41 protein-coding genes, 1 pseudogene and 2 riboswitches are annotated in these 51227 nt (G+C 40.2%); of the genes and pseudogenes, 28 read left to right on the top strand and 14 right to left on the bottom strand.

The window, feature by feature from the left end; all coding sequences use genetic code 11:
- Positions 1–341: 341 nt before the first annotated feature.
- Positions 342–1166 (bottom strand): conserved phage C-terminal domain-containing protein, encoded by an 825-nt coding sequence (locus tag CSV60_RS14065; protein WP_099627269.1) that lies wholly within the window; start codon positions 1164–1166, stop codon positions 342–344.
- Positions 1167–2414: 1248 nt separating this feature from the next.
- Between CSV60_RS14065 and CSV60_RS14060 the strand changes: the two genes are divergently transcribed.
- From CSV60_RS14060 to CSV60_RS13965, 20 genes and pseudogenes are all read left to right on the top strand, one after another.
- Positions 2415–3158 carry an SDR family oxidoreductase gene (locus CSV60_RS14060; RefSeq protein ID WP_085132780.1) on the top strand — a complete coding sequence of 248 codons (744 nt, stop codon included), beginning with the start codon at positions 2415–2417 and terminating at the stop codon, positions 3156–3158.
- Positions 3159–3176: 18 nt separating this feature from the next.
- On the top strand, positions 3177–3635 hold the full coding sequence (locus CSV60_RS14055) for a Zn-ribbon domain-containing OB-fold protein (RefSeq protein WP_085132781.1): 459 nt from the start codon (positions 3177–3179) through the stop codon (positions 3633–3635).
- Positions 3628–4773, top strand: a complete 1146-nt coding sequence (locus CSV60_RS14050; protein WP_085132782.1) for a thiolase family protein — start codon at positions 3628–3630, stop codon at positions 4771–4773. Before CSV60_RS14055 ends, CSV60_RS14050 begins: the two co-directional genes overlap by 8 nt.
- A gap of 16 nt (positions 4774–4789) precedes the next feature.
- Entirely contained in the window at positions 4790–5254 is a 465-nt protein-coding gene (locus tag CSV60_RS14045) for a MaoC/PaaZ C-terminal domain-containing protein (RefSeq protein WP_232319153.1), read from the top strand.
- Positions 5255–5264: 10 nt separating this feature from the next.
- Positions 5265–6416 carry an acyl-CoA dehydrogenase family protein gene (locus CSV60_RS14040; RefSeq protein ID WP_085132784.1) on the top strand — a complete coding sequence of 384 codons (1152 nt, stop codon included), beginning with the start codon at positions 5265–5267 and terminating at the stop codon, positions 6414–6416.
- Between the two features lie 19 nt (positions 6417–6435).
- Positions 6436–7536 (top strand): CaiB/BaiF CoA transferase family protein, encoded by a 1101-nt coding sequence (locus CSV60_RS14035; protein WP_158232323.1) that lies wholly within the window; start codon positions 6436–6438, stop codon positions 7534–7536.
- Between the two features lie 84 nt (positions 7537–7620).
- Positions 7621–9723 (top strand): acetate--CoA ligase family protein, encoded by a 2103-nt coding sequence (locus CSV60_RS14030; RefSeq protein ID WP_085132786.1) that lies wholly within the window; start codon positions 7621–7623, stop codon positions 9721–9723.
- Between the two features lie 186 nt (positions 9724–9909).
- Complete coding sequence (locus tag CSV60_RS14025; protein ID WP_158232324.1) at positions 9910–10947, top strand: TRAP transporter substrate-binding protein; 1038 nt, start codon at positions 9910–9912, stop codon at positions 10945–10947.
- Between the two features lie 185 nt (positions 10948–11132).
- Complete coding sequence (locus tag CSV60_RS16270; RefSeq protein ID WP_085132788.1) at positions 11133–11321, top strand: helix-turn-helix domain-containing protein; 189 nt, start codon at positions 11133–11135, stop codon at positions 11319–11321.
- 762 nt (positions 11322–12083) lie between these two features.
- On the top strand, positions 12084–12596 hold the full coding sequence (locus CSV60_RS14015; RefSeq protein WP_085132789.1) for a TRAP transporter small permease: 513 nt from the start codon (positions 12084–12086) through the stop codon (positions 12594–12596).
- A gap of 1 nt (position 12597) precedes the next feature.
- Entirely contained in the window at positions 12598–13884 is a 1287-nt protein-coding gene (locus CSV60_RS14010) for a TRAP transporter large permease (RefSeq protein ID WP_085132790.1), read from the top strand.
- A gap of 775 nt (positions 13885–14659) precedes the next feature.
- Positions 14660–15271: pseudogene (locus tag CSV60_RS16075) on the top strand (IS5/IS1182 family transposase); the annotation flags it as partial.
- 272 nt (positions 15272–15543) lie between these two features.
- Positions 15544–17436, top strand: a complete 1893-nt coding sequence (locus CSV60_RS14005) for a helix-turn-helix domain-containing protein (RefSeq protein ID WP_158232325.1) — start codon at positions 15544–15546, stop codon at positions 17434–17436.
- A 395-nt stretch (positions 17437–17831) separates the two neighbouring features.
- Positions 17832–19556, top strand: a complete 1725-nt coding sequence (locus CSV60_RS13995) for a sulfatase family protein (protein ID WP_099637414.1) — start codon at positions 17832–17834, stop codon at positions 19554–19556.
- Positions 19557–19796: 240 nt separating this feature from the next.
- On the top strand, positions 19797–20627 hold the full coding sequence (locus CSV60_RS13990) for an alpha/beta fold hydrolase (RefSeq protein WP_099637413.1): 831 nt from the start codon (positions 19797–19799) through the stop codon (positions 20625–20627).
- Complete coding sequence (locus CSV60_RS13985; protein ID WP_099637412.1) at positions 20620–21588, top strand: sensor domain-containing diguanylate cyclase; 969 nt, start codon at positions 20620–20622, stop codon at positions 21586–21588. Before CSV60_RS13990 ends, CSV60_RS13985 begins: the two co-directional genes overlap by 8 nt.
- A gap of 64 nt (positions 21589–21652) precedes the next feature.
- Positions 21653–21898: a hypothetical protein gene (locus tag CSV60_RS13980; protein ID WP_099637411.1), complete on the top strand. Its 246-nt coding sequence runs from the start codon at positions 21653–21655 to the stop codon at positions 21896–21898.
- Positions 21899–22150: 252 nt separating this feature from the next.
- On the top strand, positions 22151–23125 hold the full coding sequence (locus CSV60_RS13975) for a lysozyme inhibitor LprI family protein (RefSeq protein ID WP_099637410.1): 975 nt from the start codon (positions 22151–22153) through the stop codon (positions 23123–23125).
- Positions 23126–23140: 15 nt separating this feature from the next.
- Positions 23141–24343, top strand: a complete 1203-nt coding sequence (locus CSV60_RS13970) for a YARHG domain-containing protein (protein WP_099637409.1) — start codon at positions 23141–23143, stop codon at positions 24341–24343.
- A 506-nt stretch (positions 24344–24849) separates the two neighbouring features.
- Positions 24850–25110 carry an excalibur calcium-binding domain-containing protein gene (locus tag CSV60_RS13965; protein WP_369823650.1) on the top strand — a complete coding sequence of 87 codons (261 nt, stop codon included), beginning with the start codon at positions 24850–24852 and terminating at the stop codon, positions 25108–25110.
- 179 nt (positions 25111–25289) lie between these two features.
- Here the strand turns inward: CSV60_RS13965 and CSV60_RS13960 are convergent, their stop codons facing one another.
- The 4 genes from CSV60_RS13960 to CSV60_RS13945 all read right to left on the bottom strand — a co-directional run bounded on the left by CSV60_RS13960 (position 25290) and on the right by CSV60_RS13945 (position 29148).
- Complete coding sequence (locus tag CSV60_RS13960) at positions 25290–26666, bottom strand: SGNH/GDSL hydrolase family protein (protein ID WP_099637408.1); 1377 nt, start codon at positions 26664–26666, stop codon at positions 25290–25292.
- Between the two features lie 183 nt (positions 26667–26849).
- Positions 26850–27080: a hypothetical protein gene (locus CSV60_RS13955; protein ID WP_099637407.1), complete on the bottom strand. Its 231-nt coding sequence runs from the start codon at positions 27078–27080 to the stop codon at positions 26850–26852.
- Positions 27081–27297: 217 nt separating this feature from the next.
- Complete coding sequence (gene adhP / locus CSV60_RS13950) at positions 27298–28311, bottom strand: alcohol dehydrogenase AdhP (protein ID WP_099637417.1); 1014 nt, start codon at positions 28309–28311, stop codon at positions 27298–27300.
- Positions 28312–28539: 228 nt separating this feature from the next.
- The gene (locus tag CSV60_RS13945; RefSeq protein ID WP_099637406.1) at positions 28540–29148 is read right to left on the bottom strand and encodes a TetR/AcrR family transcriptional regulator; all 609 of its coding nucleotides are present in this window, start codon (positions 29146–29148) and stop codon (positions 28540–28542) included.
- 247 nt (positions 29149–29395) lie between these two features.
- On the opposite strand from CSV60_RS13945, the gene CSV60_RS13940 reads away from it, so the two are divergent.
- From CSV60_RS13940 to CSV60_RS13930, 3 genes are all read left to right on the top strand, one after another.
- A complete protein-coding gene (locus CSV60_RS13940; RefSeq protein WP_099637405.1) occupies positions 29396–30304 on the top strand; it encodes an NAD(P)-dependent oxidoreductase in 909 nt (302 codons plus the stop codon).
- 33 nt (positions 30305–30337) lie between these two features.
- On the top strand, positions 30338–31852 hold the full coding sequence (locus tag CSV60_RS13935; RefSeq protein ID WP_099637404.1) for a CoA-acylating methylmalonate-semialdehyde dehydrogenase: 1515 nt from the start codon (positions 30338–30340) through the stop codon (positions 31850–31852).
- A 108-nt stretch (positions 31853–31960) separates the two neighbouring features.
- Positions 31961–33244 (top strand): GntP family permease, encoded by a 1284-nt coding sequence (locus CSV60_RS13930; RefSeq protein WP_099637403.1) that lies wholly within the window; start codon positions 31961–31963, stop codon positions 33242–33244.
- 213 nt (positions 33245–33457) lie between these two features.
- Here the strand turns inward: CSV60_RS13930 and CSV60_RS13925 are convergent, their stop codons facing one another.
- Entirely contained in the window at positions 33458–34063 is a 606-nt protein-coding gene (locus tag CSV60_RS13925) for a transposase (protein WP_233189638.1), read from the bottom strand.
- A gap of 329 nt (positions 34064–34392) precedes the next feature.
- Complete coding sequence (dapA, locus tag CSV60_RS13920; protein WP_099637402.1) at positions 34393–35286, bottom strand: 4-hydroxy-tetrahydrodipicolinate synthase; 894 nt, start codon at positions 35284–35286, stop codon at positions 34393–34395.
- A gap of 115 nt (positions 35287–35401) precedes the next feature.
- A riboswitch (Lysine riboswitch) is annotated at positions 35402–35579 on the bottom strand.
- A 287-nt stretch (positions 35580–35866) separates the two neighbouring features.
- Between dapA and grpE the strand changes: the two genes are divergently transcribed.
- Both grpE and CSV60_RS13910 read left to right on the top strand, forming a co-directional pair.
- A complete protein-coding gene (gene grpE, locus CSV60_RS13915) occupies positions 35867–36457 on the top strand; it encodes a nucleotide exchange factor GrpE (protein ID WP_158233186.1) in 591 nt (196 codons plus the stop codon).
- A gap of 84 nt (positions 36458–36541) precedes the next feature.
- Positions 36542–37759 (top strand): tetratricopeptide repeat protein, encoded by a 1218-nt coding sequence (locus CSV60_RS13910; protein ID WP_099637400.1) that lies wholly within the window; start codon positions 36542–36544, stop codon positions 37757–37759.
- Positions 37760–38499: 740 nt separating this feature from the next.
- Here the strand turns inward: CSV60_RS13910 and CSV60_RS13900 are convergent.
- Entirely contained in the window at positions 38500–39573 is a 1074-nt protein-coding gene (locus CSV60_RS13900) for a YARHG domain-containing protein (protein WP_099637398.1), read from the bottom strand.
- A gap of 286 nt (positions 39574–39859) precedes the next feature.
- Between CSV60_RS13900 and CSV60_RS13895 the strand changes: the two genes are divergently transcribed.
- Positions 39860–41374, top strand: a complete 1515-nt coding sequence (locus tag CSV60_RS13895; RefSeq protein WP_099637397.1) for a S8 family peptidase — start codon at positions 39860–39862, stop codon at positions 41372–41374.
- Positions 41375–41441: 67 nt separating this feature from the next.
- Here the strand turns inward: CSV60_RS13895 and CSV60_RS13890 are convergent, their stop codons facing one another.
- The 3 genes from CSV60_RS13890 to CSV60_RS13880 are packed head-to-tail and all read right to left on the bottom strand — an operon-like array spanning position 41442 to position 43998.
- Positions 41442–42482, bottom strand: a complete 1041-nt coding sequence (locus tag CSV60_RS13890) for an ABC transporter substrate-binding protein (protein WP_099637396.1) — start codon at positions 42480–42482, stop codon at positions 41442–41444.
- A complete protein-coding gene (locus CSV60_RS13885; RefSeq protein WP_233189637.1) occupies positions 42479–43231 on the bottom strand; it encodes an ABC transporter permease in 753 nt (250 codons plus the stop codon). Before CSV60_RS13885 ends, CSV60_RS13890 begins: the two co-directional genes overlap by 4 nt.
- Positions 43228–43998, bottom strand: a complete 771-nt coding sequence (locus CSV60_RS13880; RefSeq protein WP_099637395.1) for an ABC transporter ATP-binding protein — start codon at positions 43996–43998, stop codon at positions 43228–43230. Before CSV60_RS13880 ends, CSV60_RS13885 begins: the two co-directional genes overlap by 4 nt.
- Before the next feature lie 84 nt (positions 43999–44082).
- Positions 44083–44180: riboswitch (TPP riboswitch) on the bottom strand.
- 160 nt (positions 44181–44340) lie between these two features.
- Here CSV60_RS13880 and CSV60_RS13875 point away from each other — a divergent pair.
- Entirely contained in the window at positions 44341–44910 is a 570-nt protein-coding gene (locus CSV60_RS13875) for a TetR/AcrR family transcriptional regulator (protein ID WP_099637394.1), read from the top strand.
- A 39-nt stretch (positions 44911–44949) separates the two neighbouring features.
- Positions 44950–48006, top strand: coding sequence for a YhgE/Pip family protein (locus CSV60_RS13870; protein ID WP_099637393.1), 3057 nt, complete (start codon positions 44950–44952; stop codon positions 48004–48006).
- A gap of 108 nt (positions 48007–48114) precedes the next feature.
- Here CSV60_RS13870 and CSV60_RS13865 read toward each other — a convergent pair whose 3' ends face one another.
- From CSV60_RS13865 to CSV60_RS16265, 3 genes are all read right to left on the bottom strand, one after another.
- The gene (locus CSV60_RS13865) at positions 48115–50364 is read right to left on the bottom strand and encodes a DEAD/DEAH box helicase (protein ID WP_233189636.1); all 2250 of its coding nucleotides are present in this window, start codon (positions 50362–50364) and stop codon (positions 48115–48117) included.
- A gap of 140 nt (positions 50365–50504) precedes the next feature.
- On the bottom strand, positions 50505–50828 hold the full coding sequence (locus CSV60_RS13860) for a GRAM domain-containing protein (RefSeq protein WP_099637392.1): 324 nt from the start codon (positions 50826–50828) through the stop codon (positions 50505–50507).
- A gap of 249 nt (positions 50829–51077) precedes the next feature.
- Positions 51078–51218, bottom strand: coding sequence for an IS3 family transposase (locus CSV60_RS16265; protein ID WP_369823649.1), 141 nt, complete (start codon positions 51216–51218; stop codon positions 51078–51080).
- Positions 51219–51227 lie beyond the last annotated feature (9 nt).

Here is a 51227-nt window from a genome sequence, read left to right as displayed (position 1 = left end):
GCATTTCTGTTCAAAAGATAATATTCTCTTTCTGCCCTTTTTTATGAATTCCAAAATGAACCCCTCCCGTGACAGTATGTTCCTACAACTATAACATCTTCTGTGTCCATTTTAAGGGGGGCGACTACAGGTCCCCACACAATTCCCACGCAATTCGGGTAACTCTCGATACAGTACCAGGTCCCCACACAATTCCCACACAATTCGGGTAACACTCGGTACAGTACCAGGTCCCCACACAATTCCTACACAATTCGGGTAACACTCGATACAGTACCAGGTCCCCACGCAATTCCCACATAATTCGGGTAACTCTTATCCACTAGAATACTATACAACACTTACTCATCACCTTTGTTGAAGTCGAGCACGGGTGCAACGGGTAAGTGTCTTTTCGGTTTTTTAGGCGTTACTAGTTCATTGACATAGTTTTCAAAGTTCGTTGCGTTAAACAACGTGGAAGGTCGCAGGAATGCGCTGAATTCAGGGCGGTTCAACCATTGCTTGGTCTTTAGATCAATGACACGAATGAAATCTTCTTGTGTATAGCCTTCTTTAATTCGCCCGTTGATGAATTTATGGGTGGCCGCGGATTGGGGTTTGAACTGTTTTCCGGTTTTGTCATTCAAGTACTGAATCACAGAATGTGCGACGTCGAGATTCTTCTCGACAATGGGTTTATTTTTTATATTCTTAAGTTCTTTGGTAATAGGCCGTCCCATAGTGGGATACGCCACCGTCTCAGTGTGAGTTGGCACGGCGTCCAATTGTGGGTTGGCAGTCGACTCATGTTGGGGTGGTGTCGCATCCCATGTTGGGTTAGCCGGTATCTCATTTGGCTTATAGGAAAAAGGTAGCTGTTCATAATCGATTCGATACCATTTCGTATTGTCGATTTTCATCCTATTATGCTTCGAAGTGGAAATCAAATAACCTTTTTGTTCCAAGTCATACGTAATCCGTTTGATCGTATTCAACGACCAAAACGGAAATTCTTCCATCCAGTCGTCGTACGTATTGAACACCCACTTATGACCATCCCGTATATTTTTTGAAATGTTCAAGCGGTAGTGCAGTTGTTGTAGAAATAGCGCAGCGTTTAATCCAACTTTCATGGCCAGTGATGGTAATAATGGGATCGGATCTTCGTTTATTAGTAATTTCATATCATTGCCCCCCTAGAGATCAGTGTGATTGAGTACTCATTTTGTACTTCTTATGCTCTATATAGAGAGTTTTCTTGAAAAGGATACTTGTTTTTTGCGAGTACCAGGTTCCCACGCAATTCGGGTAATTTAATAGGGGAAAGACCATTCCCATATAAATTAAAGAAAAAGCGTCAACTCCAAAGATTCGGTGTTGACGCTTTTTGATGATTAACATATATAAAAATTAGTTATTTAATAATAGCTTGTTTTTTTGGAAATATTTTTTTGTTCAAAAAATATCTTTAGTCTTGGGCAAAAAAATGCCGTAGTTCTCTCCAAATTTAATCGTGATGGGAATACATTCAGGGAGCTTTTGCCGTCCTTTACTTTTCTTCAGACGCTGATTACAAGACTTTAGTAACTAACTGATTGGTAGAAAAACATAATGGCATATCATCCGAAGAAAATCCCAAATTGATTTACGCTGTTGTTGAATTAATCGCATTAATTTCAATCAATGGGAACGTGATCAGCGTGATAAACATTTGATTCCAAATGCCTTTTGGTGAATGGCTAAACACGTGACGTACTTTCAAATGCTGCTTAATCCATTTGAAAAATAATTCGATATATCAACGATTCTTATATGTCTCTAATATCTCACTTTCACTTAAGTCAATCCGGTTTGTGAGTAAGTGGAACGTGGTTCCTTCTTCGTCCACTAATTCTATATATCTACAAATTTCTTTTCGTGTCAATATCGAAACTAAATCATTTCGCTTCAAATGGGGAAGAGTAGATTTATAAACTCTGATGAATTCTACAAGAAACGTCTTTCGAACACGTAAGAGAAATTGAATATTTCTTTCGCGCCAGCCCCCAATTTTTGTCTCTCGCATGTCGTTGAAGTACCCAATAACGTCTACCTAATCGACCAAGTGAATCAGCTAAATCAGCTGTATTTAAATCGATTAATCGACGACTAATTTATGAATAGCTAATAGATGTGAGCTCCAATTCCCTCTGCAATGCTTTTTAGAACGAATTCCTTTAAGTCCTTCTTTTAAGTTAGGGACAAAAGCCTCCTTAAATCCATAGAGTTAACGAAAAAATAGCCAATTAATATTTTGGTCATTGTGGATAGTTCACATAAAGAAATCAATATTATATGCTTTTTTGCCATATAAACTTTAATACAAATACATTAAAGTTTAAATAGGGTAAATATTCACAATAACACGAAAATTATATAGGAGGAATAATAATATGCGTTTCAAAAATAAAGTTGCAATCGTCACAGGATCAGGAAGTGGAATAGGGAAGATGATTGCAAAAAAGCTCGTTTTAGAAGGAGCAAAAGTGGTTGTTACCGATATTGACGAGGCTACATGCAAATCATCAGTAGAAGAATTGAGAGAGTTAGGTGGCGAGGTAACGTCGATTGTTGGGGATGTATCTAATGCAAAGGATGTGCAGAATGTTGTAAATAAGGCAATTCTTCAATTTGATAAGATCGATATTTTAGTAAATAATGCAGGGATCTTAAAAGATGCGAAAATCCACGATATGAAAGAAGAGAGTTGGGACGAAGTTATTGACGTATGTTTGAAAGGTACATTTTTGTTTTCAAAGTACGCTTCACTCTCGATGATGGAACAAAAATACGGGAAGATTGTAAACATTTCTTCACGTGCTCATTTAGGAAATCCTGGCCAAGCAAACTATTCATCGGCTAAAGCAGGTATTGTTGGTTTAACAAAGTCACTCGCAAAAGAGTTAGGTAGAAATAATATAAATGTAAATGCGGTTGCACCGGGGTTGATTGAAACAGCAGCATTACGAAATCATCCGAAATATGAAAAAATCAAAGAATTACAGAAAAAGGATACACCTCTTCAGCGGGTTGGTTTACCCGAAGATGTTGCGAATGCGGTATTATTTCTTGCGTCCGACGATGCTTCATATGTCACAGGAGACTTGTTACATGTAACAGGTGGTAGGTTTGGCTAATCAAGGAGGAGAATTATTATGTTCGATTCAGATGAAACGATTGCAGTAAAAGATGGAATGTGGAGAGATACAGCAAATGGTCCACTATTAATCGGGAGTAGATGTGGAAATTGCGGGGAGTTATTGTTTCCTGAAAAGAAAAACAACTTCTGTCCCAATTGTTATGAAAGCGCTTTAACGGAAGTGGAGCTTAGTAAAGAAGGGGTAATTAAAGCTTTTACGATAATTAATGAAAGACCAACAGGAGAGTTTTATAAGGGGAAAGTTCCATATTGTTATGGAGTAGTAACACTGCCAGAAGGGATTAATATTCTTGCTTTGTTTCAAGATGCGGAATGGGAAAATATGAAGATTGGTCAAAACGCTAAATTAATCATCGAACCATTATACGAAGAAGAAGGTACATCTGTTTTAACTTATAAATTCTCTCCGATATTTGACGGGGAATTAGAAAGAGGGGGGAAAACTATTGAGTGAAGAAGTTTGGGTTGCTGGGATCGGCACAACAAAGTGGGGTGTATCTCAAAATATTGAATCATACGAATTAGGCGCTCAGGCGATTATTGAAGCGATTCGAGATTCCGAATTAGGATGGGATGAAGTTCAAGCTATTTATTGTGGAAGTGTTTATCAAGGAACAGGTTCAGGACATCGTGTAGTCCAAGAGCTTGGTTTTAATGGAGTTCCCATTATTAATGTAGAAAATGCTTGTTCTAGTGGGGCTACCGCTTTTCAACTCGCTTATCAATCTGTGAAATCAGGTGAGTACGATGTTGCGTTGGCATTTGGCTATGAAAAAATGCCACGTGGACCGATACCGAGCACAGCTTTCCCGAAATGGCAACTAGAAATGGGTTTTAATGTCCAACCTGCAAATTATTCATTAGAAACGATTGAATATATGAAAGAATATGGCGCGACTGAAGAAGATTTCGCATTGGTAAGTGTGAAGAATCGTAAAAATGGATCGCTAAATCCAAACGCACGGTTTCAAAAAACAGTGACAATTGAAGAGGTTTTGAACTCTAGAATCATTGCCACGCCTTTAAGATTACTAAATTGCTGTCCTTTAGCTGATGGAGCTACTGCATCTGTTTTAGTAAATAAAAACAGGCTGAAAAATAAAAGAAAAGGGATAGAAGTAGTGTGTTCTGTCTTAACATCAGGTGTTTACGGAGAAGCAATTTATCAATCTGGGATTGTTCCAAGTGTTAAATATTCTCCAGAAGAAGGGTTAGTTGAACTGTCCGCGAGAAAGGCTTATGAGACAAGCGGGTATGGTCCAGGGGATATGGATATTGTACAAGCTTATGACAGTATGAGTCCAGGAGAGTTATGGGATATTGAAAAGTTAGGATTTTGTGAGCGAGGGTTAGCTCCACAATTGCTTAGAGAAGGTTATTTTGATTTAGACGGGAAATTACCTGTCAATACGGATGGAGGCTTACTTTCAAGAGGACATCCATTAGGAGCAACAGGTCTAGCTCAAATCTATGAAGTTGTGCAGCAGCTAAGAGGTTATGCGGGAGAAAGGCAAGTAGATAATCCCAGAATGGGATTAACACATGCGATGGGAGCGGGACCAAATAGTACGATAACCATTCTAAAAAAATAGAAAACGGGGTATTGATGTGAGAGAAGACACTTTGTTTTATGAAGACTTTCAAGTTGGGGATGTTTATTTTTCACCATCCAGAACGGTTACTGAGGCGGATATTGTAAATTTTGCAGGTCTTTCAGGAGATTATAATGCTTTACATACAGATGAAGAGTATGCGAGAGACTCCATATTTGGACAAAGAATAGCCCATGGCATGTTAGGTATGGTCATAGCTTCAGGACTCTTTACAAGAACAGATTTAAACGGAAGAATGAGTCCAACGTTATTAGCATTATTAGGAATTGATTCTTGGAAGTTTATCTCACCGATTAAAATTAATGACACAATTCGCTTGGAAATTGAAATTGCCGATAAAAGAGAGACAAGTCAGGGCGGAAAGGGAATCGTATTTTTTAAGAGGAAAGTAATCAATCAAAACGGTGACCTTCTACAAGAGGGGACTACGCCGATGTTAATTGAAGCTTATCAAAGATAGGAGGAATAAAATGAGTATAACATTAAATGAAGAACAGTTAATGATTAAAAATACTGTTAAAAAGTTTTTGGATAAGGAAATTAGTCCAATGGTTAATGAATACGAGCATGAAGGAAAACCCGTTACAACGGATATTGTACAGAAACTTGTACCATTTGGATTCTTAGGCGGTTTGTTACCAGAGAGTAGCGGAGGCTATGGTTTAAATCATACAACTTATTTTATTATGATAGAAGAGTTGTCAAGAGTTTGGCCATCGTTGAGGGCAACAGTTGGAATTACTAATTCTGTCTTAACGCATATTTATGAATATGGATCGGAAGAACAAAAGAAAAAGTTTATACCGCCATTATTAAAGGGAGAAAAGCTCGGTTTCTTTGCATTGACTGAACCAAATGTAGGATCAGATGCGTCCAGTATACAAACACGGGCAGTGCTCAAAGGAGATAAGTGGGTATTAAATGGATCGAAAATGTTTATTACAAATGGAATAGAGGGAGAAGTTGGAATTGTTATTGCCCAAACAGATAAAGACAAAGGAAATAAAGGAATAGCTTCCTTTATAGTAGAGAAAAGTGAATCGAGTTATTATGCAAGTAAAATAGAGAAAATGGGAACATTGAGTTGTCCTTTTGCAGAATTAACATTTGATAACTGTGAAATTCCAAAAGAAAATTTACTAGGGGAAGTAGGAGACGGCTTAAGACAAGGACTTAAATTTTTGAATAGTGCTAGAGCGATGGTTGCTTTTATTTCAACGGGTATTGCACAAGCGAGTCTAGATGCTTCAATTACTTATGCAAAAGAAAGAGTGCAATTCGGCAAGCCAATCGGTGGTTTTCAACTAATACAAGAAAAAATTAGTAATATGGTCACTTTAACAAATGCAATGCGTTTGCTCGGTTTACAAGCTAGTCATCTATTAGATGAAGGGAAAGAATGTAAGGTAGAATGTTCGATGGCAAAATACTTCTCTACAGAAAATGTCTTAAAAGTCGCAGAAGATGCTTTACAAATTCACGGAGGATATGGTTATACAAAAGAGTTTCCAGTAGAGAGATATTATAGAGATATACGATATTTCACGATTGCTGAAGGAACTAATGAAATACAGAAACTTATTATTGGAAGAGAGCTTTTAGGGATTTCTGCTTTTACTTAAAAGGAAGGAGGGATTTGAATTGCTACCACTTGAAGGAATCAAGGTTTTGGATTTAACTAATTTACTTCCAGGACCTTTTTCAACAATGATCTTTGCAGAGCTAGGTGCAGAAGTTATAAAAGTAGAGAGACCGGGGATAGGGGATGGAGCAAGAGAAGTAGCAGGGTTATTTGAAGCAATTAACAGAGGTAAAAAAAGTATTACACTTGACCTTAAAAATAATGAAGACAAAAAGAAGCTTTCTGCACTAATAGAAGAAAGTGACGTAATGATCGAAGGTTTTAGACCGGGCGTAATGGAGAGATTGGGTTTTCTAAAAGATAAAGTGAAGACAATAAATCCGCGCATCATTTATTGTTCTATTTCGGGCTATGGACAAGAAGGACCGTATAGAAATCTGCCAGGTCACGATATAAATTATTTAGCTGTATCAGGTATTCTTAGTATTAGTGGAGATCCAAAAGGAAAACCAGAGGCAGCAGGTGGTATACAAGTTGCTGATTTAGGTTCTGCTATGTATGCGGTTAATTCTGTTTTGGCTGCTTTATTATTGAGAGAGAAAACAAATGAAGGTACTTATATAGATGTCTCAATGACAGATTGTGCACTCTCTCTAATGGCACCTAGAATTAATGAGTACGTTAATCGTAACAATCCTTCCAAACAAAATTTTATGGGGAGAGGAGCTTATGGTGCCTATAAAACGAAAGATAATAAATATATTGCAATCGGCTGTGTTGAAGAACACTTTTGGCATAAATTATGTGACGTTTTAAATGTAGAAAAGTTGAAGTCGAATAAGAAGTTCGAAGGTTGGCATAATCGAATGGAACATGCAGATGAAATAAATGCTATTTTGAATAAGAAGTTTCTATTAAAGAACCGTTCAGAATGGTTGGAATTAATGATAATAGAGGATATACCGTGCGCTCCTGTTAATTTTATCGAAGAATTATTAGAGGACCCACATTTGGCATATAGAGGCATTATAAAAAAGGACGAAAATAGTGATAACCTTATTATTACGCATCCTGTGAAATTTACAAGTTTCGAAGTGAGAAGTAACTCGGATGTTCCAACAGTAGGAGAGCATAATTCCCTCATTAAAAACCCGCTATAAACTCCCGTTGCAATGGGGGGAACGTATATGATTTTTTAAAAGCGCTTACACTCAATTTCACATGAAAGAAAGGAGCTAAGGAATATGTTTACAGATTTAACAAGACTCGTTCAGCCGACAAATATAGCAATTATTGGTGTTTCGAGTAGGGATGGTTCTCACGGGAAAAACACATATGAAAATATAGTGAAACAATCAAATTTCTCTAAGGAAAATGTCTACTTAGTTAACGATCGATATGATGAGTTATTTAATCGTAGATGTTATAAAAGCATTAGTGAAATTAAAGGTGTTCAAATCGATGTAGCAATTATTTTAGTTAGGGCTAATGCTGTTCCAAGAATTGTCCAAGAGTGCGCAGACCATACGATTCCCTTTGCATTAATTATGAGTTCTGGTTTTAATGAAGTAGGGGAGGAAGGTCAAAAGTTACAAAATGAATTACAAGCTGTTATTAAAAATACGAATATTAGAGTTTATGGACCAAATTGTCCGGGGTTAACCGATTTAAATAGAAGATTAGGAATGACATTCTCTCCGGGATATGTAAATGATACGTTAGGCGGGAGTATTGGATTAGTTACACAAGGCGGTGGGTTAGGGAGAACTGCATTACAAGGACAGAAAAGAGGGATTGGCTTTGGTTACTTCTTTTCGCCAGGAAATGAAATTGACCTAGATTTATCAGATTGCATTTACTATATGATTCATGACCCTAAGATTAAAGTAATTGCTGCCGTTGCAGAGGGGATTAAAGATGGAGAGAAATTTAAAGAAGTAGCGAAACTAGCACTTAAAAAACGTAAACCAATTGTAATTTTAAAGGTAGGGAGAAGTGAACTCGGCAGAAAAGCAGCGCTGTCCCATACAGGTTCATTGGCGGGTTCAGATCAAGTTTTTGATGCTTTATGTAAACAATTCGGAGTCATAAGAGTCAACGATATTGATGAGCTTATAGAAACATCACAACTATTTGTTAGATGTACAATAAAAGAAGATGTAGGTTTAGCAATAGTAACGGGATCTGGAGGAAGTGGTTCCTTGTTGGCAGACTTCTGTGGTTTAAATGGATTAGACCTACCCTCATTTAATACATCGACCATAAAAAAATTAGAAGAAGTCTTACCACCGTTTGCTTCTTATAATAACCCAGTAGATTTAACCGCATCATTTTTAGTAGATGAAAGAATCCATGAAGATAGTATGATCCCAATATTGGAAGATGATAATATTGATATTGTCATTGAGCCAATTAACGCAGACTATGGAAATTCCACTAAAATACTTGCTGAATCACTTGTTAATTTACAGAAGAAAACGGATAAAGTGATTATCCCAATTTGGATGAGTAGTAGAGAAGATGGGGGATATGACATTTTAGAAAAAGGGGGACTAGTTCCTTTCAGAAGTATAAGAAATACGGTGACTGCCTTAACTCACTTCTCAAACTATGGAAACTTTGTAAGTAGTCATGTAGAAGTTGATTTTAATCCTAATCAAAAGGAAGCGCAGAGGAGAAAAGATATAATAGTTAAAAAAAGAGTACTGAACGAATATGATAGTAAAAAATTTATTGGAAAAGTGGGGATTGAAGTTCCAAATGAAGTATTAGCAGTAAGTAAAGGAGCTGCGATAAACGCTGCAGAAAGTATAGGTTTTCCTGTAGCTATGAAGATTGTTTCTGAGCAAATTAAACATAAAACGGAAGTAAAAGGGATTCAGCTTAATATTGAAAATGAAAAAGCTTTAAGTTTAGCCTATGATGAATTAATGGAGAACGTGACTAGATTGGCGCCAAACGCTCATATCGATGGTGTACTAATAGCTGAAATGGTTAAAGGTGGGCAGGAAATGATATTAGGATTAAAATCCGATCCTCAATATGGTCAGTCTATCTTAATAGGAATGGGCGGAGTAAATGCAGAAATTTTAAAGGATATTGCAATTGGAATCTGTCCGATTTCTGAACAATATGCGAAAAGCTTGGTAAATGAATTAGCGTCCACTCCTTTATTAAACGGGTATAGAAATAGTCCGAAGTTAGATGTCGATGCATTGGCGAAAGCAATTAGTGATTTATCTGTACTAGGTATCACAACACCAGAAATTAATGAGCTAGACATCAACCCATTGATTGTAAAAGAAAAAGGTGTCGTTGCGTTAGATGCATTAGTTATCTTGGATTAATTCTTATTGTTGTAAAAAAACGCAAAAAGTATTCAGAATAAATAGTTTCCCGTATAAGCTAAGGTCGGTTCGTTCTCCAATTCTAGCCAGATTTTCAGTTTATTTTATAACTTCATATTGAGATCTAGTGCTAGTGTTGATTAATACAAGGTTTGTTATACAAACAATGATATAGGAGGGAAAATGATGAAAAGAATATTAATTAACATATTAATTGCTGTATCAGTCATATCAATTGTATCTGCTTGTGGGAATACCGATGAGGAAAAAAGTTCTGATAATCAAGATGTTATTAAACTAAGATTCGCTGACTATATGCCAAAGAATCATTTTTCATCTGTCAATGCGCAACAAGTGTGGATAGATAGAGTAGAAGAACTAACGGAAGGCAAAGTGGAAATTGAGTATTATCCCGGTGAACAATTAGGGAAAGCGAGTGACTCACTGGATTTGGTAAATACAGGAGCAGCGGATATTGTTAATGTTCCGCAAGCTTATGTTTCGGGGAAAATGCCACTGTCTAGTGTAGCTTCGCTACCTGGTTTAGTAGATAATATTAGGCAAGGAAGCTTAGCATCTTTTGAACTGATAAATAGTGACCCAGTATTAAATCATGACTTTCTGAAAAATAATGTTGTGCCTATTTTTGGATATACGACGAGCACTTATGAGTTCTGGAGTGTGAAAAAGCCAATCAGTCAAATTGAAGATTTAAAAGGTATGAAAGTTAGATCTCAAGGCGGTTCAGCAAATCTTCAAATAGAAGCATTAGGGGCAACGCCAGTTACAATTTCAACAGCTGAGCAATATGAAGCATTGGAAAGAGGGACAATTGATTCGACTTTATCGGCTACAGCAAGTATCACCTCCTATAAGCTTGATGAAGTCCTAAACTATGCGACATTAGGTGCAGGCGGAGGAACAACTTTAGTTTTTTATTTAATGGATAAAGAGAAGTGGGACTCGATTCCTGAAGACTTGCAGAAGAAAATGCAACAAGCAACAGATGAAGTTTTGGAGGAATTTATAACTGTTTCGATAGAAAATGATGAAGAAATAATAACAGGGTTATCAGAAGAAGGGATTGTAGAGTTCATAGAAATCGACAAAGAAGAATTTGCACATGTTAACGAAGAAGTTCAGGAAAAATGGATTCAAGAAAATGAATCTATATCTTCACAAGAAACGTTAGATCTGTTTAAAGAGTTTTTAAATAAATATTAAGGAAATCCCAGAAAAAAGTGAGGGCCAATTGTAGAATCAAGTTAGCCTTCTAAATTCAAAAAAGTGCCATTATAAAATTTCGTGTATCATTGAAGTTGCGAAACAAACAATGAGAGGAAGTCTTATAATGGCACACACTGAGAATACCATAAAAATAAACACTTAGCTTTTTTGAGTGAAGTCAAATTGCTGCCCTGCATAATACTGAACTTTCTAACCGAGACATTGGAAGACGCTTAGGACGTGCCCACCAAACGAATGCTACTGAGTTGAAGCGTGGTGCGACAACACAACTGAAGAGGGCCGCACATCCTATACAGCCTACTTCGCTGAAACTGGACAGACTGTTACGAACGAAAACGGCTCAACTGTGATGCTAAAAGTAAGCTACTGAATACCGGAGAGTTTATTGATTTTGCCTGTGAACAGATCACAGATCACGATTGGTCTCCCGATGCCTTAGTAGGGTTTGCCGATAATCAATCCGACTGGATAGACAAGCCGATGGTGTCCACCAAATTTGTCGTCCATACTTCCCTTGTGAAAGAGGATCAAACGAGCGTCACAATGGCCTTATTAGACGGTAAATTCCTAAGGGGGGTTCAGATTATTCTGCTGAATCCATCCAACGTATTTATCAGACGCTAAATAACTTACCCCAGGAAGATTCTGGACTACCAACAGCCAGCCGTTCTTTCTAATGAAGAGTTAGCCGAACTGGCGTAGCAACTCTGAAATAAGACCCATATCAAAACCTTTTTAAAAGGGTTCTGGAAAACATTACCATCCATAAATACAATAAAATTTATCTAAGTGGCTAACTTAATATTGCAATATAGGTGAAAAATAAATTACTCACTTTTTATATTTTAGTCGATTTTATAGTTGCCTTTAAATCTATATCATCCAATTAATATTGATTTTTTCTCCAAACGAACGCTTTCCACTATAACCAACAGGGATAATAACAAAATAAAAGGTACACCTTTGAATGATTTTACATACGTCTTCAAGATGAAGTGTATGAATTATGAAACCAACTAATTTAGTAGAAAAATTATTGTGTCAATGATCAAAAACATTGAGGATGAAAAGAAGTAATAAATTTTTATCGTTTTCGAAAAGGAGTTGCATGTATGATGAAAAATAAAATTAGTTTTTTTGAGAAAACTGTAACACTTTTAGAAAGATTTTCAATGTTCTTTGCGGCTTTCATATTATTAACGATGATGACTGTCATTATTGCCGATACGATATTAAGACACTTCTTCAATCATCCGATTTTAGGTGTACTAGAAGTAGTTGAAGGGTTTTTTATGGTCGCTATTGTGTTTTTTGGGATTAGCGATTCATTTAGAGCGGGGGAACATATAAGGGTTGATTTATTAAGTAAAAACTTTAGAGGCAGGTTTAAAAATATAAATGAAATTATTCTTCAGTTAGTAGTCGCATTTTTCTTTATCGTTATCGGATTAAAAGCATATAAGCAAATGACAACCGCACTAAGTTTAAATCAAATGACTATAGGAGCCTTAAGTATACCAATTGCACCAGCATATTTAATTGTTGTGATTGGCTCATTTTTATTTGTCATTCGGTTAATGCTTACTATATTTAGTTTAACTTTTGGAAGAGTAAAGGAGGGGTGATATGGAGATTGTTGGTCTTTTTCTTTTAATTCTTTTCATGTTGCTAGGCATGCCAGTCGCATTTGCACTTTTAACAGCTGGTGCGATTGGTTTGTTTCTTATAGACATTGACTCAGGATTTAGTGTATTAACAACTACCCCATACAGAGCCGTTGCTAACTTTACATTGAGTACAATTCCGCTATTCATTTTAATGGCTGAATTTTTATCAAGATCAGGATTTGCAAAAGATTTATATGACTCTTCCAACAAATGGGTAGGACATTTTCCGGGCGGACTCGGAATCAGTTCGATTTTAACTTGTGCATTGATGGGGACAATGTCAGGATCTACTACGGCAACTGCGGCTGCAATGTCTCGAATCGCAATACCTGAAATGGACAGACATGGATACAACCGTATTATGTCGACAGGTATCATAGCGTTTGGTGGTACGATTGCGGGATTAATTCCACCAAGTATTGGACTGATTATCTATGGTATTCAAACGGAAACTTCTATTGGAAAGTTGTTAATTGCCGGGATTATTCCAGGGGTTTTGCTAACACTATTGCTTTCTCTAGGTATATATCTTAGAGCGAAAACAAATCCAGCGTGGGCCCCGGTAGGTTTCTCATTTAGCTGGAAGGAAAAAATATATTCGTTAAAATATTTATGGGCAGTTATTATAATACTGCTCGTTGTGATTGGCTCAATCTATAGTGGATTTGCGACGGCTACAGAATCTGCCGCACTCGGTGCAGGTGCCTCCGCACTTTTAGGTTTTTTAACAAAAAGGCTAAGCTTGAAGGATTTTTATGAAAGTTTAATTAGCACAATAAGAACGACTACAATGATATTCTCGATTATAATAGGAGCTATGGTTTTTGGTTATTATTTAACAATTACAGGCATGGCTCTAAGTTTTATCACCTTCTTAACAACAATGGATGTTCCGAATATTGGAATATTAATACTCGTTTTATTTGTCTATTTAATATTGGGATTCTTTATGGATGCAATTGCAATTCTATTATTGACATTACCGCTAACTTTTCCAGTAATAATAGAATTAGGCTATGATCCAATCTGGTTTGGGATTTTAGTCATTATGATGGTTGAAATTGGCCTAGTTACACCACCTTTGGGAGTGAATGCTTTTGTTGTAAGCTCCATCTCGAAAGAACCAATTAATAATGTATTTAGAGGTTCTGTTTATATGGTATTAATAGCGCTAATTACTTTAACAATAATCGTTATATTCCCTAATTTAGTGACTTGGCTTCCATCTACGATAAAAGGTATATAAAATCGGTGATTTGAGGGATTTGGAAGTCCTACTATAATAATCTTTTATTGTAGAAGAAGTATCGGTATTGGGTATATGGCGAATTTCCATTAATATCAGTCATACTAACATGTTTCAAAAAATGAGAAGTAGCGAATATAACAGCTTGTGTGAATAGGAAAGCAAGCCTAAGCCGGATAAGCGAAATAACGAGAAAGCAACTCATTCTAAGAATCGTAAACTATAGAACGGCTGGACGTCTAACCTCACCTGATTCGCTCTGAAAAATTATCGATAGGAATAGCAGTGGAGAGTAAAATATTCTAATAGTGTTACAGGGCACTTGCACCCCCTAATCTGCTATAAAACTCATTATTTTATATATAATGGGTTTTATTGTCATTGAGTCCTGTTTATATGATGGAGAGCCTGCAAAATTAATACTTTTGTATTTCTATATTATATTGAAATGTCATAACGAAATCGAATCTTCGATTACACAGGTAACCCAACTAGTCTCCTGATGTGCGACATGATTAACTGATGACTGCTTACGTAGCCAATACTTTATATTATGGACGGCGACCTTTGCCTTTTCATACCATTTAGAAAGTGCTAGTTCGCTGTTTTGATATTCATCGACTTTAGCAGACTAGTATGCTTCTTTCTCTTTCCTTTTCAAATAGATACCTCCCAAAACGTGTTCTATAGGAGGAGTATCTGACGAATGTACTTCTATTAATATGTGTTTACTTTTTGACGCTTACCGCCTTATGACTAGATCGAACGAAGGAATGTAGGCGCATCAACCCAATATATCCTGCAGTCTCTATTTTTTTCCGGGAACTTGAATGATGGAAAAGCCGCTATTACGCGGATAAAGAGAATTGAAGAACGGCTTCGGCTTTCTCATCTGACCTATCATACACTAGATGCCGGCTACGATTTCGAAGCGATTTTCGAGAAGGTGCATCGCATGGGACACCGGTCCAACATCAATTACAATAGGCGCAATGAACCCGACCCTGTTGGCTTTGATTAGCATTTCGCACTGACTTGTTTCCATTAGCAAACGTACCGATACGACAGCTACGACACCAAATATGAAACGCTGAAATAAACGCGACCTCAAGAGTGTGAGATGTGCCCACTCTCAATAGAAGGGATCTTTCAGAAAATGTAAAAGGTCAAAAACAACACAGATCTGCGGAGATATTCGGCATTAGCCCGCGGTTCTCAGGCATGGAAAGAGCTCTTCAAACGCCAGACCGCCGAAGAACGCGTCAACGTTTATTTGAAAAAAATCCAATTAAACAATGTACAATACCGCACAGGAAATCGCGCAAATGTTCATTTCGATTTATTAGTTCTAATGTACAACGCATCTAACGCTCGGATGATAAAATGAACGCAAGGTTACAATTGCTTCAAGCTGTATGATTTCTGTTTTTTGAAATACAACTCGTAAATTCTGTCCTTTTCTGTATTTTTAAAAAGAGCAATTATGAAATTGATTCATTTGTATGGTATTCTTGATGTGCTTATGAAAACTGCGTATATTTTTCGTGAAAACACTTTTTATTTGTTTGAAATGATTAGTCAGCTCCTACAAAAGATTCGATTTTTAAAAATAATAATAATAAATATTAAGTTTTTCGGAGGGAGGATGTTATGTCTAACATGGAGAATAATCAATCTATCTTTAGTAAAACTATTTTAATGCTTTCATCTTTAGCGAAAAAACCTTACTATAAAGAAAATTGGAATAATTTTTATTCGGATGTAAAACCAATTTTAGGAGAAGATCTTTTTTCGGATGTATACACAAGTTTTCAGGATATTGAAAACCTAAAACAAAGAGAACACAATTTAAGCTTTACATCAAGTACTTTAGAACTGATCCAGCAAATAAACCTTGAAATTTCTTCGTTAAAAAAGCTTGAGGAAGTATTAAATATAAGTGCGAAAAGATTAAAAGATGTCTCAAAAGCTCATATTATTTTTTTATTCTTAGTTGATGAAAAAAAGCCTCATAATTATATTATTAAAGCTGTGGCAGGCGCGTCTGCCCAAAATTATATAGGTTATAGATTAGACATTCGTAACTCTGTATTTGAAAAAACAATAGATGATAAAGAAATTTATATTATTGATAAATTCAATGAATCTCCAATAGAATTAGACGTATTTTCAAAGTATATAGCTGAAAATGAAGGAATACAATCTAGCATATATTCCCCAATTCTATTAAATGATCGATGCACTGGAGTGTTAGTTCTATCACGTAAAGTCCCTTATCGTTCAACTAAAGCGCATATTAAAATGTTATCTCAGTATTGCCAACACTTGGCGATTGTCATGGAAAACTCAAGATTATATACAAAAGAATTACAAATTTCAAATTTGAATCAACAAGTCTTATATGCCACTTTGGATGAAGGCTATGCTAACACGGTGCAACGATTAGAAAAGATTATTAACTCTCCAATATTATTAGTTGATGAAAATGGAAATACGATCTACAAGACAGACAGCACTAACCCTTATCCTACATATCAATATATCCTGAAATTCCAAATGGAAATCACTCAACTAATTTTATCCATGTCGTTTGATAGATTACAAAGAAAATCTCAGAGATTACGAAATGGTAAGGTTTTAACAATCTTTCCAATAGTATTAAAGAATAAAAATGTCGGCTTTTTAATTATCCCTCGAGTTTTTGATGATCGGGATGATTTAGACATATTAGCAATTGAACAATTTAAAAATGTTATTGCGCTTAAAATAAACCAGGAAAAGTCTATCACAGAAATGGAACTTAGTTTAAAGAGAGACTATCTTTATGAACTGTTATTGGGACTGGAGTCTGAGGAGAATTTATGTAGAAAAGGGAGGTTCTTGGCGTTTAATTTTGAAGAGCCTCATAAAATTCTTGTACTTAGACTGAACAAACAATCACACGAGATGACAGATTTAGTTATAGAAAAAATAAGAAATAGGATGGACATTGCTTCCGTAGAATTTAATATGATTCACAATAATAAGTTGGTCGTAATATCACGCGAAGAAGATGCAGAAAAATTGTCGGGAAAATTATTGGAATTGCATGATTCTTTATATCCTGATTATCCAGCAACGATTGGGATTAGTAACATTGTAATTACACCTAATGATTACGTGAACGGTTACTGGGAAGCTAAAAAAGCTTGTGAATTTGGTTTACATTTTGATACTACCCAAAAGGAAATACATTTCGATGATTTAGGCATCGTTGGCATGCTACTTCAAGCAGACCACGTAGAAAGAATTAGTAGATTTAAGGAGAAATATTTAAATAAATTGATTCAGTATGATTTAGAAAGCAATACCGATTTGATAAATACGTTGAAAGTATATTTAGAAAATGAATCGGTTATCCAATCATCTGCTAAAGTTTTATTTGTACACTACAATACATTAAGAAATAGAATTAAGCGGATTGAAGAAATTCTTGAATTAGACTTAAATGATGCTCAAACGAAACTGAATTTGAGGATAGCTTTAATTATACATAAGTTAGTCAGTAACTAACTAACTGATCGTGACAACCGCTACTCAAATAACAAGTTTTATCTTAAGTAGGTAATCGAATCGATTTCACAATTGTAAGCGTCAAAAAGGTTCTTTCCATTGTTAGTTGAATTTACTTGATTCAAGTAATAATAATCTATTCCGTAGAAGTTAAAAACTATTTCTGTCATACATGATCCGTTTGATAGTTTTTAACTTATTTATGCTTTCTTCAGCTAATCCATTGTTATATGGAAGTATACACGCATTTTCAACCGCAACTATAATTCATTACATCACAAGCCATACATCGTACATAATCAAATTTCAATCTATACGAAGAATTCATTCATCATCATTCCTATTCCTCACATATCCTATAAAAGCATTGCTGAAAATAGGAAGGGGAATGATGTATGACGAGCGAATTCCATTACGGCGAGTCCCAACCGAACATTCTGTTTTTAATGGTGGACCAGGATCGGTTTCCGCCTGTGTATGAAACGAAGGGGATACAAAAGTGGAGAAGAAAGAATTTAGTAGCGCAAGAATTATTACGAAAAAATGGACTTTCCTTTTTGAATCATTATGCAGCGAGTACGGCTTGCTCTCCTAGCCGGACGTCATTATATACAGGGCACTATCCTTCGTTACATGGGGTTACGCAAACGCCGGGTGCTGCAAAAGGTTCTTTCGACGCGGATTTATTCTGGCTGGATCCGAATACCGTTCCCACTATGGGGGACTATTTCCGAGCTGCTGGCTACAAAACGTTTTGGAAAGGGAAATGGCATGCGTCGGAACCTGATATTCTCATTCCAGGAACAAAAAATTCATTGCCCAGTTATGATCAAAATACAGGAGTGCCTAATAAACGGGATGAAAGGATGTATCGAAAAGCAGACCGTCTGCATGAATACGGTTTTTCTGAGTGGATTGGTCCAGATCCCCATGGTGCGGATCCTAGAAATTCCGCTTCATCTGCAGGCACTGGAACGAGTGGACGCGATGAAGTGTATGCAGCGGATACCGTGAAACTGATTAAACAATTAGATCAAGATAGAACGTGTGATAAGAAGGATACTCCTTGGTTTATTCAATGTTCATTCGTCAATCCGCATGACATCGCATTGTATGGCCTGTTTTCTGCGATTTCTCCCAACTTTAATTTCGAAGTAGATCCCACACTTCCTTACATCCCATCCGCCCCAACTGTTCACGAATCGCTGCGGTCGAAACCGTCTGTACAGGAAAGTTATCGGGTCACGTATCCGAAAGGGCTTCAGCCGATACATGATAATAATTTTTACCGCCAGCTTTATTACAGTCTTCAAAAAGAAGTGGATCACGAACTCCTCAAAGTCCTTACCGCTCTCCAACAGTCTAGTTTTTTGGATAATACGATCATCGTGTTTACTTCGGACCATGGTGAGCAACTAGGTGCACACGGCGGCCTGTATCAGAAATGGTACACGATGTACGAGGAATCCATTCATATTCCTCTCATCATTCATAGTCCAAAACTTTTCGATAAAGCAGAGACTACTGACATGCTAACGAGTCATGTGGATATTCTACCTACTCTTTTAGGATTAGCCGGAATTGACGCCGCGGCTATACAACGGAAACTATCCCGCGATCATACAGAAGCACAGCCTCTCGTCGGAAGGAATCTAACGCCACTCTTTTACGGCCGTGACCATTTCTTCCGAGCAAATGAACCGTTGTATTTCATGACAGAAGATAATGTCTTCAAAGGACTTCACCAAACCAACCCGATTACCGGGCTTGCTTACGAACAGGTGGTCCAACCAAGCTCTATTGAAGCGGTCATTGCCTCATTTCAAACAGGCTGCAACAATGAGTATGAAATTTGGAAATTTGCCCGATACTTCGACAACCCTCAATTTTGGTCGGAACCCGGAGTTAGTGATACCACACTGGTTGAAAAAGATGGGTGCTGGGTGGAAATCGTCAAAACAGAGCCGGTTGGCGATCAATTCGAAATCTACAACCTGGCCGAAGATCCGCTGGAGACGAAGAACTTGGCTGATCCTATACATGCTTCGGAGGAATTGGAAGGGATTGGTTGTAGATTGGAACAGTTGTTGGTGGATCAGCGTTGTGAGAAACGGTTGTAGGGGGTACCACGACGATACAGTACCACGACACAGTACCAGGTCCCCACACAATTCCCACACAATTCGAATCGTTAAACGTACCAGCTCCCACATAATTATTCAATTAAAAGGTAGTAACTCAACATACCGACTAAATTGAACGGGATCAAAAAATACTATATACTTATTTTAGTATTATTGAACTAGTCAGAAGATAACTATATGACTAACTAGAGTAATGTGAAAAATGGAGGTTGTAATATGAATCAAGATATTCTCTTGCGCAATAATGTTAAAGTCACTGGGAAAGGTGACAAGACCATTTTATTTGCGCCTGGTTTCGGATGTGATTTGAATGTGTGGAGCTTGACAGCGCCTTACTTTGAAGACGATTTCCAAGTGGTTTTATTCGATTATGTCGGTTCGGGGCAATCTGATTATCAAGCGTATAGTGCGGAAAAATATCAAGATCTTCATGGGTATGCACAGGACGTACTCGATGTGTGTCATGCTTTGGAGTTGAAGGAAGTGATATTCGTCGGGCATTCTGTCGGGGGTATTATTGGTACGCTGGCGGCTATTCAGCAGCCTGATTTATTTGAACATCTTATATTGATAGGCCCTTCTCCTTATTACTTAAATGAAATACCCGATTATTACGGTGGGTTTGAGAAGGAAGATTTAGAAGGGTTGATTCAGATGATGGATATGAATTATATCGGCTGGGCGAATTATCTAGCGCAAGTCATTATGAAGAACCCCGAAAGACCGGAACTGTCACAGCAATTGGAGAATAACTTCTGCTCGACGGATCCAGAAGTTGCCCATCGTTTTGCGATTGCGACTTTTTTCTCTGATCATCGTGAAGATATAAAGAAGGTACTAGTGCCGTCGCTCATTCTTCAATGTTCCGATGATAGTATTGCACCGGTGGAAGTAGGGCATTATATGCACCGTCACCTCCAGAACAGCACGCTGAAAATTATGGATGCGACAGGGCACTGTCCTCATATGAGTCATCCAGAAGAAACCGTTCAGCTGATAAGCCATTATTTGACTTCTGTATACAAGAGTCTTGTCACAAATGGATAGACAGCTAGATTGTGCGCCGTTCGGTTATTTCACACTTGATGATGCAGGGATGATTTTTGAAGTCAATCAAACGCTGCTTAGTTTACTTGGCTACCAGCTTCATGAGGTACAAGGGAAACACATCAATTTAATATTGCCGAACGCAAGCCGGTCTTTTTACCAGCTGTACTTTTTTCCGATGATTCGATTGCAAAATAAAGTAGAAGAGATGTTTTTTTCATTTAAGTCCAAAGATGGTCAGGAAATATCCGTGCTATTGAACGCATTGCGTCATGAACGTGATGGAAAGGTGTTCAATGACTGTGCATGTCTGCGCATGAAAAATAGAATTGAGTATGAAGAAGTGATTCTGGCGGCAAAAAAAGAAACAGAGACACGCAATTTGCTGAAAGTGAAGCAAATAGCAGAGTTGGAGCGCTTACAGATCGAGTTGGAGTCAAAGCAGAAAAAGTTATTGGCGGTAAATGAGACACTTCTCGAGATGGCCAATACGGATGGACTTACAGGTCTCAGGAACCGCCACTATCTACAAGACTGTCTTTCTTCTTATTTCACGCCACATACCGAACAGTCTTTGACTCTTTCTTTTCTGTTGATCGATATAGACTTTTTTAAAAAAGTCAATGATACATATGGTCATTTGACGGGCGACAGCATATTGCAGAAGTTGGGAAACTTGTTGAGGGAAGAATCCAGAAATGAAGATGTGGCTGCTCGTTACGGGGGAGAAGAATTTGCTGTAGTCCTCCCAGCAACAGGGAAAGTGGAAGCTTTAGAAATAGCGGAGAGAATTCGTTGCCGAGTCGAGAATGCAGACTGGAATACTTATGGTGTTACCGTCAGTATTGGGGTAGCGACCAAAATGCCAGGAGATACAGAGAATTCCTTGCAGTCTAGGGCGGATTGGGCATTGTATAATTCAAAAGATAATGGACGGAATCGGATTACGTTTGGATTGTAGGGTGGGATTGTCGGGTATTGCTATCACCAGTCTAAAGAAGAGTGGTGGCAGTGGAAGTAGTGATATGGAAGATATTTCAAAACAAGTCGAGTATTCAAAAGAATTGTGGATGAAAGAGGTTGAATTGATTAATCGCGATGTAGTTGTGTGCTGTGGCACGTTATCAGTAGTAGGTTTTCAGCCAGAAGTCTGCGATTCCAGTGCGCTTTATGGAGATGCTCTTGGCACACGTTTTGTTGAATTTATGCATCCGATGTATTGTGTCATCCATAAAAAGATATCGACTCGCTACGTAAATCAGAGAACTTAACAGATTGACAACAAAAGAGTTACTTAACTAAGTAATCAGCCGAGGACCTCATTTGTTGTTTTTTATTGTGTATAAACGAAAATGATACAGAAAATTTAGTTAACTATCTTGTTGTAATGGTATAATATAACTGAAATGAAAAAACTAATGAAATAAATGAAAAGAATTATGTACTACTGTTATCTAGAAACTGATGAATGTTGAATAGACCAGTGTATTTTTTATAGTAATGTCTGGAAAGGAAGTAGATAGATGATGAAAAAAACAGGCGTTATTTTATTACTCATTTTCCTATTAACTGGATGTTCGAATGGAACGTTCGATAAAGCGATGGAGCAAGGTAAGCTAGCGCTAGCGAATGGTGAATATGATAAAGCATTATCATCAGTTGAGTTGGCATTGGATGAGAAGCCGAATGACCAAGAGGCATTTACGATGAAAAAGGATTTGAACGGATTTCATTTAGTGAAGCAGGAAATGAAAGATAGGGACTGGGATGGCGCTTTAGAAAAGGCTGAAGGGATGCTTAACCAAGAGAAGTTGGCTATTGGACTTCGTAAATCGTTGGAAGATATGGTCGACACGCTGAAGACTAATCAAGAAGTCTCTGCAAAAGTGGCGACACATCTACAAGATATCGAGACATCTGTAGAGGCGGGTGAACTTGAGGAAGCGCAAAAAACAATAGAAGAGCTTCGCAAAGGTCAGTCTTCAGTGGAAGAATTCAGTGAAAAGCTGGCTAGTTTGGAGAAGCGCTTGGATGACGAACTGAAAAAACAACAAGCCCCTCCTATAGTTGTAGAACCTCCAATCGTTCAGCAAGATAAAAGTACTGCGCTTCAACTGGACGTGATACCGAAACACTCAGGTCTGCAGCAACAGTATCGTAATAAGCTGGATTCAATTGAAGCAGGGTTGGCAGATCTGAATTATTTATTTGTGAATGGAATCACGTCTGAAATGTCCCAGGCGGAAAACGAGCGTTATACTAGATGGGATAATGCGCTAAATGAGATCTATGGCGTACTGAAGAAACAGTTATCTGCCCAGGATATGGAACAATTGCGTATAAAGCAACGTGAATGGATAAAATATCGCGATCACACTGCTAGTATCAATGCAGCAGAATTTGCGGGTGGAAGTTTTGAACCGCTCACGTATACAAGTACATCCGCAGATCTAACTAAAGAACGCTGTTATGCACTCGTCAATCTTTATATGAAATGACAGGGGTGAAACACAATGGCGAATATCTATGGAATTGAGCAATTGGAGCGCATGATTCTAAATGAAACCAATACCAATGCCAAAAAAGGATTGCTTGGAGAAAAAGATATTTTACTTATGCTACAAGAACAGTTGCCTAGTCATACTCATGTAATTCACAATCCAATATTAATTCACTATGAAGCGGATATCCTAGTTATAGATGAAAATATCGGCTTTATGTTTTTGGAAGTAAAAACGTGGAATGAAAGATTTATAGAACGATTTTTTCCAAATGGGAATATATTAACTAAAAGTGGTCTGCAGAATCCGCGTAAGCAAGCCGAAAATTATCGTAGTGAACTAAAAAGCACACTTTCATCACATCTTTCCAATTCAATCAAACAAGATCCTCATCAGTTAATTTCATCTAGTGTCCTATTTAACGGAATCTCCAAAGAACAGTTTTTACGTCGTGCTGAAGTTCTTGAGTGGGAAGAAGAATGGAAGAATAAGTTTCTAGCTAAACACTTTTTTTATGCTGGAGAGTCGAGTGGATTCTATAGGTGGATGATGAAATCTAGAAAGTTCAATCGAAGTAGGGTATCAGACTACTTTTCAGGAGAGAGTTTTGACCGGTTAATTGACATTTTGGTCCTAGATAATGAAATGAAGAAAAGTCCAATGGAAAACAAATTACCCATCACATCTAAAGTGAAACCTAAAAAGACTGTAGCGAATGTCAGTGCACATGTACGCGAAGATCATTTAAAAAAGTTGAAAGTTAGGTCAAACCCTAAAGTGAAAAGGAAGAAGAAAATAGTTCTATTTGTTGGGCTGTTAGCCGTCGGAATAGTTCCACTTATTTATATTCTGAATGACTGGGGAGATAATAAGGGGAATTATGAATGGCAAGAGGATAATATATCTGACGATCAGGTATTTTTAGATCTCCAAGATGAGGAGTTGCCTGTGGATTCTCAGGACGCCTACGACTATTTCATTCTAGCAGATAGTCAACATAGCAAACTGGTGGAAACACAGCTCTATGGCTTTTCGAAGTCAGATTTGCGGATAGCACGAAATGAAATTTACGCGAGACATGGTTATATTTTCAAATCTGAAGACTTGCAGAAATATTTCAATTCCCAGACATGGTACAAGCCAGATCCCTCATACCATTCCGAACTAACTGATATCGAACAACATAATGTCACTTTAATACAATCATTGGAATGAATTATACAATGAAATATAGTTAGTGAGTAAAGCTTTCCAATCGCAAAAACAATTTGGAAGGCTTTTTTACAAAAATTTTTTATCTTTCTGCGTGGTCACAAAAATAATCTGTTTAAGTCGGAGTTGTCTATTACTGATTATTGAGTGGTAAAGAGGTACCAAGTTCCACGCCATGCAGTCTCCAATAACTAGTATATTCACACTCTATGATGAGAACAGTCTGAGATATTATCATTTTATTACCCTTTATTCTGAAAAGTATTAATAATCTATCCGATAGTTAAAATAGACTAGTAAAAAATATTTCTTACTGTAAAATAAAAGAAAAAAGAATACCGGTGAGAGTTTCGAATAAAGATTTGTTAAAAGGAATCTGTTTAGTTGTGAGTCTTAATGAGAGTGATGGTATATTGCTAGCGTCTTATTGAAAGAGTATAACTGTCACTGGCGATGTATCAGTACAAGTTGTAAAAATGAGAGTGGGACAAAGGGGAGAAGAGATTATGATGAAATTTACGAAGAAAGTTGTACCGGCACTACTAGCGTGCAGTATTGTTTTACTGCCGGTCCAATCAACCGAAGCGGCAGCAGCGAAGTTTAAGAATTGTACGGAGTTGAATAAAGCATATCCTGGCGGCGTTGCAAAGAATGCTAGTGTGAAAAATAAAGGTGGTAAGACTAAACTGAAGCCTACTGTCGCGGCTAGTATATATAACTCACACACAAAACTTGATCGAGATAAAGACGGGATTGCTTGTGAGAGATAAAGCAGTAGCGATGTTTCAAAGAAGGTAACAGTTCACCACATAATCCCATGTGAATCGTCTATCGTGTCATGTGGAAGTGATACTGGTCTCTATATAAATAAAAGGTTTTCCGATCATGGATAGGATCAGAAAACCTTTTTGTGTTTTATACTAGTTACCAAATTATCACGGCCGATTCATTAGTCGTTGGCAGCCGGAAGAAGGAAGTTTTGGTCCGGATAAATCAAATCGGGATGTGTAATTTGATTTTTGTTTGCAGAGTATACCGCTTGAACTTGCCGTGAAATTTCTGTGTTCGTCTGCTTGTTAGGATAGTGCGTTTTGACGATCATCCACAGATTGTCGCCTCGTTTTACAGTATAGTCTAACGAGCTTGGCTGTTGTGTTTTTTCACTTGTAGTTTGTTTGTCGCGATTGTTTACAAGTTCCGTCGTTATGCTGAGACCACGACCGGAATCAATACTGCTGTCGCCGAATGTATAGATCGTTGAATAGTCGGACGGGATCGTCTCATCTGCAATGGCTTCGGCAAATGGGTTCGGTTCTCCGTTGTATATATTTTTGAACTGGCCGTCTTCGGTTTCTATATCTGTATTTAATAGATAGGCTGCCATGTGGCGGTGCGTTTTGTTGCTTACGTGATATTCGTCATACAAGTAAAAATCATTTGGCTCAAATCCTGCAGTTTCAGGCGTGTAGTATTTGCTATCGGTAGAGTAGAGACCATAGCCGCCGTATTTTTCCTCTTCTTTTGTAGTCGGGAACACATCGCTATTATCTTCAGAAGCCACTGCGTAGCCATATGCTGGGACCCAGTCAGAAATTAAATAGAAGCCCATACTTTTGTAGCCGAATTTTTCGAAACCTTGTTCGTCGATGTTTTCCTTGAGTTGCTGATTATGTCCATATAGAACATGGACATCGTCTGGCGTAGAATCTGACGCTAGATAGTCATTGATTTTTTGGACGGTTTGTTGATTTCTTATGTCTTCAAAATCGGTCAACTCTTTGCGGTCATCTTCATAGCGGTTAGGTAGCAGTATGTATTTCGCACCGCCTTCTAGTAGATTTTGCACCATTTTCAAGGAATAGTCGCTGGCATGTTCTGCGGTGCGATCTACGCCAAGATCTTCTACTGCATAGCCATCATTTCCACCTACGCTGATGATATACAGAGCGTCTGGATCGATTTTCCCGTTATGTTCCGCGAGAAACGTCTTCACTTGCTGGTCAGCGCTCCAGCCTTTTAGGAAAGTGGAATAGTTGGAACGTTCATCTTCGCTGCCTTCTGTTCCAAATAGGACGCCTGAAAAAGCACCGCCAACTGCATAGTTTGTCAAGTTGTCATACTCTCCGGTCAATGCCTTTGCCAGATATTCGGGAAAGACACGCCCGTTAGAGTAGCGTCCTTTATAATAGTACTCACTTTCCGCTTTTACATAGATGCCGTCTTCCGGGTCATACCCTTCGGCCGGTTGTGCCGCGAATCCTGTTGTAGCAACCGCCACACTTAAAAAGAATGCAAAAAGTAGTGCTGCCCATGATTTGATTTTCATTGAATCCCCCTGTCTGATAGTAAGAATTGTGATGCATTGTGTGCACGAAAAAGTTTTCTGACTTTTCCGTACTAGAATACTATAGCATGAATACTGAAAAGTCTGCAAAATTCGAAACCGGTACCAATTCATTTTATTGTCTATGTATAAACAACCGCCACTACTAAAGTGACGGTTGTTCTCTTATTTGTGTTTACGAATATGAAACAGCCTGGAAAGGCCTTTGAATATGATCGCCAAGGCGAACAAGACGATAGTGATCACCAAAATCACAGCAAGAGCAAACAACAATAAGCTTCCAGCGAGAGTTGCCAATAAGCCCGGAACGATTAAAAATAAACCGAGCAAAGCATATCCGGCTAAAATCCCGAAGAAGAAAAGCCATTCATTGCTTAGTTTTGCACATTTCGACATATATTTCACCTCCTTGCTGTACTATATGTCGCGTTCAGCAAGGCGATGTAATGCAATACACTCAGTTTGCGATAATAAAAGAATGTTTATATATAGAACGTGCGATTCGACCAACCACATCATTTATAAAAAACGAGGCTTCCCATCGATTAACTGACGGGAAGCCTCGTTGTGATGCTCTCGATATGCAATTATGTGGTGCCGAATTTACTTACATTCAATCAAACGTCAACACAATACGGCCATTGATCTGACCTTTTTCCATCTTTTCAAGAATGGCATTTACATCAGAAAGGGGAGCCGTTTCAATCTGTGCTTTCACTTTTCCGCGCGCTGCAAAATCAAGCGCTTCTTTCATGTCGATTCGTGTGCCTACGATGGAACCTTTTACTGTGATTCCGTTTAATACCGTATTGAAAATAGGGATAGGTAAATCTTCATGTGGCAAGCCGACAGCGACCAATGTGCCGCCACGTTTGACGGAACGATACGCTTGCTCGAAAGGTACTTGGGCAACGGCTACGCTAATAGCCGCCTGTACGCCGCCGATTTGTTTTTGGATCGCTTCGGCAGGATCTTCCTTTTTGCCGTTCACTGTAATGTCAGCGCCGAGTTTCTTCGCAAGCTCTAACTTTTCATCCGCAATATCTACTGCCACTACATTGAATCCCATAGCTTTCGCATACTGGAGCGCTACGTGGCCCAATCCGCCGATGCCGTAAATCGCGACCCAGTCTCCTGGTTTTGCACCGGATACTTTCAACGCTTTATATGTTGTCACACCTGCGCAGAGGATAGGTGCAGCTTCAACAGAACTAAGGTTTTCTGGAATTTTCGCGACATAATCCGCTGCTGCGAGGCAATACTCCGCGTATCCACCGTCCACTGAATAGCCACCGTTTTCTTGATTGTGGCACAAAGTTTCTTTCCCTTGTAGACAATAATCACATTCACCGCATGCAGAGTAGAGCCAAGGTATCCCGACACGATCTCCGACTTTTACAGCCGTGACGTTCGGTCCAATAGCTTCAACAATTCCTACGCCTTCATGACCTGGAATGAGAGGAAGTTTCGGTTTGACAGGCCAGTCACCGTTGATTGCGTGTAAGTCTGTATGACAGACGCCGCATGCCTCTAGTTTGACTAATGCCTGACCCGCGCCAGGTGTTGGTTTTTGTGTGTCTTCAATCTGCAACTTTGTCTGGAATTCTTTAACGATCGCTGCTTTCATTGTGGTCTGTTTTGTAGTCCCTCTTGCGTTACTGTTTTGAATTGCTGGTTTCATGAATGATTCCTCCCTTTTTCTCTTACGGACTATCTATACGTGGGAGGATTACAGATTAGTACACGTTACGTGAAAAATACTACAGTATGCAAAACACCTTCTTTCTTTCAAAAGGGAAGAAGGTGTTTTATATCATCAGAGAACTACATCGTATGACCGGTAGGGGTTAGTACACTATTTAACCTTCAACCCATCCAAAACAATAGAAGTCATATGGTGAATTTCTACGACAGGATCCAATCGTTTTCTAAAAATAATCCAATCATAAATTGTCCCACGCATGCAACGTGTGATGAGCATCGATATATAATCAGCCGAGAACTCTTGTTTAAATTCCTTACGCTCGATTCCTTCTTCCACATACGAATGAATGATTTGGTAAAGTTGTCGATTTTGATTAGTTAAATAGTGATCCTCATTCATTGTTAAGGCTAGTGCGCTTGTGTAAATGGTATGGACAAAGTCTTTTCCCAATACGTCTCGTAAATACGTCATTTGCCCTTTATAAAAAAGAAGGATTTTTTCTGAAGCGCTTATATCCGTTGGAATGCTCGGGATAAAGGATAAATAGAATTCATCAATGTCTTTAAATTTCTCCAAGAAAATATCATATTTCGAACTATAGTGGACATAGAATGCTCCCTTTGAGACACTACATGCTTTCGCAATGCTCTCAACGGTTACGTTATCAAAACCTTTCTCATGGAAAAGCTCCAAGCCTTTTTCAAGGAGGTTTTGTTTAGTTTCTAGCGCTTTTATCTGTCTAGAAGTAAGTTCTGTCATACTCGATTCCTCCTCTACGATGCTTGTTCACTCTGTACCATGATAGCATATTTCATAAAATTAAATAAATTAGTTGACTATTTAGACAATACTATTTATTATTGAGTGACCATAGTATGTGACTACGGTATGTGAAATAAATACGTTCCTATTTTCATTGGTTCAAAGCTTGGTAGTTTGGTTTTTAATTTTCATGATAAATGACAACGCTTTCATTTTATGAGCGATCAAAAAAGGGGGAGTATGTATGGCGAACGGAAAAAAGATTGGGTTTATCGGTCTCGGGAATATGGGTTTTCCGATGGCGAAGAATTTATTGAGGCATGGCTACACGATATTTGCTTTGGATATCAATAAGGAATCCGAAAAACGATTTGCAGAACTGGGTGGGCATGTAGGGATGACGACTGCTTCGCTGCTAGAAGAAGTAGATCTGGTTTTCACTAGTTTACCTACTCCTGCTATTGCGGAAAGTGTGTATTTAGGGGAGGACGGAATTGTTCATAAAAGTACCAAGCCATTGGTATTAGTGGATTTGAGTACGATTTCACCTGAACTGAACAGAAAGATTGAGCAAGAGGCGCTGAAACAGGGTCTTGAATATCTAGGCGCTCCGGTTAGCGGTAGTGTCAGTGGAGCGGAGAACGCTTCGTTATCGATCATGGTCGGGGGTGAAAAAGATACGTTTGAATCGATACTGCCTTATTTAGAGGCTATTGGGTCGAACGTCTTCCATGTAGGGAACGATCCGGGTGTGGGTACTATTGTGAAGCTCATCAATAATATGATGGCCGGTATCCATAATCAAGCCGTTGCGGAAGCGCTTTCACTTGCGAGGCTCGCGGGTGTGGATCAGGACATCGTCTATGACATCGTCAATGTCAGCTCGGGCGCCAGTACCATTCTTACACGGAACTACAAGACGTATATTTCACAGGATGAGTATACGAAAGGTGCATTCACGACTTCATTACTATTAAAAGATTTGAAGCTTGCGAAACACGTATCGGATTCTCTGGACGGGGAGCTACCGATTGCGTCGCAACTTATTGAGTATTATGAAGCGGAAGTAGAAAAGGGGCATGCGCATGAAGATATGTCTTCTTCGTATTTGATGATCCAAGATAAGTTGAATAAGCAAAAGCAAAACGTATAAGAAAATTTACTATAAATTGGGAGGAATGGACCTATGCAAAAAACAGACGTACAGACATTAACTCATTTTATTAATGGAGAAGAAGTAGAAGGTAAAAGCGGACGGTTTGGAGATGTATTTAATCCGTCTACTGGAGAGAAGATTGCACAAGTACCACTCGCATCCACAGAAGAAGTGAATGAAGTGGTGAAGCTAGCGAAAGAAGGGTTTACTCATTGGTCGAAGGTTTCGGTTGGCAAACGAATGGAAGTCCTTCATAAGTTCCGTGCGTTACTTCTAGAAAACACAGATAGACTAGCCTATGCGATAGGTGAAGAGAACGGAAAAACGCTCTCCGATGCAACAGGTGAAATCACACGCGGGATTGAGTCGGTGGATTTTGCGCTTGGCGCTCCACACCTATTAAAAGGTGAGCATTCCGTGGATGTGGGAGGCGAGATCAACTCCTATTCGATGCATAAGCCTTTAGGTGTCGTGACATGTATTTCACCATTTAACTTCCCAGTCATGGTACCGGTTGCGATGAGTACGATGGCAGTAGCGGTAGGGAACGCTATGATTCTGAAACCTTCAGAAAAAGTTCCTCATTCTGCATTGATTCTGTCAGAGCTTTGGTCAAAAGCAGGATTACCAGCGGGTGTTTGGAATGTGGTCAATGGCGATAAAGAAGCTGTGGATGCATTGCTTACGAACGAAGACGTAAAGGCTGTGAGTTTTGTCGGTTCGACGAGAGTAGCCGAAGCGGTTTATGAAAAAGGAACGAAACATCATAAGCGTGTACAGGCATTTGGTGGCGGAAAGAATAATATGGTCATCATGCCGGATGCAGATATTGATACAGCGGTGAATTCATTCCTCGGCGCAGCATACGGTGCCGCATCACAAAGATGTATGGCAATCTCTACTGCCATTCCTGTCGGGGAGAAAACAGCTGACGCGTTCGTTGCAAAGCTTGCAGAAAAAGTAAACGAGCTGAAAGTCGGAAAGTTCGATGACAATGAAGCAGACTTCGGCCCATTGATCAGTGCAGAAGCAAAAGCGAGCGTTGTAAATTCCATTGATTTGGCGGTAGAAGAAGGAGCCGTTCTCGTAGCGGACGGACGAAACCCTAACGTGGCGAATGAAGATGGCTATTACTTAGCGCCGACATTGCTCGATCATGTGACGACAGATATGAATGTCTATAAAGAAGAAGTGTTCGGCCCTGCACGCATTGTAGTGAGAGTGGATACGCTCGAAGAAGCAATCGATTTGATCAATGAACATGAGTACGGAAACGGCGTGACAATCTTTACTGACAGTGGTAATGCCGCACGAACGTTTACCGATCAAATTGAAGTGGGAATGGTCGGAGTGAATGTGCCAATTCCGATTCCGGTTGGCTACCATAACTTCGGTGGGTGGAAACGCTCTAGATTTGGAGAAGGGCAAATGTTCGGTCCTGATACGGTTCGTTTCTTCACGAAAACGAAAACGGTGTCCGAGAGATGGTTCGACACTGCCTACAATGAAGAAAGCCAAACCGATTTCGATTTCCCAAGTAGCTGATTAACCATAAGCAGGATCGTAGTGACTAGTTAACTCCGATCCTGCTATTTTTCTATACTAAAGCAGTTTCACTTTACGTCGTACATTGCCAGTTGGAGGAGGGGTAGTATGCTAGGGATATTTATAGGCTTAGTGTTACTGATGGTATTAGCATATAGAGGTTGGTCGATCATTTGGATTGCACCTATTTGTGCAGGAATCGTTGCGTTGTTCGGTGGATTGAATTTGCTTGACGCCTATACAGACACTTATATGACAGGTTTCGTAAACTTTGCTAAGCAATGGTTTCCGGTATTTTTGCTAGGGGCGATTTTCGGGAAGTTGATGGAGTATAGTGGAATGGCCCACTCAGTAGCTATCGGAATATCCCGCGTTTTTGGTAAAGAGCGTGCCGTCATTGGGGTCATAGTGGCAGCAAGTGTTTTAGCTTACGGTGGCGTGAGTGTGTTCGTTGTCGTGTTCGCGGTCTATCCATTGGCACTTAATATGTTTCGTGAAGCGAATATAAGCAGACGTCTTCTTCCAGGAACGATTGTGGCGGGGATGATGACATTCGCCATGACGGCACTACCGGGTACGCCGCAAATCCAAAATCTAATTCCGACACAGTACTTTCATACGACAGCGGCAGCCGCTCCGATTATTGGACTTGTTTCATCCGCATTCATGATTATCTGCTCGATCGTGTATTTGAATCATAGAGTACACGTGTTAAGGGAAGCAGGGGAAGTCTTCGAAGAACGTAAAGAGGATTTGAATGCAAAACCACGCACGAAGTATCCACATATCATTCTTTCATTACTACCTTTACTGGCTGTCATTAGTACATTGAACTTTTTAAAGTGGGATATTGTCATAGCGTTAACAACGGGAATTATTCTCATTTTGCTCATTTCTATTAGAGAATTCAAAGGCTTCACAAAAGCAATCAACAGTGGCGCCAGCGATTCGGTCATGGCGATGATCAACACGAGTGCTGCAGTAGGATTTGGGACAATCGTCCGATCGGTTCCAGGCTTTGAAAAGTTAAGCGACGCAATTTTAGGGATCAATGCGAATCCGTTAATCTCTGAAGCTATTGCGGTAAATGTTTTGGCTGGAGCGACGGGGTCGGCTTCTGGAGGTTTGGGGATTACATTAGAAGCGCTAGGCTCGCATTACTATGAGGTTGCGACCACTACGGGTCCAGCACCTGAAGCCTTTCACCGCATTGCATCTATTGCTTCAGGGGGATTGGATTCCCTTCCCCACAACGGAGCAATTTTGACAATATTGATTGTGACAGGCATGACGCATAAGGAATCGTATAGAGAGATGGGTGTCATTGCGATTGTCTTCCCGATGTTGTCATTGATCCCGGCGATTGCGCTTGGGATTATGGGGATTTATTGATTTGTGGGGGTGTACCAGGTCCTTGAGAGCGTACCAGGTCCCCACACAATTTGAGAACTATTCAGACAATTATGCACCATGGGGGGCGTACCAGGTCCCCACACAATTCAGGAACTATTCAGACAATTGTTTAATTATTGCCAAAAAGACTTCTTGACCAATGGGTTAGAAGTCTTTTTAAATGCTGTTGTATCAGAATTTTTGTTGATAGAGTTACGTAGGCACTTCTAGAATGTCCTGACTAGTGTAGATGTTTAATAGCTCTTCTGTTCCCATCAAACAATAGGTAACGTAGGCTTCTGTGGTTTTCTCGAATGGTGGAGGTAGGAAGTGTGGAAGTTTTGATATATCTAGATAAGGATAAGGTGACGGAGTAGAAGAATGGTAGTAGGGGAATGTACTGAATGGGTATTCACCCAAATGTTTAACCATAGGTGTTTTTGTTGCAATCGGATTTCGGTGAATATAGCGGCTTACGGCCAGCATTGCATAAGTAGATTTTACTTCCTTAGAATAATATCGACCTTGATAAAGCTGTCCAACATAGTCGTAACGTTTAGAGTAATAATCGCTGTATTTCCGATTGATATGCCGCATGATTTTGGATAGGTTGTCTTCAGATTGAATTAGAATGTGATAATGATTTGTCATGATACAGAATGCAACAACAGTAAAATGATAATCGATCGATGCATGGCCTATGCAGCGCATCAGATGTAGCATATCCTCTTCGGTAGAGTAGATATTCTGTCTGTTGTTGCCGCGCATAACGACATGGTAGTATACACTTGGCCGCCAATTCCGTTTACGTCTTGCCATTGATCTCTCCTCCTATTTGTTTGTGAATCTATTGAGTATAGAGGAGAAGTTTCATTTTGGTCAAAAGGGCATTATTGAATTTTGGAAAACAGAAAGTGCATACGAGTCCTATTTTAAGTTTGAAGAATTGAATCTTTGCCGCTATTACAGTAGATGATTTCAATTTCTATATTTTTTGAATTTGAATTGTGTGAGAATTTTGTGGGGACCTGGTACCATCCCCAAATTGTGCGAAAGTTGTGTGGGGACCTGGTACCCAAAAAGCTGCTGCAAGACGACCAAATGACATAGTCGTCTCGCAACAGCTTAATGTAGTTTCTCTATATCAATCAAAGACCGATTGCAGTTTGGTTTCGAAGCGCTAGAAGGTCTTTCAATGATTCTACCTGTTCGTCAGGCAATGCAATCATAGGCAAACGAACGCCACCAACCGGTACGCCCATCAAGTTCAACGCAGCTTTCGTTGGGGAAGGGTTCGGTGCAGCAAACATTGCTTGCATGATCGGCAATAGGCCACGGTAGATGGTAGCGGCTTGCTTTGTATTGCCAGTTTTAAAGTGGCGCACCATTTCCGCCATTTCATTTCCTATAATATGGGCAGAAACCGACACGATGCCTGTGCCACCAATAGCTAGTACAGGAAGTGTAGACGCGTCATCACCTGTGTAGACAAAGAAGTCATCTCCGGTATGTTCGATAATCGCCGCAACGGCTTCTAGATCCCCACTCGCTTCTTTGACAGAAGTAATATTCGATACGTTGTTAGCCAATCGGATAATCGTTTCCGGCAACATGTTCACAGCGCTACGTCCCGGGATGTTGTAAAGCATGATCGGTAATGTAGTCGTTTGGGCAACCGTCTTGAAGTGTTGGTACAACCCTTCTTGACAAGGCTTATTATAGTACGGGACGACGAGCATGATTCCGTCGACGCCAGCTTCTTCTGCTTGGATCGTCAAATCAATGGATTCTCTTGTGCTGTTCGTTCCTGTACCTGCAATAACCGGGGCACGTCCTGCAACTGTTTGCACGGTGAATTTGAATAGATCCACTTTCTCTTGTGCGGTAAGAGTAGGGGATTCTCCTGTCGTACCTGCGACAACTAGTGCGTCTGTTCCATTGGCTAGTAAGTGATTGATTAAGGTTTTTGTTGCTGGGTAATCGATGTCTCCTCTTTCATCAAACGGAGTTACCATCGCTGTCATAATTGATCCGAAATTCATTATTCTCCACATCCTATCATTTTATTAAAAAACATAGAGGTGGGGGCGATATAATTGAACGCAAAAAGCAACAACGAGGGCTCGCTGTTGCGTTGAAATAATGAATTATTTCTTTGCACGAGATAGCCCACCATACAGTTTCCCATATGACAATCCTGCACTTGTTCAGTCCAGAATCAGCTTGGAGGTCATGAGAGTCTCGCCGCTTCGGCAAATTCCCCTTTCCACAATCTTCACAGGACCTCATGATCCTCTAATTGCGTACTAATGGTTTTTGCGCCTCTATCCTTATTTCCGAATTATCGAAATAAGTGAAAGTTTAATTACCCCTACTGTACTTGGTATCTGAAGAAATAGCAACCTTTAGTTTTTTAGATGATTGTTTTGTCTATCAATGACACTTCGTGCAACAATGCGTCTACAAGTGTACGGAAGTCGCCTCATTCCTTCGACAATTCATCGCCCAGTATTGTGTTAGCCACCAAAAAGTGCTATCTTATCAGTATAATAGCCTAAGAGTAAACTGGGCTTTTCTTGCTTGATTTATGCATTACATATGTTTTCTGAAAAGGGGAATTCGATGAGTACTATACATGAGTCCGCGAATAACAGGCCGGAAGAGTTACAGCGTATACTAGACAAAGAATTATTACAGTTGGAGAAAATTACGATTGATGATTTCGAAGTAGATCCTATCGAGAAGCCTGTCACGCAAGAAGATTTAAAGCAATTTCAGCAATTTACCTCGACGAGTTTCCGCTCTCTAGAAGAATTGTTTGAGAGCAATCAAGCCGTTTTGCCCGTAGACGAGGCAATCACGCGTTTGCAAGATGAAGCACAGGAAGACCGTGTTCAAATGGCTAAACGTGCAGTGCAGATCTTTAGTTTATTTGAAGATGTACGTCAAACGGTTGATCCCGAATCGGTCGATTTGATCGCACAGTTGGATGCAGTGTTGGATCAAGCGCATTTATTACTGGAAGAAATCGGCATAACAGAGCTGCCGGTGTACGATGAGTATTTCGATGAAAGCTATATGGAAGCGGTTGGCACAATCCCCGAAGAAGAAGCGCAAGGGATTGAGCGTTTTAAAGTGGCGGCTGTATTCCGCAGAGCCTTTTCAATCGAAGGTCAAGTCATTCAAGATGCACTAGTGAAAACGGTTTCGTAAAAGGGGGAACGTGTATGACGAGCATAACAATTGATCAATGGGTGAGTCACTACGCAAGCCCGTTTAGTAGGTGGAGGTGATTCAATGAGTTCATTCACTAACGTTCCCATGTTAGTTCAACAAATGCAACAAGAAATACGACAGAAACGTTATACATTAGCGCTTGATACGATACGTGAACTGGAAAAGCTAAATGTGAGCCGCAAGCAGATTCTGTGGCATAAAGCATTGCTTGAGAGCAAGGTCGGAAATTTGCATGTGGCATTGGCCTACTTGAAGGAACTAGATAGCGATGAGCTACATGCCGTCAAGTTACAACAAACGATTACCGACAATTGGGATACGTACACGCAGATCATCGCTAAATATAACGATGCAGTATCGGAAATTCAGCTAGGATTTGGCGAAAAAGCATTACATATCATAGATCACGCGATGCAACTAGCAGGAAAATTGCCCATCCCGATTGAATTATATCGTATGAAAACGATCTTGTTGGCACGTTATGAAAGCGGCACATTATCTCGCTATACGGCGGGGTTACCTTTGTATGCGCTCGATGATTCGACAATTAAACGTGTCGTGGCGGCAGAACCTCCGCGTCCAGATATCCCACGCCCGGTTCCAAAGCCTAAGCGAAAGCGCAAGCTGAAAAAAGAGGCGGTAGTATTCCTTGCTAGTGTTGCGACTGTCCTCTTGGTATCCGTCGTCTGGCTACTAGCCAATCTTCTAGCACAACCTGAAACCGCTACGGAGTCGCCAACTCCAGCACCGGCGAAAAAGCCTGTTATTTCAGAGACTGTGCCGAAGAAAGACAAGCCGGTTGAAAAGGTAGTCACAAAACCTAAAAAGGAAGCCACGCTTGAATTCGTTTCAAATGAAGCGGCGAAAACGTACTATAATGAAGGCTACAGGCAATTTTTAAAAGAAGACTTTCCAGCAGCAGTTGTGTATTTGGAATATGCTGTGCGTACGGAAGAAAGTGATTACTTCACCGATGATGCCTCGTACTTCCTCGCTTCGAGTTATTTGCGCGAGCAGAAATATGAAGATGTAGTGGAGATCGCGAAGGCTTTCCGTCAAGAAAAAGATGTGAATTATCAGGAATCACCTTATCGAGAAGGCATCCGTCTTCAAGAAAGCCGCGCTTTGTGGCAGCTTGGCAAAGAGACTCAAGCTGTGTCGATTCTAGATGAATTGATTCATAAGTCGAATGAAGATTGGGTGACTTATGAAGCGAGGGCTATGAAGAAGTTGGTAGTGGATGGTGAGAGTGGAGAGGAAGACGAGGCAGCTAGCTGAGTTGGTTTTGGGTTAGGGGATTGAGTGTGAGTGCCGCGCTATTGTGTGTCGGCACAGCGCTAAAGTTGGGGTGGACCGCGCTATTGTGTGTTCACACCGCGCTAAAGTTGGGGCGGACCGCGCAATTGTGCGTCCTCACCGCGCCAAAGTCAGGGCGGACCGCGCTATTGTGTGTGAATACGGCGCTAAAGCTAGGGCGGACCGCGCAATTGTGCGCCCACACCGCGCTAAAGTCAGGGCGGACCGCGCCATTGCGTGCCCGTATCGCGCCAAAGTTAGGGCAGACCGCGCTATTGTGTGTCCGCATCGCGCTAAAGTTAGGGCAGACCGCGCAATTGTGCGCCCACACCGCGCAATTGTGCGCCCACACCGCGCTAAAGTCAGGGCGGACCGCGCTATTGCGTGTTCACACCGCGCTAATGTTGGGGTGGACCGCGCTATTGCGTGCCTGCACCGCGCTAAAATCAGGGTGGACCGCGCCATTGCGTGTTCACACCGCGCTAAAGTCAGTGCAGACCGCGCCATTGCGCGTCCGCACCGCGCTAAAGTCAGGGTGTACCGCGCCATTGTGCGTCCCCACCGCGCTAAAGCCAGGGCAGACCGCGCCATTGCGCGTCCGCACCGCGCTAAAGTCAGAGCAGACCGCGCTATTGTACGTCCCCACCGCGCCAACCCACCCAAACCACAAAAAAACAGGAGCAATCCGCGAAGTCAACTGACTTCGCGGATTGCTCCTTCTGTTATTCCAGTGATTGAATCAATTCAATATTATGTTTCTCCCACTTGGTCATCTTTCCGTCAAAAGACGGATTCGGTTCGTACCAAGACTGTGAGCCAAAGTAGTTTTGCAGTTCTTTTGATTTGAATACATAGCCGTGCCGCGCATAGATTTCATTGCGGGCTAGACGCAATTCCTCTTTTGACAGTCCTTTTAGATCGGATTTGTCGAGGAACACGTCACCGCTGTACGAGATGATGAAATGATCATTTGAACCGCTAGCAGGCACTTCTTTAATTACTTCTTTGACAATAACCGTTTCGACAGGTTCTTCCTTCACGACGTCGTTTTGTACAACTGGCAAATCATTGTCAGTTTCCACGTTGGTTTCGATGGCCAATTCTTTGATGGAATCAAAAGCGAGATGAACCGATTGCTTTGCGCCGAATACGTTCGCTTGAATTTCTTCACGTACGCTTTCGTCCTGTAAAGTTGTCGTCATTTTGATGGGATAAATCCCTGCCATATACGGGCCAAATTCCGCTTGTTCATTACTTTTTTTAATATAGCCTATCTCTGTATCGTGGATCGATAGTACGGTTTCCTCCCCGATAGATTTCACTTTGAGAATATAGCCCGCCGGATTAATTGTATAGTGGGGGAAGAGGCCGAATCGCTTTCCTGTTACATGCATAGAGAACATACCGTTGTCGGTCTTTGCTTTTAAATTGGTTTCTATTACTTGAACGATGGAAGGATTTTTCTCAACCAACGTAAGCAATGCTTGAATACTTTCTGCGTTAATCGAAATACGACTATCTTTCGGCATAATCATTTCATGCAATGTGTCTTGATCTTGCTCGATCAGCGCTGAAATGAAGTGCTCTGTTGTTGCCTTTCGACCGTATTTCGTTTCCATAGCGTAATAGCTCGAAATCGCGACTAGCACAATAACTAGTAATACAATCGGATACAATGGGATTTTCAGTAACGACCGTTTTTTATTCAAATTGCGTGATACGAGAAACGTTTTGCAGTTTGTACAGTACTCTTGCTGGTTTCTATTCAGTTCATTACATATCGGACATTTTTTCATGTGAATTCTCCTACTTCATGCTATGGTTCTATCTTTTGAATGCGAGTATAGATACCAATGTAGTCAAGATTATACTATGACTGACGGGATTATTCTAGATGTAAGGAGGGTTGTGGCGTAAAGGAAGTGGGGCACTGAATATGCAGGAAAGTGGATTATTCAAGATTCGTCATATAAAATAGTCCTATATAACGTATAGGATGTATGAAGATGGTAAATGGTAAGTTATAATGGTTTAAAAGATTCCCATATTGCTAAAGTGTGACAGGGAAGAAAAGAGGCGCGAATGAAAGGACAGCATCGTATATTTTTGATGGTATGTATTGGTTTGCTGGCGGTACTTGGATTTCAAGGGACAGTCAATGCAGAAGCCGTTTCACATGAGTTATTGGTGGAGTATGAAGAAACTCGCCAGGCATTTTCGGTAGACGGAAACTTGCCCGGTGTAGAAAGTCGTGAAACAATCACGGACGATGTGGAGTTATGGAGTTTTACAGATTCAGCTGAGATGCTGTTGATGAAAGAACAACTTCTCGAAGATCCAAACGTCTTGCATGTTGAAACGAATCATGCACGTTATTCGCATGTCCAATTCAACGATCCTATTCTTGTGAAGCAGTGGTGGATTCCACAAGTGAAGCCGCAGTTGATGTGGTCTCGGGTGCAAGAGCAAAAGAAAAAGACTGTCGTCGCCGTCATTGATTCTGGCATTGATTTGTATCATGAAGACTTACAGGGTCGAATTCAGCCAGGCGGTTATAATTTCTACGCAGATAATTCGAATGTTCAAGACGTCAACGGTCATGGAACGGCTATCGCGGGAGTGATTGCCTCTAGGGCTGGGAATAATCTAGGGGGAGTGGGAATTGCGGGAGGATATGACACCAACGTATTGCCGTTGAAAATCTCGCACCTGGACGGTCTTAGTAAAGTTTCGGATAGTATCAAGGCAATTGATTATGCCATCCTAAAGCAAGTCGATGTGATTAACATGAGTTACGGGGGTAGTCAATATTCCCAATTTGAGGAAAAGGCGATTCAGCGTGCAGTGGAATCGGGTATCACGGTCGTTGCGTCAGCAGGAAACGATGCAACGAAGGGGAATGCCATCATGTTTCCCGCGTCTTATCCATCTGTCATTTCAGTTGGGGCAACGGAAAGAGATAATCAGCGCGCTTCCTTTTCAAACTATAACTCTCACGTTAGCTTAGTTGCTCCGGGCGCAGCAATCTATACCACTTCAATCAATAATAGCTATCTATCAGTCAGTGGAACCTCTTTTTCAGGACCTATGGTAGCAGGTGCCGCGGCTTTAGTGAGGTCTTTGAAACCTGAAGCAACGCCTGCTGAGATTAGTCGGCTACTTGTAATGACAGCGACTGACTTAGGGGCACCAGGTAAAGATATTTATTTCGGTGCAGGTTTAGTCAATATAGAACGACTTAGTAACGCGCTGCCTGCTGTCACTACACCTGCTCCACCTAATGAATTTACCGGTGATTTTCCAGAATTGGAGGTACTACCGAATAAAGTATTCACAATCAAATTTACAAGCGAATTGCCACTTGGAAAAGAGCAGGCTTCACATATTTTTATTACCCGTACGCCAGACAGTACAGAACGTATCGAGAGTTTTACAGCGCAAGTGAATCCTAAAAATAATGCTCAATTATTCATTACCCCAACTAAAGAATGGCAGCCAGGAGTTCATTATTTACGGGTGGATCAAGGGTTGCAGAATAAAAATGGGATTGCAATGAAGAAGTCCTTTGCTGTGAAGTTTACCGTATATCCTGACTAATCACATACAATCGAAAAAGGCTATTGCGATCAGTCATGGAGACTCTCGCAATAGCCTTTTGAGTAGTTTATTTCGTAATTTTAGAAAACATTTCCCCCGTACTGATATCTAAGATCATATCGTCCACTTCAGGTTTCGTCTTGATCATTTCCATTTCATGGAGCCAGTCCCGCACATCTTCCCACGATGTTTCATCCAGCGCGCCAAATGCTTCACCCTTTGTATCCATCTTAGGCAATAGAATTTGTAAGCTTTCCGTTTCGATTGCTTTGTCTAACGGGAAGTTTGCTTGATCTTGGTTGTTCAGCAAGAGGTCGAGGGCTTCTTCTGGCTGTTCTACCATAAATTCATAGCCTTTTTGTGCTGCTCGCCAGAAAGCTTGAATGGCCTCTTGTTCTTTATTCCATGTATCATCACTCGTCAATAACACGATTTCACTATAATTCGGCACACCATAGTCTACTGGATTAAAGTAGCGTGTTTTGAATCCTTTGGAGTCCATGACAGGCACTTCGTGGTTAATGAATGTTCCTGTCACGGCATCGACGCGTTTTGAAACGAGTGACGATTCTAGTTCAAATCCGACGTCGATCATATTCACTTTGTCATAATCGCCACCGTCATTCGTCACCATCGTTTTAATCAACGATTCGTTCAGTGGAATTCCAGGATAGCCAATTGTTTTGCCTTCAAGATCTTTTGGTGATTGAATCGAGCTTTCTTCCAGCATGACGGTGTAATTAAGCGGCTCACGCACGATGGAGGCAATCGCTTTAACCGGAATATCTTCATTTGCTTGCGCTAAAATGACATCGGGTTGGTAATACAGTCCAAGTGTCACTTTTCCAGCTGCAGTTAAGTTCATTGGATCGGTCGGATTGGCAGGAAATTGAATGTCTACCTCCACGTTTTCTTCATTGAAATAGCCTTTTTCCTGCGCTACATATAGATAACTATGTACGGCATTCGGATACCAGTCGAGCATGATACTAACTTTTTTCATTTCATTGCTAGGTGTCTCTTTTTGTTCTGTAGTGGGCGCATCATTCGTACATCCAGCTAGCAGTAATAGAAGAAACGTGATGCTAAGAAACAGATGTTTTTTCATTGATGATTCCTCCAGTGTAAAAAGTGTTTTTCTAATACGACGACGAGTAGAAAGAAGATTATGCCTACTGCAGAAAGCAAGACAATCGGTGCAAATACGGCAGCACTGTCAAATTGCGTCATCATTCTTCTGCTAAAATACCCGAGTCCTGCCTGAGCGCCTAGCCATTCTCCAATTGCCGCACCGATTACGCTAAGTGTAACCGCCACTTTGAGCCCGGAGAAGAAAGATGGCAAAGCGGAAGGTAGGTCTAATTTATAGAAGATATCTTTTGAAGATGCGCCCATTGTCCGCATTAATTCGCGTAAGTTTTTATCCGACGAGCGTAAGCCGTCGAACACGCTGACGGTTATCGGGAAAAATGTAATGAGGACGGTGACCGCGACTTTACTCCAAATGCTGTAGCCGAACCATAAGACAAAAATCGGTGCGAGCGCAATGACAGGAATCGTTTGCGACGCGATGAGAATTGGGTAAAACGCTTGCTCAATTGGCTTCTTACTATACATCGCAATCGCCAGTGTGGATCCGATGATGATCGAAATCGATAAGCCGATCAAAATAGTTAAAGCAGTCGGAGGTAAGTGGTGGATAAACAGCTCCGTTTTCAGCTCCCATAATCTGATCAGAATTGCTGAAGGGGACGGGAAGAGGAAGCTTTTGTCGTAAAGACGTGCTGCGATTTCCCATACGCTAAGTACGATTGCGACGAAAAGTATCGACCAACTATACGAAGTCATCTTCTTCATAGCCGCGCCTCCGAACGAAGCTCGCTAATCAGTTGCTCTTTCAGTTCCATCAGTTCGGGTCGTGCCAAGTCCCGCGTCGTGCGTGGTCGGCTGAGAGGCACGACGACTTCGCGAATTGTCTGCACCGGCTTTTCAGCAAGTACAAAGATGCGATCGGATAGAAATAAGGCTTCGTCGATATCATGTGTGATGAAGACAATGGTTTTATCGAGTTTCTGCCATTGATCGATCAACCACTCTTGCATCGTCAGCCGCGTGATCGCATCGAGTGCGCTGAATGGCTCGTCCAATAATAAAATATTTGAGCCAGTCAGGATCGTTCGCAAAAAGGAAACACGTTGTCGCATCCCACCGGATAAGTTTCCAGGGTAGGCGTTTTCTTCTCCAACTAGTCCGAAGTCAGCGAGTAACTGGATGATTTCATCGGAAGAAGGTTTATGTCCTTGAAGTTCTACTGGTAATTGAACATTTTCTAGAATCGTTCGCCATGGCATGAGTAAGTCTTGCTGCGGCATATAGCCGACTTTGCCTAACCGCTTCGTTGCCACTTCTCCGTTCAATGAAATCTTCCCACTGTCAGGGTTCTCAAGGCCGGTGATGAGTCGGAATAACGTGCTTTTACCATACCCGCTTGGTCCAATGATGCTAACGAATTCGCCTTCTTTAACGTGCCAGTTAACTTGATCGAAAATAACAGTTGGTTTCGAAGCTTTCGTTGCTTGATAATGAAAAGAGACATTCATAAACTCTAAAACTTTATTCACCATATTCTTACCACTTCTCATTTCTTCAAAAAATTCACACAAAAAAACCACTTCTCTGTGCGAAGCGGTTGCATAGTACGGACAAAATCCGTCATATGTCCACTTCCCTCCGCTAGCATTATCTAGTGCAGGTTCAAGGGTTAAGGCGAACGCCTTTCTCAGCAAAAGCACCCCTAGTGTTTATCCAACTCTTATCGTTACATAGTCTAGTAAAGTAGTCAACTTCAATTTAGTAATTATTCTAGTAACAATCCGCAAACCTCTTGCATTTAATTGGTCATCTATGTAATATAATGACTAACAGACCGGAATGGTATTTCGGTCACTTTTAAAGGGAGTGTCATCATGGATCGCAGAGAAGAAATCATATTGGCGGCTGAAAAATCATTTTCGATGTTTGGCTATAAAGCGACGACGATGGATCAGGTAGCGAAGATTGCGAATGTAGGGAAGGGTACAATCTATACGTTTTTCTCAAACAAAGAGGAATTATTTCATTCGATTGTGTGGAAAATGGTTGAAGAAATGAAAGATATTTCTGAACGGACAGCGATAGAAGGAGCGTCTTTTCAAGAGAATGCCCATGCGCGTATTATGCAGTTGCTGAAATTTCGCGAGACGCATCAGTTATTCATTAAACTGATAGAAGAAGAGAAAGAGTTGCGCACACCTGCTGTAGGAGATGTGTTAACTACTATTGAGAAGGAAATAGTGAATTTCATTGCTGGAAAGATTGATCGCGGTATCGCAAAAGGTGAATTGAAGCCATGTGATAGCGAGTTAATTGCATATCTTTTATTCAAATCATATGTAGCACTAGTTAACGATTGGTCGAAAACGCACGATGACCAGCTGACGGAGAAGCAAATCACGGACGTGTTGAACCATACAATTTTCTCCAGTTTGTTAGTATGACGTGCGCATGACGGAATATAGAGTGAGGGTTTATACTAGATGAATAAAATTCGGTTCATAGTCAGACGGGATCTCCGGAATATCTTCAAGAATAAAGCTGCGCTCATTGTCATTGCGGCCATTGCGTTTCTACCTTCCCTTTATGCTTGGATGAACATCCTCGCCTCGTGGGATCCCTACTCCAATACGAAAGGCGTAGAAGTCGCGATCGTCAGTGAAGACGTAGGTGCGAAAATCGAGGATAAGGAATTCAATGTCGGGGATGAAGTCCTCGTCTCGCTGACTAAGAACGACGATCTTGGCTGGCAGTTTGTAACGAAAGATGAAGCGTTAAAAGGCGTGAAACACGGTGATTACTATGCTGCGATCATCATTCCGGAAGACTTCTCAGAGAATTTAAGCAGTATCGTAACCGATGATATGAAAAAGCCATCATTGGATTATTATATTAATGAAAAAATCAATGCGATTTCTCCGAAAGTAGCGGGCAAAGGTGCGTCTGCTATTGTAGAAAATATCGACAAAACATTCGTCGAACAAGCGAATGAAGCAGTCCTCAAGGTATTCAATCATCTCGGAGTAGAACTTGAAGGAAATCGAGTGAATATCGAAAAACTACGAGATGTAATTTATCAATTGGAATATGACATTCCTGAAATTTATTCAAAATTACAGATGGTAGATAAAGGCTTGGATTTTGCCGATTCATCTATCGACCGCGTAGATGTCGTACTGGACGATGTCGATGCCGTGCATGCCAATGCGAAAAAGTTGAACGCACGCTTGATCAATAAGTTGCAAGAGAATGAAAAGGCTGTGGATCACACGTTGCGCGTCATTACGTCTAACCTGGAGAGTGCACAGACGGCATTTCGCAAAGTACCTAATTTGACGAGCGAGCTGTCAGGCAAAGGGGAAGATGTCGATCGTCTTGTCGATTCGCTACGTGATAAGCAAGGCAAGTTGGAAGATACGAATGCGCGTTTAGATGATATTTACGATTATTTGAAAAAACAAGACCAGAATCTTAAAGACTCTACGAATATTAAAGATTTGCAAAGTACTTTGAATGATAGCGTCACAGATTTAAACCGTCTGAAAAAGAATTTGGAAACGATCATTTCCACTTTGCAGAATGGCACCAATCCGGCGACTGATTTAATTACGCAAACACAAGCGCTGTCTGACAAACTCGCTGAAGATATGGAAAAAATTAAAGGCAATTACGAAAATGTATTATCACCGCAAACTCAAAAGCTAATGAAGCAGTTGAATGAGCTTTCCGTAAATATGACGAGCGTATTAGATCGCGCGACTGAAGTAAACAGCAATGCGCAGAAAGTCGTTCAAAGCTTAATCGGTAAGCGTGAATCCATTGACTTCAGTAAATACCAGGAGCAACTCGACACTATGTCCACTGCGATAGAAAGTCAGATTGGTAAAATGGATACCGTCATTTCTGTTTTAGAAGCGGCAAGTAAAGTGACAGGCAATGACAAACTTGTCGGTTTGCAACAAAAATTCATCGCATTACGGGATCAATTATCGTCGACCAAACAGGCCATTGATAAAGTGCAAGCCGCTATTACTAAAGGGGAGAAACCGAGCCTCGAGTTGTTGAATCAACTAAACGGACAGCTACAGGCAAGCCAGCAGAAGATTGTCGATGCACGCAATCAATTCAATACGAATAGCCAAAATGCAATTCAAGATGCTATGGCACAACTACAAACTTTCGACGAAGGACTACGCGATCGGTTCAATGAACTTCAAGCCTCGAAGACAGAAATTGATGAGAAGCTTGCAGGATTGCTAGAAACAGCGGAAGATCCGAAGGTGACGATCGGTGTACTTCAAACGATGGTCGGCCGAATCGATAATGGACTTTCGGCAATTGGCTCCATCCAAAATGGATTAACGGATCTTGAGAAATTCATTAATTCGGATAAACTGTCCAATGAAATCGAACGAATCAAAACGGTTCAAGACAGCCTGTCATCTGCCCATTCATCCGTTGACGGTTTAGTGGGTCGAATCAATGAATCGAAAGCGAATGGCAAAAAGCATTTAGCTGAAGTCGATCGTGTATCTGGAGAATTGGATCGTTCGGTTGGAGAAGCTATCGATTTCGTCAATAGTGATTTGACAAGAAAGTATAAATCCGCGATCCGTGATGCAACGAATGCATTGTATGATGTGTCCGATGTACTGGATGAAGTAAATGGACGGATTCCACGACTGCGCACTGCGCTTGAAAAAGCAGAGGAAGGCGTGGCGCTTGGGAAAACAGATTTGGCGAAAGCGCAACAACTCTTCCCAGAAGCACGTGAAACCATTGAAACGATGGCAGAAAAGATTCGTAAGTTAGAAGAAAACGGAGACTTAGATAGGTTATTAGATATTCTTTCAACGGATCCAACAGGCGTCAGTAAGTTTCTGGCTGAACCGGTCGTCTTGAATGAACATGCGTTATATCCGATTCCAAACTACGGTTCAGCCATGAGCCCGTTTTACACGACACTTTCATTGTGGGTCGGTGCGTTGTTGATGGTGTCTACATTGAAAGTCGACATCCGAGAGAAGACACAATTCAAAAACTATCAAACCTATCTTGGGCGATTAATTATATTCGCTGGGATTGGCACGATTCAATCGTTGATCGTCACGCTTGGTGAGTTATTCATTATGAATGTCTACGTCGTCAACAAGCTGCCATTTGTATTATTCGGTGTACTGATCAGCGTCGTATTCGTTACGATCGTCTACACACTCGTGTCCGTATTCGGTAACACCGGGAAAGTCATCGCGATCATTTTAATGGTCATGCAACTCGGTGCATCAGGGGGGACATTCCCGATCCAGATGGCACCAGAGTTCTTCCAACAGATATCTGCATTTATGCCATTCACGCATGCGATCACCTTATTGCGTGAATCCATCGGTGGAATCATCTGGGCAGTAGCGTTAAAACAAATCCTTTATTTGCTCATCTACTTCGCGATAGCGCTTGGTGTGGGGCTTGGATTGAAAAAGTTTTTCAATAAATCGAGTGATAAGTTTATGAAGAAGGCGAAGGAAAGTAATATTGTGATGTGATGGAATGAAGACTGTACAGAAAGTGGTTTTACTAACTTTTTGTACAGTCTATTCGTGTGTAATTAGATTTTGGAGTCTCAATTAAATGGATATTCCGAAACTATTGCATTAAAATAGCTTCATTTGCTCCGAATTACTATTCTCACACGCTCCATTAACATACCCCATATCCCTAAAGCCTTTTGAACGCTTTTTGGCCATGTTTATAAGGGCATGAACTTTCTGGTCAATATAATCGTATACGCGTACTTCTTGTTTAGTAGAGTGGTTGCGATGTAACCGTCCTACGTATTGGGTCAATAAACCTTTCCAAGAGATCGGCATAGTTAGGAACAGCGCATCTAATCGAGGAAAATCAAATCCTTCACCTATATATTTTCCTGTCGCTATAATTAAGAGTTCTTCTTCGCTTGATAAATCACGGAGAAGATTTAATGCCTTCTTTTGTTCTTTTTTAGAGAGTTCTCCCGAAAGAACTATAATGTTTTTTGCGAATCCCTTAAACATACTGTGAAGTATATTAACATGGCTTATTCTTTCGGTCAGAATTAATGGCGTCCTACCTTCTTCCAATGCTAAAAGCACGTCTTCGAAAATAAGTCCATTTCGCTTAGTATCTTCTGCAATTTCATTGTACATTTGCTGTACATTTTCAGATGTAGTTTTATAAGAGGTTCTTCTTTCAAAGATAAGATGATGAAAAGGGCGAATGAGTGCTTGTTCTTTAGCATCTGTTTTATATAAAATTGGACCACATTGCATCGTAATTATTGGGTGAAGTCCATCTTTACGAGCTGGTGTGGCTGTAAGGCCATATACATACTTTGCTCGAACCATCTTCATTAATTGTTCAGAAGTATAAGCTGATAGATGATGGCATTCATCTATAATAATTTGACCGTATTGAGTGATAATAGGATCAATTCCGTTAGAGGTTAATGTTTGTATGGTGGCTACATCAATTTTTCCTGTAGGCATCCGTTTTCCACCGCCAAATTGGCCTATTTCCTTACGGGGTGAGTCTAGAAACAGGGAGAGCTGATCAATCCATTGATTTAGTAACTGTTTACGGTTCACTATGATAAGGGTATTAACTTTTTGTTCAGCGATAAGAGCAGCTGCTGTTACGGTTTTTCCAAATCCAGTGGCGGCTGCTAAGACACCGCCATCATGTGCTTGCAATTGTTGAAGTGCATCTACCTGTTGTGATGATAAGGTGCCATTGAAATCTGTTTTTATAGGGCTTCCTGCAAAGCGTTCATCTATCCAATCTAATTCAATTCCCTTAGAAGACATTAATTCCTGGATTGCCTGCTCACATCCTCTTGGAAGAATTAAATGAGAAGTAGTTTTATCGAAACAGTCAATCACCGAAGGTATGGTATACGTCGACAGTCTTTTTGCTTTTGCTTTAAAATACTCCGGGTTCCCAAATGAAGCTAAACTTTCGAGTTGTGATGTAAGTGCATCAGAAAGTTCTTCTAATTTGAAATGAATACCGTTCTTCTTAATGGCTGTTACGGTAGTTGGATATCCAGTAGCTTTATTAGAGGGAATTTGAACTTTTAGTAACTGAAGGTATTTGTAAACCATGTTCTTATCCACCTTATTTAAACAAGATAAATAAAGCCATTGATCTTCAAATGGTTGAAAGACTTCATCAACAAAAACGCTATTGCCAAGGTCTCGGGCATAGCGTTGTAGCGGTAGAGCGATTAGGTTTCCTAGGCTTCTAGTATTTGCAAGAGAATCCTGACTTGGAAATAAACGATCAAAGGAATCTAGCTCAGTAGATGTTTTCTTATCCGCATGTGCAATCAATGCTTTGCCAAGAGTGCGAGCTAATGAGGAAGGTAAGGCTTCTGAAAAGAAGAACCATACATGCGCTCCATTGCCAGAGCGGGATCTTTCAATGCTAAAAGGAAGCCGAATACTTCTACAAACATTTACGAATGCAAGTACATCATCCTGCCAATTCTTTTTATCAAAGTCTAAAACAAGAAACCAACAAGAGTTATCTACTAACAAGGGATATAGACCAACAATGTGCTTACCACTTAAATGATCATAAATGGTTTGATCTGTCAGAGGGGTATTGGCCTTATTCCGACGAACTGGTGAATATCCGCTCTTACCATCCTCCAACTTCCATCTAGTTGCATATACATCTGTTCTACCCCGAAATACACTTTGAAATAATTGAACTTTTTGTTGTGCTGTTGAAGTATTGGTAATTAAACTATTAGATTGTTTTATTTGAAGTTCTGGCAAATAATTTTGTACTATCATTTTTAAGTACTTATTCTCAGTCTGAAGTTTTTCTAGTTCTAGATTCATTTCCTGTTCAGATATCTTCATAACTATGCACCTCTTATAATTCAATTCAGTGATTCGTTATACTTAGTGTACTAATAAAGACAGGGCGAACACAAGAGGATTCTCAATATTCATTTTATTTAAATTGTATTTGATTTACAAAACATGTAGAAACACACTTCTCACATCAAATCCCAAACCGTCTTGATAATCTCATCGCACTTCTTCACAAATAGTGAACTCTCAAAAACAAATGTATGCAGAGTTCCATCTTTTAACTCGACGGTAATTCCGTTCGGCACAATGCCTAACACGTAGGAGGAGTCAATATTATTGATGTCGGCAATATCGAATTCCAAAACATCTCGTTGAAAATGCATATTGCGTGGCTGGAAGATGAAACGCTGATTGGTAATAAATAAGTTGCCACTGACGTAATCTATACTCTTTCGCAAGTCCACAGGTAATTCATATTGGACTTTTTCGTTTTCTCGAGAATTCGTCATCCAGATCTCTCCTCTATGGATTTTATCTATGACTCTATTTTCATTTTACCTCTATAGATATGTATAGACAAGACATCTTGATATGCTTAAGCGCTTTATCGCCCGCGCTATCTGCTCAATCCATGTCCGCGAGCGATCAATGTGTTTGACCTAAGCGCTCTATGGCCTTGACTTACACCCTGTCAAGTAGACACTCGATAAAACGCACATGAAGAAGTACTCTACAATCCGTATGTAATCTTTTATCTATCATGCGACCTGATTGTTTCTGTACGCAATAGGCGTTCCAGATAGTTTCTTTTGTGGTCGCACTTCGTTATAATATAAAATATAATCGGTTACCGCTTGAATCATTTCATACTCCGTTTCAGGTTCTACAAAACCTGGCATCTCTGTCTT

The sequence above is a fragment of the Sporosarcina sp. P7 genome (genome assembly GCF_002743425.1).
GTDB lineage: Bacteria > Bacillota > Bacilli > Bacillales_A > Planococcaceae > Sporosarcina.
The sequence above is the reverse complement of the archived record's forward strand: the minus strand, read 5'-3'. Positions and strand labels throughout refer to the sequence as shown.

Excerpts from the sequence above, each read along its gene's own strand:
- CSV60_RS14065 (WP_099627269.1), bottom strand. The coding sequence starts at position 1,166 with ATGAAATTACTAATAAACGAAGATCCGATCCCATTATTACCATCACTG.
- CSV60_RS14060 (WP_085132780.1), top strand. The coding sequence starts at position 2,415 with ATGCGTTTCAAAAATAAAGTTGCAATCGTCACAGGATCAGGAAGTGGA.
- CSV60_RS14055 (WP_085132781.1), top strand. The coding sequence starts at position 3,177 with ATGTTCGATTCAGATGAAACGATTGCAGTAAAAGATGGAATGTGGAGA.
- CSV60_RS14040 (WP_085132784.1), top strand. The coding sequence starts at position 5,265 with ATGAGTATAACATTAAATGAAGAACAGTTAATGATTAAAAATACTGTT.
- CSV60_RS14030 (WP_085132786.1), top strand. The coding sequence starts at position 7,621 with ATGTTTACAGATTTAACAAGACTCGTTCAGCCGACAAATATAGCAATT.
- CSV60_RS14025 (WP_158232324.1), top strand. The coding sequence starts at position 9,910 with ATGAAAAGAATATTAATTAACATATTAATTGCTGTATCAGTCATATCA.
- CSV60_RS14015 (WP_085132789.1), top strand. The coding sequence starts at position 12,084 with ATGATGAAAAATAAAATTAGTTTTTTTGAGAAAACTGTAACACTTTTA.
- CSV60_RS14010 (WP_085132790.1), top strand. The coding sequence starts at position 12,598 with ATGGAGATTGTTGGTCTTTTTCTTTTAATTCTTTTCATGTTGCTAGGC.
- CSV60_RS14005 (WP_158232325.1), top strand. The coding sequence starts at position 15,544 with ATGGAGAATAATCAATCTATCTTTAGTAAAACTATTTTAATGCTTTCA.
- CSV60_RS13995 (WP_099637414.1), top strand. The coding sequence starts at position 17,832 with ATGACGAGCGAATTCCATTACGGCGAGTCCCAACCGAACATTCTGTTT.
- CSV60_RS13990 (WP_099637413.1), top strand. The coding sequence starts at position 19,797 with ATGAATCAAGATATTCTCTTGCGCAATAATGTTAAAGTCACTGGGAAA.
- CSV60_RS13985 (WP_099637412.1), top strand. The coding sequence starts at position 20,620 with ATGGATAGACAGCTAGATTGTGCGCCGTTCGGTTATTTCACACTTGAT.
- CSV60_RS13980 (WP_099637411.1), top strand. The coding sequence starts at position 21,653 with ATGGAAGATATTTCAAAACAAGTCGAGTATTCAAAAGAATTGTGGATG.
- CSV60_RS13975 (WP_099637410.1), top strand. The coding sequence starts at position 22,151 with ATGATGAAAAAAACAGGCGTTATTTTATTACTCATTTTCCTATTAACT.
- CSV60_RS13970 (WP_099637409.1), top strand. The coding sequence starts at position 23,141 with ATGGCGAATATCTATGGAATTGAGCAATTGGAGCGCATGATTCTAAAT.
- CSV60_RS13965 (WP_369823650.1), top strand. The coding sequence starts at position 24,850 with ATGAAATTTACGAAGAAAGTTGTACCGGCACTACTAGCGTGCAGTATT.
- CSV60_RS13960 (WP_099637408.1), bottom strand. The coding sequence starts at position 26,666 with ATGAAAATCAAATCATGGGCAGCACTACTTTTTGCATTCTTTTTAAGT.
- CSV60_RS13955 (WP_099637407.1), bottom strand. The coding sequence starts at position 27,080 with ATGTCGAAATGTGCAAAACTAAGCAATGAATGGCTTTTCTTCTTCGGG.
- adhP (WP_099637417.1), bottom strand. The coding sequence starts at position 28,311 with ATGAAAGCAGCGATCGTTAAAGAATTCCAGACAAAGTTGCAGATTGAA.
- CSV60_RS13945 (WP_099637406.1), bottom strand. The coding sequence starts at position 29,148 with ATGACAGAACTTACTTCTAGACAGATAAAAGCGCTAGAAACTAAACAA.
- CSV60_RS13940 (WP_099637405.1), top strand. The coding sequence starts at position 29,396 with ATGGCGAACGGAAAAAAGATTGGGTTTATCGGTCTCGGGAATATGGGT.
- CSV60_RS13935 (WP_099637404.1), top strand. The coding sequence starts at position 30,338 with ATGCAAAAAACAGACGTACAGACATTAACTCATTTTATTAATGGAGAA.
- CSV60_RS13930 (WP_099637403.1), top strand. The coding sequence starts at position 31,961 with ATGCTAGGGATATTTATAGGCTTAGTGTTACTGATGGTATTAGCATAT.
- CSV60_RS13925 (WP_233189638.1), bottom strand. The coding sequence starts at position 34,063 with ATGGCAAGACGTAAACGGAATTGGCGGCCAAGTGTATACTACCATGTC.
- dapA (WP_099637402.1), bottom strand. The coding sequence starts at position 35,286 with ATGAATTTCGGATCAATTATGACAGCGATGGTAACTCCGTTTGATGAA.
- grpE (WP_158233186.1), top strand. The coding sequence starts at position 35,867 with ATGAGTACTATACATGAGTCCGCGAATAACAGGCCGGAAGAGTTACAG.
- CSV60_RS13910 (WP_099637400.1), top strand. The coding sequence starts at position 36,542 with ATGAGTTCATTCACTAACGTTCCCATGTTAGTTCAACAAATGCAACAA.
- CSV60_RS13900 (WP_099637398.1), bottom strand. The coding sequence starts at position 39,573 with ATGAAAAAATGTCCGATATGTAATGAACTGAATAGAAACCAGCAAGAG.
- CSV60_RS13895 (WP_099637397.1), top strand. The coding sequence starts at position 39,860 with ATGAAAGGACAGCATCGTATATTTTTGATGGTATGTATTGGTTTGCTG.
- CSV60_RS13890 (WP_099637396.1), bottom strand. The coding sequence starts at position 42,482 with ATGAAAAAACATCTGTTTCTTAGCATCACGTTTCTTCTATTACTGCTA.
- CSV60_RS13885 (WP_233189637.1), bottom strand. The coding sequence starts at position 43,231 with ATGAAGAAGATGACTTCGTATAGTTGGTCGATACTTTTCGTCGCAATC.
- CSV60_RS13880 (WP_099637395.1), bottom strand. The coding sequence starts at position 43,998 with ATGGTGAATAAAGTTTTAGAGTTTATGAATGTCTCTTTTCATTATCAA.
- CSV60_RS13875 (WP_099637394.1), top strand. The coding sequence starts at position 44,341 with ATGGATCGCAGAGAAGAAATCATATTGGCGGCTGAAAAATCATTTTCG.
- CSV60_RS13870 (WP_099637393.1), top strand. The coding sequence starts at position 44,950 with ATGAATAAAATTCGGTTCATAGTCAGACGGGATCTCCGGAATATCTTC.
- CSV60_RS13865 (WP_233189636.1), bottom strand. The coding sequence starts at position 50,364 with ATGAAGATATCTGAACAGGAAATGAATCTAGAACTAGAAAAACTTCAG.
- CSV60_RS13860 (WP_099637392.1), bottom strand. The coding sequence starts at position 50,828 with ATGACGAATTCTCGAGAAAACGAAAAAGTCCAATATGAATTACCTGTG.
- CSV60_RS16265 (WP_369823649.1), bottom strand. The coding sequence starts at position 51,218 with ATGCCAGGTTTTGTAGAACCTGAAACGGAGTATGAAATGATTCAAGCG.